36 protein-coding genes (1 of these 36 cut by a window edge) are annotated in these 44,050 nt (G+C 67.5%); 24 read left to right on the top strand and 12 right to left on the bottom strand.

What is annotated here, in order from left to right; translation table 11 throughout:
* The 3 genes from ACX93N_RS03890 to ACX93N_RS03880 all read left to right on the top strand — a co-directional run.
* A partial coding sequence (locus tag ACX93N_RS03890) for a VOC family protein (protein ID WP_459427079.1) occupies positions 1-483 on the top strand: 483 nt, incomplete at its 5' end.
* On the top strand, positions 480-941 hold the full coding sequence (locus ACX93N_RS03885) for a hypothetical protein (protein ID WP_459427078.1): 462 nt from the start codon (positions 480-482) through the stop codon (positions 939-941). The genes ACX93N_RS03890 and ACX93N_RS03885, both read left to right, overlap by 4 nt.
* 6 nt (positions 942-947) lie before the next feature.
* Entirely contained in the window at positions 948-2,498 is a 1,551-nt protein-coding gene (locus ACX93N_RS03880; RefSeq protein WP_459427077.1) for a GMC family oxidoreductase, read from the top strand.
* Between the two features lie 22 nt (positions 2,499-2,520).
* On the opposite strand, the gene ACX93N_RS03875 is transcribed toward ACX93N_RS03880, so the two are convergent.
* Positions 2,521-3,276, bottom strand: a complete 756-nt coding sequence (locus ACX93N_RS03875; protein ID WP_459427076.1) for an IclR family transcriptional regulator — start codon at positions 3,274-3,276, stop codon at positions 2,521-2,523.
* Between the two features lie 173 nt (positions 3,277-3,449).
* On the opposite strand from ACX93N_RS03875, the gene ACX93N_RS03870 reads away from it, so the two are divergent.
* From ACX93N_RS03870 to ACX93N_RS03845, 6 genes are read left to right on the top strand one after another with little or no spacing between them, the layout of a single operon-like run.
* Positions 3,450-4,331: an amidohydrolase family protein gene (locus tag ACX93N_RS03870; protein WP_459427075.1), complete on the top strand. Its 882-nt coding sequence runs from the start codon at positions 3,450-3,452 to the stop codon at positions 4,329-4,331.
* A 3-nt stretch (positions 4,332-4,334) separates the two neighbouring features.
* Positions 4,335-5,864: a class I adenylate-forming enzyme family protein gene (locus ACX93N_RS03865; protein WP_459427074.1), complete on the top strand. Its 1,530-nt coding sequence runs from the start codon at positions 4,335-4,337 to the stop codon at positions 5,862-5,864.
* 48 nt (positions 5,865-5,912) lie between these two features.
* On the top strand, positions 5,913-7,931 hold the full coding sequence (locus ACX93N_RS03860) for an alpha-ketoacid dehydrogenase subunit alpha/beta (protein ID WP_459427073.1): 2,019 nt from the start codon (positions 5,913-5,915) through the stop codon (positions 7,929-7,931).
* A 21-nt stretch (positions 7,932-7,952) separates the two neighbouring features.
* Positions 7,953-8,177 carry a lipoyl domain-containing protein gene (locus ACX93N_RS03855; protein WP_459427072.1) on the top strand — a complete coding sequence of 75 codons (225 nt, stop codon included), beginning with the start codon at positions 7,953-7,955 and terminating at the stop codon, positions 8,175-8,177.
* 40 nt (positions 8,178-8,217) lie between these two features.
* Positions 8,218-9,798, top strand: coding sequence for an FAD-binding oxidoreductase (locus tag ACX93N_RS03850; protein ID WP_459427071.1), 1,581 nt, complete (start codon positions 8,218-8,220; stop codon positions 9,796-9,798).
* Between the two features lie 14 nt (positions 9,799-9,812).
* A complete protein-coding gene (locus ACX93N_RS03845) occupies positions 9,813-11,462 on the top strand; it encodes a thiamine pyrophosphate-binding protein (protein WP_459427070.1) in 1,650 nt (549 codons plus the stop codon).
* Positions 11,463-11,490: 28 nt separating this feature from the next.
* Here the strand turns inward: ACX93N_RS03845 and ACX93N_RS03840 are convergent, their stop codons facing one another.
* Complete coding sequence (locus ACX93N_RS03840) at positions 11,491-13,245, bottom strand: DUF885 domain-containing protein (RefSeq protein ID WP_459427069.1); 1,755 nt, start codon at positions 13,243-13,245, stop codon at positions 11,491-11,493.
* Positions 13,246-13,361: 116 nt separating this feature from the next.
* Here ACX93N_RS03840 and ACX93N_RS03835 point away from each other — a divergent pair, with 116 nt between their 5' ends.
* The gene (locus tag ACX93N_RS03835; RefSeq protein ID WP_459427068.1) at positions 13,362-14,648 is read left to right on the top strand and encodes an amidohydrolase; all 1,287 of its coding nucleotides are present in this window, start codon (positions 13,362-13,364) and stop codon (positions 14,646-14,648) included.
* Between the two features lie 58 nt (positions 14,649-14,706).
* Positions 14,707-16,350, top strand: coding sequence for an acetolactate synthase large subunit (locus ACX93N_RS03830; RefSeq protein ID WP_459427067.1), 1,644 nt, complete (start codon positions 14,707-14,709; stop codon positions 16,348-16,350).
* A 23-nt stretch (positions 16,351-16,373) separates the two neighbouring features.
* On the opposite strand, the gene ACX93N_RS03825 is transcribed toward ACX93N_RS03830, so the two are convergent.
* The 7 genes from ACX93N_RS03825 to ACX93N_RS03795 form a co-directional block, all read right to left on the bottom strand.
* On the bottom strand, positions 16,374-17,684 hold the full coding sequence (locus ACX93N_RS03825; protein ID WP_459427066.1) for a DEAD/DEAH box helicase: 1,311 nt from the start codon (positions 17,682-17,684) through the stop codon (positions 16,374-16,376).
* A gap of 128 nt (positions 17,685-17,812) precedes the next feature.
* A complete protein-coding gene (locus tag ACX93N_RS03820; RefSeq protein ID WP_459427065.1) occupies positions 17,813-20,989 on the bottom strand; it encodes an efflux RND transporter permease subunit in 3,177 nt (1,058 codons plus the stop codon).
* On the bottom strand, positions 20,986-22,098 hold the full coding sequence (locus ACX93N_RS03815; RefSeq protein ID WP_459427064.1) for an efflux RND transporter periplasmic adaptor subunit: 1,113 nt from the start codon (positions 22,096-22,098) through the stop codon (positions 20,986-20,988). The genes ACX93N_RS03820 and ACX93N_RS03815 overlap by 4 nt, the downstream gene beginning before the upstream one ends.
* A 61-nt stretch (positions 22,099-22,159) precedes the next feature.
* A complete protein-coding gene (locus tag ACX93N_RS03810; protein ID WP_459427063.1) occupies positions 22,160-23,191 on the bottom strand; it encodes a succinylglutamate desuccinylase/aspartoacylase family protein in 1,032 nt (343 codons plus the stop codon).
* 1 nt (position 23,192) lies between these two features.
* A complete protein-coding gene (gene rimK, locus ACX93N_RS03805) occupies positions 23,193-24,101 on the bottom strand; it encodes a 30S ribosomal protein S6--L-glutamate ligase (RefSeq protein WP_459427083.1) in 909 nt (302 codons plus the stop codon).
* A 2-nt stretch (positions 24,102-24,103) separates the two neighbouring features.
* Positions 24,104-24,580 (bottom strand): ATP-dependent zinc protease family protein, encoded by a 477-nt coding sequence (locus tag ACX93N_RS03800; protein ID WP_459427062.1) that lies wholly within the window; start codon positions 24,578-24,580, stop codon positions 24,104-24,106.
* A 22-nt stretch (positions 24,581-24,602) separates the two neighbouring features.
* Complete coding sequence (locus ACX93N_RS03795) at positions 24,603-24,890, bottom strand: encapsulin-associated ferritin-like protein (RefSeq protein WP_459427061.1); 288 nt, start codon at positions 24,888-24,890, stop codon at positions 24,603-24,605.
* Positions 24,891-25,088: 198 nt separating this feature from the next.
* Between ACX93N_RS03795 and ACX93N_RS03790 the strand changes: the two genes are divergently transcribed.
* From ACX93N_RS03790 to feoB, 4 genes are all read left to right on the top strand, one after another.
* Complete coding sequence (locus ACX93N_RS03790; RefSeq protein ID WP_459427060.1) at positions 25,089-25,520, top strand: TerB family tellurite resistance protein; 432 nt, start codon at positions 25,089-25,091, stop codon at positions 25,518-25,520.
* Between the two features lie 100 nt (positions 25,521-25,620).
* On the top strand, positions 25,621-27,414 hold the full coding sequence (locus ACX93N_RS03785; protein ID WP_459427059.1) for an ABCB family ABC transporter ATP-binding protein/permease: 1,794 nt from the start codon (positions 25,621-25,623) through the stop codon (positions 27,412-27,414).
* 34 nt (positions 27,415-27,448) lie between these two features.
* The gene (locus tag ACX93N_RS03780; protein WP_459427058.1) at positions 27,449-27,715 is read left to right on the top strand and encodes a FeoA family protein; all 267 of its coding nucleotides are present in this window, start codon (positions 27,449-27,451) and stop codon (positions 27,713-27,715) included.
* Positions 27,705-29,552, top strand: coding sequence for a ferrous iron transporter B (gene feoB / locus ACX93N_RS03775; protein WP_459427057.1), 1,848 nt, complete (start codon positions 27,705-27,707; stop codon positions 29,550-29,552). The genes ACX93N_RS03780 and feoB overlap by 11 nt, the downstream gene beginning before the upstream one ends.
* On the opposite strand, the gene ACX93N_RS03770 is transcribed toward feoB, so the two are convergent.
* Positions 29,549-30,466 carry a histone deacetylase family protein gene (locus ACX93N_RS03770; RefSeq protein WP_459427056.1) on the bottom strand — a complete coding sequence of 306 codons (918 nt, stop codon included), beginning with the start codon at positions 30,464-30,466 and terminating at the stop codon, positions 29,549-29,551. The two genes, feoB and ACX93N_RS03770, sit on opposite strands and share 4 nt — an antisense overlap.
* A 98-nt stretch (positions 30,467-30,564) precedes the next feature.
* Here ACX93N_RS03770 and ACX93N_RS03765 point away from each other — a divergent pair, with 98 nt between their 5' ends.
* A complete protein-coding gene (locus ACX93N_RS03765; protein ID WP_459427055.1) occupies positions 30,565-33,210 on the top strand; it encodes a bifunctional acetate--CoA ligase family protein/GNAT family N-acetyltransferase in 2,646 nt (881 codons plus the stop codon).
* A 26-nt stretch (positions 33,211-33,236) separates the two neighbouring features.
* Here the strand turns inward: ACX93N_RS03765 and ACX93N_RS03760 are convergent, their stop codons facing one another.
* A complete protein-coding gene (locus tag ACX93N_RS03760) occupies positions 33,237-34,499 on the bottom strand; it encodes a cytochrome P450 (protein ID WP_459427054.1) in 1,263 nt (420 codons plus the stop codon).
* 98 nt (positions 34,500-34,597) lie between these two features.
* On the opposite strand from ACX93N_RS03760, the gene ACX93N_RS03755 reads away from it, so the two are divergent.
* The 5 genes from ACX93N_RS03755 (at position 34,598) to ACX93N_RS03735 (ending at position 38,638) form a co-directional block, all read left to right on the top strand.
* Positions 34,598-35,410 (top strand): SDR family NAD(P)-dependent oxidoreductase, encoded by an 813-nt coding sequence (locus ACX93N_RS03755; protein WP_459427053.1) that lies wholly within the window; start codon positions 34,598-34,600, stop codon positions 35,408-35,410.
* A gap of 62 nt (positions 35,411-35,472) precedes the next feature.
* Positions 35,473-35,841, top strand: a complete 369-nt coding sequence (locus tag ACX93N_RS03750) for a hypothetical protein (RefSeq protein WP_459427052.1) — start codon at positions 35,473-35,475, stop codon at positions 35,839-35,841.
* Positions 35,834-36,430 (top strand): hypothetical protein, encoded by a 597-nt coding sequence (locus ACX93N_RS03745; protein WP_459427051.1) that lies wholly within the window; start codon positions 35,834-35,836, stop codon positions 36,428-36,430. The genes ACX93N_RS03750 and ACX93N_RS03745 overlap by 8 nt, the downstream gene beginning before the upstream one ends.
* Positions 36,431-36,528: 98 nt before the next feature.
* Positions 36,529-38,178 (top strand): AMP-binding protein, encoded by a 1,650-nt coding sequence (locus ACX93N_RS03740; protein WP_459427050.1) that lies wholly within the window; start codon positions 36,529-36,531, stop codon positions 38,176-38,178.
* A gap of 7 nt (positions 38,179-38,185) precedes the next feature.
* Positions 38,186-38,638: a YaiI/YqxD family protein gene (locus ACX93N_RS03735; protein ID WP_459427049.1), complete on the top strand. Its 453-nt coding sequence runs from the start codon at positions 38,186-38,188 to the stop codon at positions 38,636-38,638.
* Here the strand turns inward: ACX93N_RS03735 and folE are convergent.
* The gene (gene folE / locus ACX93N_RS03730) at positions 38,635-39,330 is read right to left on the bottom strand and encodes a GTP cyclohydrolase I FolE (protein ID WP_459427048.1); all 696 of its coding nucleotides are present in this window, start codon (positions 39,328-39,330) and stop codon (positions 38,635-38,637) included. The genes ACX93N_RS03735 and folE overlap by 4 nt on opposite strands.
* Positions 39,331-39,534: 204 nt before the next feature.
* On the opposite strand from folE, the gene ACX93N_RS03725 reads away from it, so the two are divergent.
* The 3 genes in view from ACX93N_RS03725 to ppc are tightly spaced (each overlapping or abutting the next) and all read left to right on the top strand, a layout consistent with a single transcriptional unit that may run on beyond the window.
* On the top strand, positions 39,535-40,557 hold the full coding sequence (locus tag ACX93N_RS03725) for a type I glyceraldehyde-3-phosphate dehydrogenase (RefSeq protein WP_459427047.1): 1,023 nt from the start codon (positions 39,535-39,537) through the stop codon (positions 40,555-40,557).
* Positions 40,557-41,570 carry a type I glyceraldehyde-3-phosphate dehydrogenase gene (gene gap, locus ACX93N_RS03720; protein ID WP_459427046.1) on the top strand — a complete coding sequence of 338 codons (1,014 nt, stop codon included), beginning with the start codon at positions 40,557-40,559 and terminating at the stop codon, positions 41,568-41,570. The genes ACX93N_RS03725 and gap overlap by 1 nt, the downstream gene beginning before the upstream one ends.
* Positions 41,567-44,050 carry the 5' portion of a phosphoenolpyruvate carboxylase gene (ppc, locus tag ACX93N_RS03715; protein ID WP_459427045.1) on the top strand. Its footprint extends 183 nt past the window's final position, so the window shows 2,484 of its 2,667 coding nt (coding positions 1-2,484); its start codon is at positions 41,567-41,569; the stop codon falls past the right edge of the window. Before gap ends, ppc begins: the two co-directional genes overlap by 4 nt.

Raw genomic sequence — 44,050 nt, 5'->3', positions numbered from 1 at the left:
CGGTTTGTTTTTTTGGTTGGGACCTGGGAGCGCGCCGCGGCCCCTTGGGGCCACCGCGCCCCTGGGCCCTTCTACCGCTTTGATGACTTCCAGTTCGCGGAAATGGTCAAGCCCGCGGGCTCTGCATCGCCAAGGCTCAGTATCCTCCTGGGGTACAGCGGCGACACGATGATCGAGCTGATCTCGGTGGACGAGGACCCGACCGGGATCTTCGATGTTCCGCAGACACCGTGCCCGCACCATGTCGCGGTGTTGGTGGATGATATCGCCGATTACCTGCAGCGTCGGGGCGGTGCGGCGCCAGTGCTGTTGCAGGGCCGCTTTCCGACCGGCACACCGATTGCCATGCTGGATACACGTCGCGAACTCGGCCTGCTGACCGAGCTGGTGACCGTGGATGAATCCGTCAGGGGCATGATAGAGCAGATGCGCGCAGAAGCCGCCGAATTTAACGGTGACGGTCTCCTGCGGGGTTTCGAGTGAAGCTCCGGCGGCGCCAGTTCAATCTTCTCGGCCTGGGCGCACTGCTTGCGGGGGGGCGGCCAGCTGCCGCACCGACGGTCGAGGCGCCGGCGGCAGTGCTCGCCGCAGTTGCCCGGACCCTCTTCCCCCACGACTTTGTGGAAGCCGGGCGTTACCGGGGAATCGCCGAGGCTTTCCTGGCCAGCCAGCCGGGGCCCGCCGGGCGGCTCGCGGTTGCTGCCGGCGGCGGCCGCTTCCCCGCGTGGGACCCGGAGCGGCGTGTTGCTGTGCTGCAGCCCCTGGAGAATACACCGGACTTCCTGGCCTTCCGCTTTCACGTGATGATGAACCTCTATAACGATCTGTCGCTCACCCGGCATTTCGGTTACGAGGGGCCATCGCTCGACCGCGGCGGGTACCTTCACCGGGGCTTCGGCGCGATCGATTGGCTACCGGGGCCTGACTCGGGTAGCGGGTAGCGCGCCGTGCGGGTCGGGACGGACGAAGCGGCGATTGTCATCGTCGGTTCGGGTGCCGGAGGCGGCACCCTCGCTGAGCGGCTTGTGGCCGCAGGCAAGAACGTGGTGATGCTTGAGGCCGGCGAGCGCATCGAAGCGGGGGATTGGTTCCAGGATGACCTGAAAGCCTTCGCCCAGCTTAGCTGGCTCGATTCGCGTGTCGCCTCCGGCAGCTACCTGGCCGCCCGCGTCGCGCCGACAATGCCCGCCTGGATTGTCAAGGCCGTTGGTGGATCCACCCTGCACTGGAACGGGCTGGCCTACCGTCCGCAAGCACATGAGCTGCGGGCGCGGACTGTCTACGGCGTCGTCGACGGCGCTTCCCTTGTCGACTGGCCCGTTAGCCTCGAGGAGCTTGAACCCTGGTATGGCCGGGCGGAAAGGCGCATGGGCGTCACGGGGACGCACGGTATTGCTCCACACCCGCCGAGCAGCAGTTTCAAGGTGCTGCGCGCAGCGGCTGAGCGCTGCGGTTACCGGCGCGTGTCCAATGCGCATATCGCTATCAACTCTGCGCCGCGGGACGGGCGACCGGCCTGCCTGCAGATGGGTTTCTGCAACCAGGGCTGCAAGATCAACGCGAAGTGGAGCACGCTCGCTGCTGACATTCCCCGCGCGGAGGCGAGCGGGCGCCTGGACCTGCGTACCGGCGCCCAGGCGGTTCACATCGAGCTGGACCGGCGGGGGCGTGTCGAGGCGATCATTTACCGTGATCGCGAGGGCGGCGAGCATCGCCAGCGCGTCGCCTGGCTGTTCCTCGCCTGCAATGCGATTGAAACCGCCCGGCTGCTGCTACTGTCCGAGAGCCCTGCTTTCCCCGATGGTCTGGCCAATACCCACGGCCATGTCGGCCGGCATTACATGCGGCATATCAACGCCCTGGCATTCGCTCGCATGCCCGGCCCGGTGAACATGCACCGCGGCATCGTGACGCCCGGTACGATTTTCGACGAGGACGGTCACGATCCGGCGCGCGGTTTTGCCGGTGGTTACCTGATGGAGGCTGTCGCGATGGCTCCGATCTCCCTCGCCATGCTCATCGGGGGCAATGATTGGGGAAAGGATTTCACCGACTTCATGGCGTCCTATGACCACCTGGCGGGCATGCTGATGAACGGTGAAGAGATGCCTCGCCCCGGAAACCGTATCACCCTCGATGCCGCGGTGCGGGATCGCTTCGGTTTGCCCGTTGCCAATGTTCACGTTGACGAACACCCCTACAGCGATGTGATGCGAGCGCATTTTCGCCGGCGCGCGGGGGAGCTCTACTCCTCGCTGGGGGCCGATGCTATCCGCTTCGGCATTCCTCCCTCTGCAACTCACAACCTCGGCACCGCCCGCATGAGCCGTCTGCCCCGCGACGGGGTCACAGACGCCTTCGGCCGCAGCCACGAGGTGCCGAACCTGCTGATTGGTGATGGCAGCCTGTTCCCGACATCCACCGCTGAGAATCCCACACTCACCATTGTGGCCCTGGCGTTGCGCCAGGCCGACTACTTCCTGCGGGAACTTGCCTGAAAGCCGATCGCGCCGGAGCCTGTTACCGTCGGGACTGTCGCTGCGCACGCGCGGCGAGCTGTCGCATGAGCCTGACCAGACGCTCTTCATTGCGCGCTATGCGACTGCTCAGGCCGCCCACGGCCATGACCACGGCGCTCTCTGGCCCGCCCGCATAGACGCACATGCCGATGGCGCCCGTGTCGGAGAGCAGGCGGTCGTACCCTACTGCGTAGCCCCGTTTCCGCGCCTGGCGAATCTCACCGAGGTAGTCGGAAAATTTTCGTTCACCGCCGGACAGCGCAAACTCGGCTTCGGCCCGGCGGTAAAGGCGTTCAATCACCTCGTCGCTGTGAGTCTGCAGGTAGCTCGTGCCGACAGCAGTGCCGAACATCGGCACCAGCGTTCCCTCGGGAAGATTCAGGGAAATCGGGTAGGTGCCGACGTGAACGCGTACGAATTCCATGTGCACGCCGTTGGGGATGGACAGCGTCGCCGTTTCCTGGCTTGTTTCCCACAGCTCACGCACGAGCGCTTCCGTCGAGTCGCCACCGAAGAGAGCCGAGGGCAGCCAGTCACCCAGGGAGCTTACCCGCAGCGTTGGAAAGTAGTGCATGGTTTCGCTGTTCAGCGACAGCCAGCCGCACTCCACGAGCGTGTGCAGCAACAGGTTGGCAGAGGATTTCGGATATGCCAGCGCCGCACCGATCTCGGTGGCCGACAATGGTTGTCGCCGGGCAGCGAAGAGCTCCAGGATCTCGACAACCCGCGCGCCGGACTTCACCGGACTCTTTGCCATGCTGTTACCGTAGTTCATAAATGCGAACTATATGTTTACATATCTGTACAGTGCCGTAAAGTGACATTAGCGCGTCGCAGAGTCCTGCCGCCTTGCCCGCTGCCGGGCGGCGCAATGTTCCTCGCGGCAGAGGCAGCGGGCAAATAACCCGAGTGACTCAGGGAGCCAGGCAGATGGCCAGAGCGATCGATATCGTCGTCAATCCGTTTACTTCGGTAGAAATTGAAAAAAAGCAGAACGGTTTTGACGAGCATTTCATGGAACAGGTTCGCATGCCTGCTGATATGCGTGGTGGCGTCGATATCAAGCGCTACGCCGGCATCATGGACGAGGCCGGCGTGGACCACTCCCTGCTCATTGCCGTTCGCGCAGGGGGGCGGCAGATGAAGTACCACATCGAAATACCCTACGAGCAGGTCGCCGGCTACTGTCGGCAGATGCCGGAAAGGTACTCGGGCCTTGCCGGCGTCGACCCCACGCTGGGCATGGAGCAGCTCGCGGACCTCGAATACGCCGTGAAGGAGTTGGGTTTCGTGGGCGCACACAGTTACCCCCACTGGTTCCGCCTCCCGCCGGACGCACCGCAGTGGTACCCCATCTACGCCAAGTGCTGTGAGCTCGACATTCCTATCATGATGCAGGTCGGACAGAACCTGATATACCAGAAGGACGTTCGCCTGCCCTCGGTCGCCCGGCCGATTCTCCTTGATCAGATCGCCATTGATTTCCCCGAACTGCGACTGATCGGCATCCATGTAGGCACCCCGTGGGCCGACGAGATGATCGCCATGGCCTGGAAGCACGAAAACGTTTTTATTGGTATAGACGCCTACGCGCCGAAACACCTGCCGCCGAACCTGGTGCATTACATGAATAGCTACGGCAGCCACAAGGTTCTCTTCGGTACTGACTGGCCGGTGATTGATCCCCGCAGGGCCATGGGGGAGGTTGCGGATTTCGACCTGCGTCCTGCCGCCCTGCAGCGGGTACTTCGCGAGAACGCGCTGCGGGTTTTCCCGCCCCTGCGGGAGCGGCTCAAGACCGGGGGGGACTGACCCATGCCCGGGGAATTGTTTACTGCGCCGCTCACGGTGGGTCGCGGCATCCTCAACGCCGCGGAGCGCTTTCCCGAGGCTGTCGCCGTGGAGGATGGCACTAGGCAGCTCCGCTACGCGGAGCTTGCGGACCGGCTGCGCCGCATTGGCGCCGCGGTGGTGGCGGAATACGGCCTTGCCGCCGGCGACGTGGTGGTGCTGCTGTCTCCAAACCGTCTCGAGTACCTCGAGATCGTGACCGGCCTGGCGGAGGCGGGCCTGGTCGTGGCCACACTCAATCCCAGGCTCAGCGCCGACGAACTGCGCGCCATCGTCGATGACTGCGACCCTGCGCTGGCGCTCGTCGATCCTGCGCTCGACGAACTGTACCAGCTGCTAGCCGATGATCCTCAGCTGCCTACGCTGCGCCTCGGGGAAAGCTACGAGACTCTGCTGGCGCGGGACGCGAGTCCATGTTTGACGGTGGCAGACGAATATGCGGCTTTCAGCATTTGCTATACCTCGGGAACCACCGGGCGGCCGAAGGGCGTCCTGCTTCCCCATCGCAGCCGTGCCCTTGTCTGTCTCGCCTCGGCCATCGAGTACGACTGCTTCGGCCCCGGGCATCGCTTCCTTTCCCTGGCGCCGTTGTTCCACGGAGCCGGCTTCGCCTTCGCACTGGCTGCCGTCAGCCATGGTGGTACCTGTGTCCTCCACGACGGCAGTGACGGCGAAAGCATCGTCGGCCGCCTCGAGCAGGGCGATATCCACGGTGTCTTCATGGTGCCCACACACTTCAAGCGCGTTCACGACCTCCCCGATGAGCGCTTCGAGGGGCTACCGGACCGGCACGCGCTCCGGGCGATCATCTCCAATGCGGCGGCGCTGTCACCGCGCTTCAAGCAACTGACGGTCGAACGCTTCGGCGAGGGCCTCTTACACGAGACCTACGGGTCCACCGAGGGTGGGATCGTGACCAATATGCGGCCGGACCGGATCCTCGATAAACCGGAGAGTGTCGGTACGCCCTTCCTGGAGATGGAAGTGCAGATCCGCCGTCCGGACGGCTCTCCCTGTGAACGGGGCGAAGTGGGCGAGATTTTTGCGCGCGGCCCCTATACCTTCATTGGCTACCTGAACCGCGAGGAGGAGACCGCTGCGGCGCTCCGGGACGGCTGGGTCACGGTGCAGGACCTTGCTTTCCGTGATGAGCAGGGATTTCTGACGATCGTGGGTCGCGCCAAGGACATGATCGTCAGCGGTGGAGTCAATGTCTATCCCGCGGAGATCGAGAAGGTTATTGGCGCCGCTAGTACCGTCGCGGAGGTCGCCGTCGTCGGCCTGCCTGATGAAGAATGGGGCGAGCGCATTCACGCCTTCATCGTCCCGCAGCCCCAGGCAACGGTGGACCAGGCAGAGATTATCGCCCGCTGCCGCGACGCGTTGTCATCCTACAAGGTCCCGCGGGGCATTACCCTGGTCAGTGAGCTGCCCCGCAATGCCGCAGGAAAGATTCTCAAGAAAGAATTGCGTGCTGCGCAGCCGGCGGCCTAGCGTCAGCGCAGGGAGCATCTACAGCAATCCCGGAACAGGAGTAGCCTTATGCCAAGCCAGCCCATCGACGCCGACCTGGCCACCGCTATCTTTCGCACCATGGTGCGTATACAGGCCTGCGACAAGGCCATCCAGCGCGGTCTGGCATCGGGAGCACTGCAATTCCAGTATTATCCCTGCGGTGGTCAGGAGGCCATACCTGCTGCCATCGCACCGTTGCTTCGCGGCGATGACTTCTTCGTGACCACCTATCGCGGCGTGCATGACGTGATAGCGAAGGGAACACCGATGGCGGAAGTCATCGCCGAGATGTACGGCAAGGTGACCGGGACCAGCAAGGGGAAGGGTGGACCGATGCACCTGTCAGATCCGCATAGCGGGTTGATGGTGACCACCGGCATCGTCGGCGCCGGCGCGCCGATCGCCAACGGCCTGGCGCTCGCCGAGCAGCTGCGGGATTCCGGCAAGGTTACCGTTTGCAGCTTCGGCGACGGAGCCGCGAATATAGGTGCCGTACACGAGGCATTGAACATGGCCGCCCTCTGGCAGCTGCCTGTCCTTTTTATCTGCCAGAACAATCTCTACGCGGAATATACAGACTTCTCCGCCTCGACACGGGTTAAATCCATTGCCGATCGCGGCCCCGCCTATGCGATGGCCAGCGCTTCTGTGGACGGTACGGACCCGCTGGCGGTCTACGGCGCTGCGAGCGAGGCCCTCGAGCGCGCCCGGACTGGCGCCGGTCCAACGCTCCTGGAGTGCGTAGCGCCGCGGCTCCAGGGCCATGCTTTCGGCTCCGATGAGTCGCACATGGACGCGGAGTGCCTGGCCGCGGGTCGCGGAAACCCGCCGCTCGCCCGTTTCCGGGCGCGTCTGCTGGATGAGGGCTGGGCGACGGAGGAAACGCTTTCGGGGATCGAGAAGGAGGCTTCGGAGGAAGTCTCCGCTGCCCAGGATGCGGCGGACAACGCACCGCCACACGCCGACGGCGAGGTATACGAGGACGTTTACGCCAGCAGCGGGTTTCTGCCCGGGGTGCAGGCGCCCGCAGCCGAAGTCGAGGAGCCGGACCTCGCCGCGGTCGGCCGCCAGCTGAGCTACGTCGAGGCGGTCAATGAGGCGCTGGACCTGGCGCTCGGCAGCGATGACAGTACGCTGCTGCTGGGCGAAGACATCATGGACCCTGCCGGCGGTATCGTGAAGGCGACAGCAGGTCTTTCGACGAAGTACGGCGACGCGCGGGTGCGCGGCACGCCGATCAGCGAACAGGCAATCGTCGGGGCCGCGATCGGGGCCTCCCTCGCGGGCATGAAGCCGGTCGCGGAAATCATGATCAATGACTTCGCCATGGTCTGCATGGATCAGATCGCCAACCATGCCGCCAAGCTGCGCTACATGTCCGGCGGACGCACCAACGTGCCCATCACCCTGCGGATGCTGACTGCCGGGAGCACCGGCAGCTTCGGCGCGCAGCACTCGCAATCGCTGGAGGCGTGGTTTGCCCACGTGCCCGGTATGAAGATCGCCTGCCCGAGCACACCGGCGGATGCCAAGGGGCTTATCCTGAGCAGCATTTACGACCCCGATCCCTGTATCCTTATCGAGCCCATGAACTGTTATTTCACTCCGGGGCCTGTTCCCGAGGGTGACTACAGGGTTCCCTTCGGTCGTGCCCGGGTGGTCAGCGAGGGCAGCGATGTCACGCTGCTCGCCTACAGCTGGGCCGTTGCGGAAGCCCAGTCTGCCGTCAAGGTGTTGGCGGAGGAGGGCATCTCCACGGAACTCCTGGACCTGCGTTCCATCCAGCCGCTGGATATGGACACGGTGTTGACGTCGGTGCGCAAGACCGGCCGGCTGCTCATCTCCCATCCCGCGGTCGAATTCTGTGGCGTAGGGGCGGAGATTGCCGCACACGTGCATGCGGCGCTCTTTTCCGAACTGAAGGCGCCCGTCGCACGCTATGGCGGTGCATACACGCCCATTCCCTTCAGCAAGGAACTGGAGGCTCTGCATTTCCCCAGCGCTGACGGCATTGCAGAGCGCACCCGGGCCCTGCTGGCTGACTGAGAGGATGCCATGAAAGTTACCTTGAAACTTCCCAAGCTGGCGCAGTCGATGCAGTCCGGCTCTATCCTCAAGTGGCTGGTAAGCGAAGGCGATGAGGTGTCCGAGGGCACACCGCTTTACACGGTAGAGACGGAAAAGTCCGCACTTGACGTCGAAAGTCCCTTCAACGGCAGGATCAGCAACCTCTGTCCGCCCGGCGAAGAGTTGCCGGTGGGGGCGCCGATCGCGACGATCGAGCGCAGCTGAGAGCAGCCGCGCTTGAACGTAGCGGCGGGTACTCCGTAGGGTGGCTTCAGCTGACAGGCTTCCGTCACTGCGCAGGAGGCTTGCGGAAGCAGGCCTGGAGGACAGGCTTGTCCTCGACGGCGAAACGCTCGCCCTGTTCGCCAGCGACCTGGTCTTCCCGGGGCAACGGCGTCCGCTGGCCGTGCTTCGACCCCGGTCGGTCGAGGACGTTGCGGCGCTCCTGGAATGTTCCACCCCGCTGGGCCTGAACGTTGAGGTCCGCGGCGGTGGCCTTTCCTACAGTGGCGGCTATCTCCCGCAGGACGATCACTCGGTCGTGCTGGACATGTCGGGACTGGGTGGGATCACTTGGCACCCGGGGAGCGACAACGTGGTTTGTGTCGAGGCCGGTGTCACTTGGCTCGCCCTCGACGACTGGCTGGCGGGGACCGGCCGGCGCCCCGCTCTCCAGGCGCCAATTTCCGGCAGTCTTTCCACGATCGCCGGCTCTATTCGCCAGGGTATGCCGACCGATATGTCCGCCGTGAAAGCCGTGGAAATCGTGACGCCGCGCGGACAATGGCTGCGAACCGGCGCGCTGGCAACGGACAGCCGCTTTTCACCCCTATGGCGCGGCCAGGGTCCGGATCTAACCGGGCTCTTTCTGGGTGATTGCGGCGCCTTCGGCGTCCTTACCCGTGCCTGGATCAGTCTTGAAGCGGAGCCTGAGCAGCGGCGTTATTTCTCCTGCGCGCTGCCGTCACCGGAGGCCTTCCCCGCGCTGCTCGCGGCGGTCGGTGCACCGCCTGGAAACATGAAGGCCTACTGTCTTGATGCAGGCAGGCGCCGCGCCCTGCGCGCACAGCCTCCGCGAGAGCAGTTCTCGGTCGCCCTGCGCCTCCTGGCGGGGCAGCGTGGCGTGCTTCCGCGCCTGTCCAGTGCCGTCGACCTGCTGCGCACGCTGCGCGGAGGCACAGCCGCTGCGCCTTCCGCAACCTGGGCGGCCCATGTCTGCCTGGAGGGGCATGACCGGGCCACGGTGGAGGCACTGCTGCAACGGGCGTGGCGGTACGCCCGCCGCGCGCAGCTGGTGCCCCTGGAGACGACGGTCGCAAAGGCTATGACAACCCGGCCCTACTCCGTGAGGGGGGTGCTCGGGCCCGACTACGAGCGCTGGGCCCCCGTGAGTGCCGTGTTTGATCTGTCGCGACTTGACAGTGTTATTGAACGCGTCACGGCAACCCTCGACGAGCTGTGCCGGGCCGGCGGGGACGACGGCGTACAGCACAGCATGCTCATGATGGGCACCGGCGGAGACCATATCGTGCTCGAGCCCATGCTGCTCTGGCCTTCCGCGCTATACCCGCTGCATCGCAAACTGGTGCCGCGGGCGAAAGATGTGCCGCTTCTCACCGCACCAGAGCGCGATGCGCGTGTGCGCGACATGCGCCAACAGCTCGCGTCGCTGCTGGATGCCTTGGGCGGCCAGCATGTCCAGCTCGGGCGCTTCTACGATTACCGGTCGCGCCTGTCCGGACCACAGCTGGCATTACTTGAAGCCCTGAAGCTGCAGCTGGATCCCGAAGGGCGGCTTGCCAGGGGTATGCTGGGCCTTGGGGGTCCGGCCTTGCCCGGCCGCTGACGCGTGGAGGCTCGATGGCAAATCAACACCCCCAAGGCTGCACGGTAAACGAGGCGCTCGCGCGAGCGCTCTCCGACTGCGGTCTTGGCACAATGTTCGGACTGCTTGGAGATGCCAACCTGTTCATGGCCCGTCATTACGTCGACGACTTTTCCGGTCGCTTCGTCGCGGCGACTCATGAAGCCGGCGCCGTGCTGATGGGCCTCGGTCATTCCCTGGCTACGGGCAGTCCGGGCCTGGTCAGCGTCACCCATGGTCCCGGCCTGACGAATGCGCTGACGGCGCTCGTCGACGGCGTCAAGGCCCGTATACCGTTATTGCTTCTCTGCGGAGACACGCCCGCTGCAGCGCCGGATCATTTCCAGAATGTTTCGCAGCGCGACTTCGTGCTGGCGACCGGCGCTGCCTTTGTGCAGCTGCGAGCACCGGAGACGGTGCTGGATGACCTGTTGCTTGCTCTGCGGACGGCGCTGTTCGAGAGGAAGCCGGTCGTCATGAACATCCCGGCGGAATTCGGCTGGGAGGAAGTGGACTATCGACCGGTGAAGCTGCCGTCTGGCCCGCATCGGCAGTTCAGCACGGTGGGCGAGGAGCTGGAAAACGCAGTTGGGATCATTGCCGCGGCGAGAAGCCCCATTGTGCTCGGGGGGCGCGGAGCGATGACCGCCGTTGATGAGGCCGCCCTCATTGCTCTTGCGGAGCGCACCGGGGCGCTGCTGGCGACGACCCTGAAGGGGAAGGGTCTGTTTTGCGAAGATCCCTACAATATCGGTATTTTCGGCGGCCTGAGCACGCCCCTGGGCAACGAACTCATCCTCGCCAGCGACTGTATCATCGCCTTCGGCGCCAGTCTCAATCGCTGGACTACCAGCCAGGGCTCGCTGTTGGAAGGCAAACGAGTCATCCAGTGCAACCTCGAGGCGGCCGATCTCGGCGCGGGCATTGCCCCTGATGCAGTCCTTCTCGGTGATCCGGCGAGCGTGGTGGCTGACCTTATGCACTGGCTTGATGCGGCAGAGATTCCGCCCAGTGGTTTCAGGAATGAAGAGATCCGCGAGCGTATTGACGCCTCCGACCCGTTCCAGGGCCTCGCCGATACCGCCACGGCGAACACTGTGGACCTGACTCGCTCGCTCCTGCGGCTGAACGATGTCATTGCCCGCGATCGGATCGTGGTCACCGACGTGGGCCGGTTCGTGGGGCAGGCCTGGAAGGCTCTTTCGGTGGCGTCTGCCGGGGCGTTTATTCACACCGTGAACTTCGGGTCCATCGGTCTCGCGCCCGGCTATGCCATGGGCGCCGCGGTGGCGTCGCCGCAGCGTCCGACGGTGCTCGTTGTTGGAGATGGCGGCTTCATGCTCGGCGGTGTCAGCGAATTTCACACGGCGGTTCGCGAGCAACTCGACCTCATCGTCATCGTCTGTAACGATGCCAGCTACGGCGCCGAGCACGTACAGTACGCAGACCGCGGACTTGACCCACGCCTCGCCCTCTTTGACTGGCCCGAGTTCGCCGCTGTCGCCAAAGTCATGGGCGGCCACGGCGTTTCCGTGCGCGAGCCGGCTGAGCTGGAAGCCGCCTGCGAGGCGATACGGGATGGCCGGCGTCCCCTGCTCATTGACCTCAAGCTGCACCCGGGCACCATGCTGCCCCTCGATTACTGACTGTCCGGGGCTTGCCCCGGCCCGGGTGCTATGGGGCCCGCGCCAGCCCCTCGTCGATCCATTCCTTCACCAGGTCCTCGAGGAGCGCAATAGGCAGCGACCCGTTTCCCACCACCAGGTCGTGGAAGGCACGCAGGTCGAAACCATCGCCCAGCGCCGCTTCGGCGCGGTCACGCAGGGCCTGAATGCGGAGCTCGCCGACCTTGTAGGCGAGGGCCTGCGCGGGCCAGGTGATGTAGCGGTCCACCTCGGCCGTGATCTCCGCCGCCGTTAGCGCCGAGTTCGCGAGCATGAAGTCGATGGCTTCGCGGCGCGTCCAGCCGAAGGCGTGCAGCCCCGTATCCACCACCAGGCGGTTGGCCCGCCACATTTCATAGGTAAGCCGGCCGAAGTCCGAACGGGGATCTTTGTAGAAGCCGGCTTCCTTGCCCAGGCTCTCGGCGTACAGCCCCCAGCCCTCGCCGAAGGCGGCGTGGTAGAGCGTGCGTCGGAATGGCGGCAGGTCAAGCTCGAGGGCAAGGGCCATCTGGTGGTGGTGCCCGGGCACGGCCTCGTGCAGCGTCAGCGCCTCCAGCGTGTACAGTGGCTTGGCCTCGTAGTCGGTGGCGTTGACGAAATACACCCCGGGATTGCGGCCATCGGCCGTGCCGCTCGCGTAGAAGGCGCCGCGTCCCTCGGCCTCGCGGATGGTGTAGGGCATGCGAGGGAGCCGGCCGAAAAAGCGCGGCATCATGCCGTCCATGGTCTTGGCGATGAGGGCGATCTTTTCCAGCAGGTCTTCCCGGCTCGCGGCGTAGGAAGCCGGGTCGTCGCGGAGGCGATCGAGGAAGGCACGGAAGTCGCCCTCGAAGCCGCTGGCGTCGATGATCGCGTCCATCTCCGCACGGATCCGCTTCGTCTCCGAGAGACCCAGCTCGTGAATCTCCCGCGGCGTCATTGCGGTGGTCGTATAGTAGCGGACCAGGTAGCGGTAGTAGCCGTCCCCGCCAGGCAGGCTGGTGATGGCTTCCGCCTCCCGGCAGGCGGGGGCATAGTGCTCTTCATAGAAGCGCAGGAAAGCCGCGTAAGCCGGCAGCACGGCCTCGACCAGCGCCGCGCGGGCTGCAGCGGCCAGCCGCTCCCGTTCGCGGGCCGGCACGGTCTGCGGGAAGCGGGTGAACGGCTCGTACAGGGCGCTGTCGGCCGGGTCCTCGACGAGATAGCGGCTGATGGTCCTCTCGTAGCCGGCCATGGCCGTGCAGTGCTGTGTGTAGCCGCTGTCGATGCCCTCCTGCAGGTTGGCCATCTGCTGCCGGTTGTAGCGCGGGTAGTCGCGGAAGCTCTCGAGCAGCCGCTCGTAGTCGGCTACGGAGGAGAAGTCCATGTTCGCCGGGGCGTCTGCAAAATAGCTGTGGAAGCCGAAAAGGGCGGTGATCGGGAAGCGGTGCCCGGGCTGTGAGTAGCTCGCCGCCTCTGTTTCCCGCTCATAACGGAACAGGTGGTAGCTCAGCCGATCCTGGCCCCTTAGCGCGTCCCCGTCGATCTGCCCGAGGCGCTCGAGGATCTCGCGATTGAAGGCCTGGCGGCGGGCGCGGCCTTCGGGGCCCACGTCCGGTAGAGCGCCGTTCGGGCGGAAAGCGTCCGGGTCCGTGCGGAAGAACACTTGTTCTTCCTGTGCGCGTGCCCAGTGTTCTGCCAGCAGCCGTCCGAAGGCCTCAGCGGCCTTTTCCGGGTCGGCAGGGGCGGCCGGTGCCAGCGCGAGGCTCAACAGGCAGAGAAGGGTGGCGGGGAGGCGTTGTCGCACGGCGGGACTCCGGTTGCTTCGGGTGGTGGCCAGCATAGCACCGGAGCGGGGAAGGGCGACGGCGGGGCCGGCGCCGATTTGCTAGACTCGCGGCAAAGCTACCCGGAGATATCGCCATGCCACGTCCTGTTCTCGCCGTGCTCCTCGGCCTCGCTCTCGCCGCACCGGCCTTCGCTTTCGAGCCGCTAGCTTTCTACAAGGCGCTGCACCGGAGCCCCGAGCTGTCCTTCCAGGAGAAGGAGACCGCCGCCACGATCGCGGCCGAGCTGCGCGATGCGGGTTTCGCGGTGACCGAAGGTGTCGGCGGCTACGGCGTTGTCGGTGTGCTGGAAAACGGTGACGGGCCGACGGTCATGCTGCGCATGGACATGGACGGCCTGCCGGTGAAGGAACAAACGGGCCTGCCCTACGCGAGCGAGGCGACGGCCACGGAGCAGGACGGCCAGGCGGTGCACGTGATGCATGCCTGCGGACACGACGTGCACATGACCGTGGGTACGGCGACGGCCCGCGATCTCGCGGCGAGGCAGGATGAGTGGCAGGGCACGCTGCTGGTGATCGCCCAGCCGGCCGAGGAGCGCGGTGCCGGGGCCCGCATGATGCTCGCCGACGGTCTCTTCGAGAAGTTCCCGACGCCCGACTACAACCTGTCCCTGCACACGCTGGCGACGCTGCCCGCCGGCAAGGTGGGCTACGTCCCCGGCTGGATGATGGCCAACGTGGACTCGGTGGACATCCGCCTCAAGGGCATCGGTGGCCACGGCGCCTATCCGCATGCGGCGAAGGACCCGGTGGTGCTGGCAGCGGCGATCATCATGGACCTGCAGACTCTCGTATCCCGGGAACTGCATCCGACCGAGCCGGGTGTGGTGACCGTGGGCTCCATCCACGCCGGCACCAAGCACAACATCATCCCGGACAGCGCCACCTTGCAACTCACGGTGCGCTCCTACTCCGACGCGGCGCGGGCAACGCTGCTGGACGGCATCCGCCGCATCGCCGTGAAGCAGGCCGAGGCCCTGGGCTTCGAGGGCGAACTGGCCCCGGACGTGGAGATCCGGGACGAGTACACGCCGGCGCTGTGGAACGACCCGGCCCTGGTCGAGCGTGGCGTCGCCGCCATGGCCGGCGCCATCGGCGAGGAAAACCTCGTTGAGGTGCCCAAGGAAATGGGCGGTGAGGATTTCGCGCGCTATGGACGCACGGAAGAGCAGATTCCCAGCTTCATGATCCGCCTGGGCGTGGTCCCGCAGGACCTCTGGGACCGCTATGAGCGTGGCGAAGCCACGCTGCCGTCGCTGCACTCGCCATTCTTCGCCCCGGACCCGGCACCGACGCTGCGCACCGGCATCGCCGCCATGACTGCCATGGCGCTGGACCTGCTCGCGCCGCCCGCGGAATGAACTGCCGCCGGCGGCCTCGCGTAGCGACGACAGGGTAACCGCCGGAGAAGGAGCCGCCATGAAAGCCTCGGACCTGTTCGTCCGCGCCCTGGAGGCCGAGGGCGTCGAGTACGTGTTCGGTATTCCCGGGGAGGAGAACCTGGACCTCCTCGAGTCCTTGCGTACCTCGTCGATCCGTCTCGTGCTGACCCGGCACGAGCAGGCAGCGGGTTTCATGGCCGCCACCTATGGCCGGCTGACGGGCAGGGTCGGTGTCTGCCTGTCGACGCTCGGCCCGGGGGCTACCAATCTCGTCACTGCCGCGGCCTACGCCCAGCTCGGCGCCATGCCCATGCTCATGGTGACCGGGCAGAAGCCGATCAAGACCAGCAAGCAGGGCCGCTTCCAGGTCATCGATGTCGTGGACATGATGCAGCCCCTGACCAAGTACACAACCCAGGTCGTCAGTGGCGACCGCATCCCGGCCGCAGTGCGCGAGGCCTTCCGGCTCGCCCACGAGGAGCGCCCCGGCGCCGCGCACATCGAGCTGCCGGAGGACATCGCGGCGGAGGAGACCGATGCCGGGCTGATCGCGCCGGGCTCGGTGCGGCGGCCGATCGCCGAGTACAAGGCCATCGACCGCGCCGTGGCGATGATCGAGGTCGCACGCTCGCCGGTCCTGCTCATCGGTGCCGCGGCCAATCGCAAGCTGACCGCGAAGATGCTGCGCGAGTTCGTGGCGAAGACAGACATCCCCTTCATCACCACGCAGATGGGCAAGGGCGTGCTCGATGAACACGGCCCGCGCTTCCTAGGCAACACGGCACTGTCCGATGGGGACTTCGTGCATCGCGTCGTCGAGGCGGCGGACCTGATCATTAACGTCGGCCACGACGTGGTGGAAAAGCCGCCCTTTTTCATGCGGCCCACGGATCGGCGCCAGGTCATGCACATCAACTTTGATTCCGCGGTGGTAGACCCGGTCTACTTTCCGCAGCTGGAGGTAGTGGGCGATATCGCCAACAGCATCTGGCAGATCAAGGAACGCATCTCTCCCCAGCCGCACTGGAACTTCGAGCTGTTCCGCCGCGCCCATGAGGCCTATGTCGCGCACCGGGACGAGTGCGAGGCCGACGAGCGCTTCCCCCTTCGGCCCGAGTACCTGGTCCGCGCGGTGCGCAGGGTGATGCCGGCGGAAGGCATCGTTACGCTGGACAACGGTATCTACAAGATCTGGTTCGCCCGCAACTACCCGGCGGCGCACCCGAACACCCTGCTGCTGGACAACGCCCTGGCGACCATGGGCGCGGGCCTGCCCTCGGCCATGACCGCGAAGCTCGTGTACCCCCGGCGCCCGGTGCTCACTGTCTGCGGCGACGGCGGTTTCATGATGAACAGCCAGGAAATGGAAACCGCCGTGCGTCTTGGCCTGCACGTGGTGGTCCTGGTGCTGCGCGATGACGCCTACGGCATGATCAAGTGGAAGCAGGCCGACATGCAGCTGCCGGATTTCGGCCTCGACTACGGCAACCCGGACTTCGTGCGCTATGCCGAGGCCTACGGCGCCCGCGGCTGGCGCATCGGCGCCACGGCGGAGCTCGAAGCGGTCCTGGCCCGCTGCCTGGAGGAGCCCGCGGTGCACCTCGTCGAGATCCCCGTGGACTACTCCCTCAACGACGAGATGCTGCACCGGGTGATCCCGGCGCTCTCCGCCCGGCTCTAGGAGTCAGTCCGCGCGGTGGGTGGCTAGCGGTTGCCGCCGCTGCCCGCCGCCGTTGCCGCACCTCGTCCCCGGCCCCGGCCCCGGCGTCGCCGCCGGGCCTGACCCGAAGGTGCCTCCCTGCCGCCCCCGGACGGACGGCGGCTGCCGGGCGCACCGCGCCCCCCGGTGCTCGGTCGGCCCGCACCCGGCTCGGGCAGCGGCTCCGCCGGCTCGAAGCCGGCCACCTGTTCCCGGGGCAGGGTGCGGCGGATGAGCCGCTCGATGCCCTGCAGGTACTCCGCCTCCTCGGCGCACACCAGCGAGTAGGCGTGCCCGGCGGCGCCCGCACGGCCGGTGCGGCCGATGCGGTGCACGTAGTCCTCGGAGACGTTGGGCAGGTCGAAATTGACGACCTGCGGCAGGCCGCTGATATCCAGGCCCCGGGCGGCGATGTCCGTGGCCACCAGCGCCTGCACACGACCGCTCTTGAAGCCCTCCAGCGCGCGGGTGCGGGCATTCTGGCTCTTGTTGCCGTGGATCGGTTCGGCGACGATGCCGTCCCGTTCCAGGCGTTTGGCGAGGCGGTTGGCGCCGTGCTTGGTGCGTGAGAACACCAGCACCTGGTGCCAGTTGCGCTCGCGGATGAGATGCGAGAGCAGGTCCGGCTTGCGGCCCTTGTCCACCGGGTAGATCCACTGTTCCACCGTGTCTGCGGTGGAGTTTGCCGGGGCGACCGCTACCTCCCGCGGCTGGTGCAGGTAGCCCTGGGCCAGGCGGCGGATGTCCGTGGAGAAGGTCGCGGAGAACATGAGCGTCTGCCGCTTCGTCGGCAGCAGGGCGACGATACGGCGCACATCGTGGATGAAACCCATGTCGAGCATCCGGTCGGCCTCGTCGAGCACCAGTACCTCGAGCGCATCGAAGCTCACCGCGCCCTGCTGGTGCAGATCGAGAAGCCGCCCGGGGGTGGCGACGAGGATGTCGCAGCCGCGCTTCAGCCGGGCGATCTGCGGGTTGATCTTGACGCCGCCGAAGACGACTTCCGCGCGCAGCGGCAGGTGGGCGCCATAGTGTACCGCGCTGTCGTGCACCTGCGCCGCCAGCTCGCGGGTCGGGGTGACCACGAGCGCGCGCACCTGCCGTGCCGGCGCCGCCGGGCCCTCCGCCAGCCGCTGCAGCAGCGGCAGGGTGAAGGCAGCGGTCTTGCCGGTGCCGGTCTGGGCCGCGGCCATGAGGTCATGGCCGGCGAGGATATCGGGAATGGCACCGCGCTGGATCGGGGAGGGCGTGTCGTAGCCACGCTCGGCAATGGCCTTCAGCAGTGCGTCGCTGAGGCCGAGATCGGCAAAAGTCATAGGGAGTATCCGGGATGACCGCTGGCGGATAGTCGGGCACGGCCAGCTCGTGCGGGGCGGATCATACCGGAATGGCGCCGCTTTGTCGTTGAACGCCGTTGCTCAGCGCCGGCGGCGGACGGAGCGGTTCAGGACGTTGCCACGGCCTCGCCGCTGCCGCGACGACGCAGGCGACCCAGGAGTTCGCGCAGGCGCGCCGGCAGGGCGAGCATGGCGGGTGTGGCCACCAGGGTCAGGATTGTGGCGAAGGACAGGCCGAAGACGATGGCCTGGGAAAGCGGCCCCCAGAAGGTCGACATCTGCCCGCTGGCGGTGACGCTGCGATTGATCAGGTCCACGGACAGGCCACAGGCCAGCGGCAGCAGGCCGAAGACGGTGGTCACCGTGGTCAGGAGTACCGGGCGCAGGCGCTGCGCGGATGAGCGCACGATGATCTCCTGCACGGGGAGTTCCGGGTGCTGGCTGCGTACGTAGTTGAAAGTGTCGATGAGCACGATGTTGTTGTTCACCACGATACCGGCCAGGGCGACCACGCCGACCCCGCTGAGAATGGCGCTGAAGGGGTTGCCGAGGATCAGCAGCCCCAGGAGGACGCCGGCGGTGGACATGATCACCGCCAGGAGAATCAGCGAGCTCTGGTAGAAGCTGTTGAACTGGGTGACCAGCAGCACGAACATCAGCAGCAGCGACAACAGGAAGGCGACCTGCACGAAGGCGATGGACTCGTTCTGCTCCTCGTTGGCGCCGCGGAAGCGGACATCAAGGGCCGGGTCGAAGGTCTGCTTCGACAGCCATGCCTCAAGTTCGCCGACCATGGTATCCGCCAGTACCCCCTCGACCACGTCCGCGCGGACGCGCTCCACGGGCGTCCCGTCAATCCGTTCGAGCGTATCCACTCCCTGGCGTGGCTTCATGGTGACAAAGTTGGACAGCGGCACCCGCCCCTGGCTGGTACTCAGCCGCAGGCTGCGCATGGCTTCCACACCCCGGTAGCGCGCGGGATAGCGCACCCGGATATCCACCGCGTCTTCCGAGCTGTCCGGCCGGTACTCCGCCACCTTCACTCCGTTGGTCACCAGCTGAACCGCGACACCTGCCGCAACGACATCCGCACCGTAGAGGGCAGCTTCGGCGCGGTCGACCTCCATACGCCACTCGATGGAAGGCAGGGCACGGGTGTCGTCGATATCCACCAGTTGCGGCAGCGTGTCCATGTGCGCGCGGATCCGGACGATGGCCGGCTCCAGCAGTTCCCGCTCCCGGGAGCGCACCTCGATCTGGATCGGTTTGCCCACCGGCGGGCCCATCTCCTCGCCGAATACTTCTACGATAATGCCGGGGAAGCCGCTCGTTCGGGCGCGGATTTCCTGGAAGATTTCGCTGCCTGAGCGCTCCCGCTCCTGCTCGGGGTAAAGCTCGATGAAGATCGCGCCGATCCGGTCGGCGGTGGCGTCCGCGCCCCGGCCGATGCCGTTGCTGCCCGGGAGGATCGTGCGGGCATTCACGGCGCGGATACCGCTGATCTGCAGGATCTGATCCTCCACCTGCCTGACGAGCCGGTCCACTTCCTCGGCGGCGAAGTTGCCCCGGCCGCGCACGGAGACCTGGATGAACTGGGGGTCGGAGTTGGAAAAGAAGACCATGCCGACGCCGAAACGGCCATAGGCCCAGAAGATGCAGGCCAGCACGCCAAGGATCAGCCCCAGGGTGACCAGGGGCCGTCGCGTCACCCCTGAAAGGAAGCGCGCATAGCTGCCCGTGAGCGTGCGCAGCTTCGTGGGGTCGCCTGTCTCGAGCTCATGCATCTGCGCTGCCGCGGCAGCGCTGTGCTTAGTGGGGCGCCCGAAGACCGTGCCGAGTACCGGGCCGAAGAGCAGGGCATAGAGCAGGGAACCGGCGAGCACCGTGAACACGGTGATCGGCAGGTAGCTCATGAACTTCCCGGAGATACCGGGCCAGAACATCAGCGGCAGGAAGGCAGCCAGGGTTGTCGCCGTGGAGGCAGTAACCGGCCAGAACATCCGCTTGACCGCCTCCGAGTAGGCGGCCTGGTGGTCGATGCCCTCGCCCATGCGCCGGTCCGCATACTCCGTGACCACGATGGCACCGTCGATGAGCATGCCCAGGCCGAGGAGCATCCCGAACATCACCATGAAGTTGAAGGTATAGCCGAGCAGGTAGATGATCGTGACCGAGAACAGCAGCGACACGGGGATACCGAAGCCTACGATGAGGCCGCTGCGGAAGCCCATGGAGGCCACCACAAGCACCATCACCAGGGCGAGCGCGGTGAAGATGTTGCCCTGCAGCTCCGTCACCTGCAGCTCGGCGAATTCAGCCTGGTCCTGGGTCACCAGCAGTTCGATGGACTGAGGGATGCGCGGTCGCAGCTCGTCGATCATCGTCCGGACGGCGGTGACCCCTTCGATGATGTTGCCGTTCGCCCGCTGGGTAACGGCGACGGTGATTGCCTCGCGCCCGTTGACCCGGGCATGGCTGGTGCGGTCCTTGAAGGTCTTGCGGATGGTGGCGATATCGCCGAGGCTAACCACGGTGGAGCCGTCGCTGCGTACGGGCAGGGTCATGACATCCGCCGGCTCCTCCACCACAGAGGGGACCTTGACGGAAAAGCGTCCGCCGCCGGTGTCGAGGCTGCCAGCGGGTATCAGGCGGTTGTTGCGCTGCAGCGTGGTGATGAGCTCCTCGCTGGAGATGGCGTAATTTTCCATCGCCTCCGGGTCGACCAGCACCTCGAGCATTTCCTCTCGCTCGCCGCGGAGTTCGGCCTTGAGCACCTCGGGGATCGTCTCGAATTCATCGCGGAGCATGACCGCGGCTTCATAAATGTCGCGTTCCGGGACACCCTCGCCCACCAGGCTGACCTGGATCATCGGGAAATCGTTGATCTGCAGCTCCCGTACCATGGGCTCTTCGGCGGTGCTCGGTATCTCTGCCTTGCCGCGGTCTACCGCCTCGCGTACGTCGGTGAGCGCCTCGTCGAGGTCCATGTCGGCATTGAACTCGACGAAGAGCGTGGCGTTGCCCTCCGAGGCCAGAGCGGTGATCTCCTCGATACCCTCGATCTTGCGCAGCTCGATCTCCATGGGCTGGATGAGCAGCCGCTCCGCGTCTTCCGGTGAGATGCCCTCATGCAGGATGCCCACATAGAAGAACGGGGCTTCGATGTGGGGCTCGTTCGCGATGGGGAGTATGGCGCGTGCGATGAGCCCGACCAGAACGACCATGGCCATCACCAGCAGCGTGCTGCGGGTGCGGCTGATCGCCGAGTCGATGAAGGCGATCACCGGGCGGACCGTGCCGACAGCGTCGGGGCGCCGGCTTCCTCGACCCGCACCCGATCACCCTCGAAAACGAACTCCTGGCCGACGGTAATGATGCGCGTCACCGCTGGCAGGCCGCTGACCCAGGTGCCCTCGGGGCCGTCCTCGACGATTTCGATGCCATGGAACGCGACCCGGTCGTTGCTGTCGAGCACGCGCAACCCGAGCTCACCAGCATCATCCAGGGTGAATAGCGCCGGCGACACCCGGTGCGCCAGCACCTCCTCAACGGGAATCCGCAGCGTGGCGGGCACGCCCGAACGCAGGCTGTAGTCCGGGTTGGGTACGGTGGCCTCGAGCGGATAGGTGCGCGTGGCTGCATCGCTCTGCTTGCCGATGAAGCTGAGCGTTGCGGTGAGTTCCCGGCCCGTGGCGGTCACCGCGCGTACCGGTGACCCCGGGGCGAGCCTGACCGCGTCCGCCGCCGAGACCCGGGCCGTCACCAGCATCGGGTCGAGGTCCAGGAGCGTGGCACAGGCGGTGCCGGGCGTAGCGTAGTCGCCGATCTCGAGGGCCACTGCCTCGACGACCCCCGCGAAGGGCGCGCGCAGCGTCGTGCGCTCGAGGTTGAGCTGCTGGCGCTTGAGGGTCGTGCGGGCGGCGGCGAGGTTTGCTTCGGCCTGGGCGATGGCGGTGGCCGACTGCAGGCCCTTGTCGCGCAGCTTGAGCGCGCCCTCGTACTCGATGCGTGCGCGTTCCAGCGCCGCCTCGGCCTCGGCCACGGCTTCTTCCCGGTCGTCGATGGAGAGGCGGCAGAGGACGTCGCCCTCCTCGACGCGGCTGCCGCGCTCCACGGGCCGCTCGATCACGCGGCCGGTGATTTCAGCGCGCGCCTCGACGGTGCGCTTGTTCTCCGTGCGCCCGCGCAGGGACAGGATGCGCTGCCGGGGTTCGGCGCGGCTCTCGCGGGCGCGCACGGCCACGGGCTCGCGGCTGGTTTCCCGCGGCTGCACCTCGGCGAGTGCCGGCGGGTTCGCCGGCCCGTCGCCGCTGTCCTTGCCGAGGACGCCGGAGAGCAGCCACAGCAATATGCCGACGGCGATCAGCGTGGCGATGATCAGGTTCTTGCGCATAGGGGAGTTGTCCGGGCCAGCACCCTGAAAGCGGGCTTAGCGCGCGCAGTATAGCATCCGCTCATGGTTCCTGGCTTTCGTAGTGTTCCTGGAATTCTTCCAGGTGCCGCTCCACGAGGTGCGTGCGTCGCCCGTAGCGGGCGATGTGGAACACCGCGTCGCCCTCGTAGACCAGCGGCAGGTTCGTGCGCCCGATGACGACCCCGTCGTGGGTGGCCTCGAGGGGGCTTTCCCGGGAGCCGAGGGGGTCGGCGACGACGCCGATGGTCTGTCCGGCCACGACTTTGGCGCCTAGGGGTACGAGGGTGCTCAAGATGCCGCTCTCGGGGGCGCGCAGCCAGCTCGACTGGTCGCTGACGATCGGCGGGCGCAGCGGGTGCTTGCGGCGGCTCCGCCGGAGCACGCCGAGGTGCCTGAGCACGTTGACGATGCCGCTGACACCGGCGCGGATGTACATTTCCTCGAAGCGCAGGGCCTCACCGGCCTCGTAGAGGATGACCGGTATGCCCGCGTCCCCCGCCGCCTCGCGCAGGGAGCCGTCGCGGATCTTGGAGTCCAGCGCCAGGGGCACGCCGAAGGCCTCGGTCATGCCCCGGGCCCCCTCCATATCGAGATCCGCCCGGATCTGCGGGAAGTTGGCCCGGTGCCGGGCGCCGGTGTGCAGGTCGATGCCGAAATCCGACTTGAGGACGATCTCCTGCAGGAAGGTATTGGCCACGCGCGCGGCCAGCGAGCCGGCGTCCGAGCCCGGGAAAGAGCGGTTCAGGTCGCGGCCGTCCGGCAGGTAGCGCGAGTGGTTCAGGAAGCCATAGACGTTGACGATGGGGATGGCCAGCAGCGTGCCGCGCACGGTCTTCAGGGAGCGGTGCTTGAGGAGCCGGCGGATGATCTCCACCCCGTTGATCTCGTCGCCGTGGATCGCGGCGCAGATGAAGACCACGGGGCCTGGCTGGCTGCCATGGATGACCTGGACGCTGATGGACAGGTCGTCGTGGGTGTACAGGGGTGAAACGGGGACATCGACGGTCCGGTGCTGCCCCGGGGCGACGCTGACGCCGCCGATGACGATGGCTTCGCGGCGCGCCTTCGTCACGTCAGCCCCGGGTCCGGCGGCTGTCGCTCTTGGTGGGGCGGGCGTTCTCCTCGACATAGTCGATGATGCGCCCGGCGATGTCCTTGCCGCTGGCTTCCTCGATGCCGCGCAGGCCCGGCGAGGAGTTCACCTCCATGATCAGGGGCCCGCGGGAGGAGCGCAGGATATCCACGCCGGCGACGGACAGCCCCATCGTCTGCGCCGCCTTTACCGCGGTACGCCGCTCCTCCGGTGTGAGCTTGGTCGCCGAGGCGCTGCCACCCCGGTGCAGGTTCGAGCGGAACTCGCCCTCCGCCGCACTCCGCTCCATGGCCGCCACCACGCGGCGGCCGATCACGAAGGCACGCACGTCGGAACCGCCGGCCTCCTTGATAAACTCCTGTACGAGAAAGTCCGCGCCGAGTTCGATGAAGGCGTCGATCACCGATTCCGCGGCCTTGTAGGTCTCGGCGAGTACCACGCCGCGCCCCTGCGTGCCCTCGAGGAGCTTGAGCACCACGGGTGTGCCGCCGACCATCTTGATCAGCTGCCGTCCATTCTCCACGTCGTGGGCGAAGCCCGTGACCGGCATGCCCACACCCTTGCGCGACATGAGCTGCAGGGCCCGCAGCTTGTCCCGGGAACGGCCGAGGGGAATGGACTCCGTCAGGCAGTAGACCCCCATCATCTCGAACTGGCGGATCACCGCGGTGCCGAACTCGGTGATAGAGGCGCCGATGCGCGGGATCACCGCGTCGTAGCCCTCCAGCGGTTCGCCCTTGTAGTAGATCATGGGCTTGGCCGAGTTGATGTCCATGTAGCATTTCAGGGTGTCGAGGACGTGGACTTCGTGACCGCGCTCCGCGGCGGCCTCCACCAGCCGGCTCGTGCTGTAGAGCTTGCGGTTGCGGGACAGGATGCCGATTTTCATGATCATGTTCTGGTTCCTCCTTGCCGGGGCGCAGCGCCGGCGCCGGGTGCCTTGCCGATGAGGTAGGAGCGCCCTGGGTCGACCAGGAAGCGGCCCCGCAGCGCGGTGCGGCCCAGCAGGCAGCGAAAAAGCATCGTATCGCGGCTCGTCAGCGTGACTTCCGCGTCAAAGGTGTAGGGGCCCAGCGACAGGGGCACGGCGATGACGTAGCGCTGCTCCGCATGACCGCCGGAATCACGCACCCGGCGCCGGTCCACGACCGGGGCTTCGCAGCGCAGGACGGTCTGCTCGTCACGCTGGAACGGGTGCATGGCGAAGGCGACCCAGGGCTCACCGCCGCGGTCGAAGGGCTCTAGCTCGAAAGCGTGCAGGCAGCTCGTGCGGGCCCCGGTGTCGACCTTGGCCTTGATGGCGTCGATCCCGAGCGAGGGAAAGCGCAGCCATTCCCGCCAGCCGACGGTGTCCAGTGTTTCTGCCACGGTCGCCCCTGCGCCGGCGGCGTCAGCCGTGCGCGATAGGCTTGTCCGTGAACAGGTAGTCCTTGAGCTCGCTGTCGAAGGACGGGTCGCGGCGACGGATCCACTCCAGCACCATGGCCGCGTGTTCCTTTTCCTCGTCGCGATTGTGTTCGAGAATCCGCTTCAGTTCCTCGTCCCCGCAGGCGTCGACGCGCTGGTTGTACCAGTCCACTGCCTCCAGTTCTTCCATCAGGGAAACAATCGCGCGGTGCATGTCGCGCGTCTCCGCGGACAGTTCCTCGACGGGTTCGTGGTAGCCCTCGTTTGCCATGGTGTCTCCGGGTCAGCTTCTTTGGCGGTGATGGATACAAGTGTCGCCTGCCGCCGCCGCCTTTGCAATTGGACCGCGTTTCCAGTCCTCGGTGGTGTCCGGCGCTGTGGGCCCCGGCACTATCACCCCGGTGGTGTTCAACGCGCAGGTAACAGGCTATGCTCTGCGCTTTCGCAACGCGCCGTTCGGGAGGACAACATGGCACTGGTGGATTTCAGCAAGGTCAGGCAGCTCTTCGGGGAGCGCGAAGAAACCTCGGACGAGGCGATTTTCCGCGAGCTGTTCGTCCTTGTGCTGGCCCGGGCCACGGATGCCGACGCCTACTCGCACCCGGCAGAGGTGAGCACGGTGCAGCGCGTCATCAAGGAGCGCCTCGGCGAAGAGATCTCCAGCGCCGACGTGCGCACCGCGGCGCTGTCGAAGGTGTACGAGATGGTGCCACTGCACAAGTGCCTGGCGGAGGCGAGCCCGCGCCTGTCGAAGGAGCAGCGGCGTGCCATCGTCAGTGGACTGGTGGAGGTCATGCACGCCGACGAGCGTGTTTCCGCCAGTGAGGCGGAATTCTTCAACATGGTCGTGCAGACCCTCGGCCTGACCGCGGCCGACGCCGCCGGCCTCATCGTCGACTGACCGGTCGTCTCCCCGGGGCCATCGCGGTCCCGGGTACCGCACCGCGAGGCGCACTCATTCCTGACAGCGAGCCCCGGGCGCAAGCGCCGGGCGCAGAGCCATGCGAGGCACCCCCCTGACAGACCCACCCGCGGGCCGCCTGCATTGGGGCGTGCTCAAGCGGCTGGTCCCGCTCCTTGCCGGCAACTGGCCGCGCATCGGGCTGGCGCTCGCCTGCCTGCTGGCGGCGAAGGGGGCGTTGCTGGCCATACCCTTCCTGCTCAAGCACCTCGTCGACGGGCTCGATGGCGCCACGGGCCCGGTCCTCGGCGGCAGCCTCCTCCTGGGCCTGGTGCTGGCCTACGGAGCGGCGCGCTTCGCCAACGTCTTCTTCGGCGAGCTGCGCGATACGCTCTTCGGCCGGGTGACCGAGCGCGCCATGCGCCGCATCGGGCTCACCGCCTTCCGGCACGTGCACAGCCTGGAACTCGACTACCACCTGAACCGGCGTACCGGTGGCCTCGCCCGGGATATCGAGCGCGGCACCACGGGCATCAGCTTCCTCCTGCGCTTCTTCGTCTTCAACATCGCCCCGACGCTCTTCGAGATCGTGATGGTCGCCGGTATTCTCCTGTTCAACTACGGTGGCGCTTATGCGGCGGTCGTCGTCGCCTCCGTGGTCGCCTATGCGCTCTTTTCCTTCCGTGCCACCGAGTGGCGCACGCGCTTCGTACGCGCGGTCAACGAGGCGGACTCGAGCAGCAATACGCGCGCCGTGGACAGCCTGCTCAATCACGAAACGGTCAAGTACTTCACCAATGAGGGCTACGAGGCGGAGCGCTACGATCGCTCCCTCGCGGAGTGGGAGCAGGCGCGGCGCTCCAACCGCCTGTCCCTCTTTGCCCTCAATGCGGGCCAGGCGCTGATCATCGCGCTGTCCCAGACCGCCGTGATCGGTCTCGCCGCGTGGCAGGTGAGCAGCGGCGTGCTCAGCATCGGTGACTTCGTGCTCATCAACCAGTTCATGCTGCAACTGTTCATGCCCCTGGGTTTCCTGGGTTTCGTCTACCGGGAGATCAAGAGCTCCCTCGCCAACATCGAGAACCTGTTCATGCTGCTGGACCGGGAGCCGGCGATCCGCGATGCGCCGGGGGCGCAACCGCTGGTGGTAACCGGCGGCGAGATCGTGTTCGACGCGGTGTCCTTCCATTACCCGAACGGACGACCGGTGCTCGATGCGGTGAGCTTCCGCGTGCCCGCCGGGAAGAAAGTGGCACTCGTCGGCGCGAGCGGGGCGGGCAAGTCCACCCTTGTGAAACTGCTGTTCCGCTTCTACGATCCCGTCGCCGGTGCGGTGCGCATCGACGGCCAGGACCTGCGCGCGGTGACCCAGGAAAGCCTGCGCGAGGCGATCGGCATCGTTCCCCAGGATACCGTGTTGTTCAACGACAGCCTGCGGGAGAACATCCGCTACGGTCGCCCGGGAGCGAGTGACGACGACGTGCAGACGGCGCTTTCCCGGGCGCACCTCGCGGCTTTCGTGGCGGAGCTGCCGGAGGGGCTGGAAACCACGGTGGGCGAGCGGGGCCTCAAGCTGTCCGGTGGCGAGAAGCAGCGGGTGGCGATCGCGCGCGCGTTGCTCAAGGATGCGCCGGTCCTGGTTTTCGACGAAGCGACCTCCTCCCTGGACAGCCGCTCGGAGGCAGCGGTGCTGGACGCGCTCAAGGAACTCGCCCGGGCCCACAGCACGCTGGTCATCGCTCACCGGCTGTCGACGGTGGTCGACGCCGACGAACTCGTGGTCCTGAGCGGGGGCCGTGTGGTCGAGCGTGGAACACACGATGACTTGCTGGCCATGAACGGTTATTATTCGCATCTTTGGCTCGCGCAGCAGCGGGAGCGCGCCACGGCGTGAAGTCCCCGCGACGGAGGCCAGCATGGAAGCCAGGATGACAGTAACGGCAGGCGGCAGGGCTCCCCGGACCCTCTGGTCCTTGCGCAAGGGGGAGGGTGGCGTGATCGCGGGCTATGACGACAGCCTGGCGGAGCACTACCGTGTCCGTCTCATGGAGATGGGCTTTCACCCCGGCGAAACCGTCACCTGCCTGCAGGCCCCGGCTTTCGGCTCGCCCAAGGTATTCCGCGTGAGCAACACCGTCTTCTCTCTCGACGACGAGGTTGCCAGCCATATCAAGCTGGAGTCCCATGACACGTAAGGTCATCCTGATCGGCAGCCCCAACTGCGGCAAGAGCCTGCTCTTCAACCGTCTCACGGGGCTCACGCAGAAGGTCGCGAACTTCCCCGGCATCACCGTCGAGGTGGCCAGCGGTCATTTTACCGACCTCGAAGACACGACGCTGGTCGACTACCCGGGCACCTACTCGCTGCAGCCGATCTCCGGCGAGGAGCAGGTGGCGGTCGAGCAGTTCCAGCAGGGCCTCGAGGACCCCGAGGTCTCCCACGTGCTCTGCCTCATCGATGTCACGCGCCTGGAGAAGAGCCTCTACTTCACGCTCCAGGTCATCCGCGAGTGCGAGCGCCGCGGCAAGCCAGTACTCGTGCTCGCCAACATGATGGATATCCTCGCCGGCCACGGCCTCGAGGTAGATCTTGAAGGCCTGTCCCGGGAACTCTCGGCGCCGGTGCTGCCCATCTCGGCGCGCACGGGGAAGGGCGTACCGGAACTCCTCTGCCGGCTGCGCGGCGAGAGCACGGCCGAGGCTGATCCCTGGCCGCATGACGACGGCGTGGCACACACGCCCGATGTGCTCCTGCGCGGCAATGCGCATCAGCTCGCGCGCAAGTACGGCCCCCGCGGCGACCTGCTCGTGCGGACCCAGACCCGGCTCGATGCGTTTTTCCTGCACACGGCGCTGGGCGGTCTCGCGTTCTTCGCGATCATGTACCTCCTGTTCCAGTCGATCTTTACCTGGGCTGCCCCGGCCATGGATGCCGTGGAGGCAGGCCTCGGCTGGCTGGCCGGGTTGGTGGTGCCCCTCGTCCCCGGGCAGGTGGGCAGGGACTTCACCGCGGATGCGCTGTTCTCGGGGATCGGTGCTTTCCTGGTCTTCGTACCGCAGATCTTCGTGCTCACCTTCGTCATCGGCATGCTCGAGGATTCGGGGTACATGGCGCGGGCAGCGCTCATCTGCCACAAGCCGCTGCGTGTCTTCGGCCTCACCGGCAAGAGTTTCATCCCCATGCTGTCCGGGGTCGCCTGCGCCATCCCCGGCATCTACGCCGCGCGTTCCATCGATTCACCGCGCAAGCGTCTGCTGACCTACCTGGCGATCCCGCTCATGCCCTGCTCGGCGCGGCTCCCGGTCTACACACTGCTGATCGCCGCGTTCATACCCAACACCACCGCCCTCGGCGGGCTCGTCGGCCTGCAGGGCCTCGCGATGTTCGGCGTCTATTTCTTCGGCATGTTCTGCGGCCTCCTGGTTACGGGGCTCGTCTCGCGCAGCCGGGCCGACCATTTCACGGATTTGCCCTTTGTGCTGGAAATGCCCCCCTACCGCGTGCCGGCCTGGGTGCCGCTGCTGCGCAAGGCCTGGCAGCGCTGCAAGCACTTCATCACCAAGGCGGGCGGCATCATCCTCACGGTGACCGTGGTGGTCTGGTTCCTCGGCTACTTCCCCAACGGCGGCGCGGATCTCGCCGACTCCTGGCTCGGCCAGCTCGGTCGCTTCGTCGGCCCGCTCTTCGAGCCCCTCGGGCTGGACTGGCGCTACGGCGTTGCCATCCTGACGTCCTTCCTGGCGCGGGAGGTGTTCGTCGGCACCCTCGGCGCCATGTTCGGCATCGAGTCCGCCGAGGAGAACATGGTCCCGCTGGTCAACCATATCCAGGCCAGCGACCTCGGGCTGGCTTCCGGGCTGGCGCTCCTGGTGTTTTTTGCCATCGCCCTCATGTGCGTGTCCACCATGGCTATCCTGAGCCGGGAAGCCGGGTCCTGGCGTCTGCCCCTGCAGATGTTCGCGGCCTACGGCCTTGCCGGTTACCTCGGTGCGCTCGGCGTGTACCAGCTGGTGACGCTCCTGGGCGGCTAGCCGAGCATCGCCTTGAGGTGGGCTTCCACGCTCCGGGCCAGGGCGTGCAGGTCGTAGCCCCCCTCTAGGAGCGAGATGATGCGCCCGCCGGCGCTCTCCGCGGCGATCGCGCACAGTTCCCCGGTCACCCAGGCGTAGTCGCTGTCGACGAAATTGAGACCGGCCATGTCATCGGCCTGGTGGGCGTCGAAGCCGGCGGAGACCAGCACCAGCTCCGGGGCGAAGCTGCGCAGCCGGGGAAGCCAGTCCGCCTCCACGGCAGCTGCGAAGGCGGCGCCGTCCGCGCCGGCGGGCAGCGGGGCGTTGACCACATTGCTGTCGATGCTGTCGTAGCCCGAGTGGGGGTAGAAGGGGTGCTGGAAGGTCGAGCAGAACAGCAGGCGCTGGTCGCCGGCGACGATGTGCTCGGTGCCATTGCCGTGGTGCACATCGAAGTCGACGATGGCGACGCGGGACAGGCCATGGGCCTCCAGCGCGTGCAGGGCGGCGACGGCGACGTTGTTGTAGAAGCAGAAGCCCATGGCCCGGTTGCGCTCGGCGTGGTGCCCCGGGGGGCGGACGGCGCAGAAGACGCGCTTTTCCCTGCCCGAGAGCACGAGGTCCACGGCGAGGACGGCGGCACCGGCGGCCCGCCGGGCGGCAGTCAGCGTAGCCGGGTTCATCGCCGTGTCGCCATCCACCCAGGAGAGGCCGCCCCGGGGTGAGCGCGCCTCGAGGTCATCGAGGTAGGCAGGGTCGTGCACGCGTTCCAGCCAGGCACGCTCGGCGCAGGGTGCGTCGTAGTGCACCAGGGCCATGTCCAGGCCGCTGGCGAGGAGCCGGTCGTTGATGGCCGTGAGGCGGGCAGGGCATTCCGGGTGATGCCCCATGTCGTGGCGCAGGCAATCCCGGTGCGTAATATAGCCGATGGTCATGGCGTGCTGGAGAGCCCTCCTGCGACTGTGGCACCATTCTCCCGCAAAAGTCCCGGCCATGCACGGCGCCGACCCCACCTCTCCCCGGAAACCGTACCGTGAAGAAACACTACCTGCACAAGCTCTTCGAGCCTCGCTCCGTGGCCGTTATCGGCGCCTCGGACCGCCTCGACGCCGTCGGTGGCCGCGTCCTCCACAATATCATCGAGGGGGGCTTCGAGGGCGAGCTCTACCCGGTCAACCCGAACCGGGACGAGGTGCAGGGGCGTCCGGCCTGGGCCAAGGTCTCGGCGATCAGCCGGCCGGTGGATCTCGCGATCCTCGCCATCCCCGCGGCAAGTGTCGCGACCGCGCTGCGCGACTGCGCCGAAAGCGGCGTCGGTGCGGCCATCGTCATGTCCGCCGGCTTCGGCGAGATCGGCTCTGCCGGCGCCGGCCTGCAGGCGGAACTCGTGGATATCGCACGCACCCACGACCTGCCGCTCCTCGGCCCCAACAGCCTGGGCGTGCTGCGCCCGGCCTGGCACTTCAATGCCAGCTTTGCCAAGAGCCGCAGCCAGCCCGGCAGGGTTGCCCTCCTGGCACAGTCCGTCGGCTTCTGCAATGCGCTTCTGGACTGGGCCGACTCCAACGACTTCGGCTTTTCCGCCGTCGCCTCACCGGGAGCCGCCTCGGACGTGGATTTCGGCGATCTGCTCGATTTCCTGTCCGTGGATGCCTCGACGCACAGCGTACTCGTCTATGTCGAGCGCATCACCGATGCCCGTGCGTTCCTCAGCGGCCTGCGCATGACCGCGCGGGTGAAACCGGTGATCGTGCTCAAGTCCGGCCGCGACGAGGACACGCCGGGTAACCCGGGCGACCGGGTCTTCGATGCCGCCGTCGAGCGCGCCGGCGCCGTACGCGTCAACACGGTGCACCAGCTGTTCACGGCTGCGCGCACGCTGCTGGCCGGCACGCGCATCACCGGCCAGCACCTGGCCGTGGTGACCAACGCCGGCGGCCCGGGGCGCATGGCGGCGGACCGGGCCCGGCACCGCGGCGTCAGCCTGGCGCAACCGCATGCCGGTACCCATGCCGCACTGCGCTCCCTCATGCCGGCGCACTGGCAGCCGGAGAATCCCCTCGACCTCCTCGGCGACGCCGGCCCGGAACGCTATGCCGCCGCCTGCAAGGCACTCCTCGAGGATGCCGGGGTGGACGGGCTGCTCGTGCTGCTCACGCCCCAGGGCATGACCGACCCGGAGGGCTGTGCGCGGGCCGTGATCGAGGCCGCGAAGGGCGCGGGCAAGCCCGTGGTGGCCTGCTGGATGGGCGAGAATCTCGTTGCCCGTTCCCGCGAACTCCTGGCCGAGGCCCGGCTGCCACACTTCACCAGCCCGGAGCGGGGCGTGGATGCCTTCGCCTACATCGCCGCCTACCGGCGCAACCAGGCGGTGCTGCTGCAGGTGCCGCCACCGCTTTCCGAGCAGCAGCCCCCGGATATCGAAGGCGCGCGACTCATGATCGAGAACGCCCTCGGTGAGCGCCGGGAGGCGCTGACGGCGACCGAGGCCAAGGCGGTACTGCGCGCGTTCCGTGTGCCGGTCGCACCGGCCATCAACGCCTCGTCGGCGGCGGATGCGCTGGTCGCCGCCGAGACCCTCGGCCTGCCCGTGGCCATGAAGGTCAACTCCCCGGACATCCCCCACAAGACGGCGGTCGGCGGGGTGCGGCTGCGGGTGCGCGATGCCCACGAGGTGCGCAGCGCCTACCGGGACATCATCGCCCGCGTGAAGGCGGCCCGTCCCGATGCACGCATCAACGGCATTTCCGTCGAGCCGCTGCTCGAGGACGACGATCCGCGGGAGGTGGCCGTGGTACTGGCCCGGGACCCGGCCTTCGGTCCCTATATCGGCATCGGTGCTGCCCGCGACGGCCTGTCACCCATGCCCGGGCTGCAGGTGGCGCTGCCGCCGCTCAACGGGTTCCTGGCGCGGGAACTGGTACGCCGGGCTCTCGATGGCGCGCCGGCGGGCGCCTGGAGCGAGGCCGACGCGGAGTCGCTGGTGGCCATGCTGATGCGTGTCTCGGAGCTCGCCTGCGAACTGCCGGAGCTGATCGAGCTGACCATGAACCCGGTGCGCCTGGGTGGCGAGGGCGCCGTCGCTCTCGACGCGCGCATGACCGTGCACACGCGCCAGGCGAGCACGCGGCGCTACGGCCATATGGCCATCCATCCCTACCCGTCGGCGATGGAGGAGCACTGGCAGCTCGCCGACGGCAGCGATCTCCTCGTCCGGCCCATCCGCCCCGAGGATGCGGAGATGGAGCGGGCCTTCGTCGAGGGGCTCTCACCGGAGAGCCGCTACTACCGCTTCATGTACCGGGTCGACAGGCTGTCGCCGATGATGCTCGCCCGCTTTACACAGATCGACTACGACCGGGAGCTGGCCCTGGTCGCCATCGCCACGCCGGACGGACCGGACCCGCGCATTATCGGCGTGGCCCGCTATGTCGCGAATCCGGATGGCGAATCCTGCGAGTTCGCGCTCACGGTGGCGGACGACCTGCAGCACCAGGGCATGGGCCGGCGGCTCATGCAGCAGCTTATGAACGCCGCCCGGGACCGGGGTCTCGAGGTGATGGAAGGGGAGGTGCTGGCGGCGAACCGGCGCATGCTGCGTCTCTGCGAGGGGCTGGGTTTCCGGCTGGTCTACAACCGCGAGGAACCGGACGTGGTGGCGGTGCGCCGCCACCTGTAGCCCGGCCAGGGCCTGCCGGCGCGTGCCTAGCGGAGGCGGTAGCGGACCGGCAGGGAGCGCAGGCCGCCGACGAAGATCGCCTTGACCCACTCCGGGTCCCCGGCCAGCTCGATCTCCTGAAGCCGGGGCAGCAGTTCCCGGAAGAAACAGGATACCTCCAGCGTGGCCAGGTGCTGGCCCAGGCACATGTGCGACCCGTAGCCGAAGGCGAGCTGCTGCTTCGGGTCGCGGGTGAGGTCCAGGCGGTTGGGCGCGTCGAAAGCGGCCGGGTCACGGTTGGCGGCCGGGTACCAGAGGGCGAGGTTGTCGCCCTCGCGGATGGTCCTGCCGCCGAGCTCGAGCTCGCGCGTGGCGGTGCGGACCATGTGCCGTACCGGCGAGACCCAGCGGATGAGTTCCCGGGCGGCGCGGTCGTCGAGATCGGGCCGGTCCCGCCAGAGCGCGAGCTGCTCCGGATGTTCGATGAGTGCCTTCATGCCCCCGCCGATCGCGGCGGAGGTCGTGTCGTGGCCGGCGCTGGCGGTGATGATGAAGTAGCTCATCTGGTCCAGCGTCTCCATCGGCTGGCCGTCCACGGTCGCGTTGGCCAGCACGCTGGCCAGGTCGTCCGAGGGTTCGCGCTTGCGCTCTGCGATCACCTCCGTGAAGTAGTCCGTGAAGTCCTGGATGACCGCGAGGCCGGCGGTGGGGTCTTCCCCGCGCTGTAGCGACGGGTCCTGGCCCCCGAACATCTCCTGGGTCAGCTTGAGCATGGTCGGCTCCGCTTCCCGGGGCAGGCCGAGGATGGAGACAATCACGCGCAGCGGCAGCAGCAGGGCAACGTCGCGCACGAAGTCGCACTCCGGGCCCTCCTCGACCATCTTGTCGACGAACTCCTTTGCCAGGGCCCGCACCTCTGCCTCGAGCTTGCCGATGCTGCGCGGCAGGAACCATTCCCGGGTGACCTTGCGCAGCTTCAGGTGCTTGGGCCGGTCCATGTGGATCAGCGTCTCCAGGCCGTTCCTGTTGCCGAAGGTCTCGAGCAGGGCCTGCTCCATGGCCTCGGGCACGAGCACGGTGCGGGGGGCGCTCAGGAACTCGTCGTTGGCGCTGCCGATCTCCTTCACGTCGGCGTAGCGCGTGAGGTTCCAGAAGGGCCGGTACTCCGGGTGCTCGACCCAGGACACGGGCTCGGTGCTGCGGAGGTAGTCGAACAGGGCGTACATGGTCGCCTCGTCGCCCATGATGTGGGGGTCGAGCACGTCGGCGGGACGGAAGGGCGGGGTGGCGGTCGCGGTGTTGTCGGTCATGGTGGTTCCTCCTCCGGCGGCTGAGCATAGCACGGTGGCGCGGGCTGGGAAGGCATCCGCCGGGCGCGGTCCCGCGTAGGCAAGGCCATGGTGCACCCGTGACGAAAACCGCGAAGGAACCCGCGAAGGAACCCGCGAAGGAACCCGCGAAGGAACCCGCGAAGGAAACGGTGATGAAGGAGGCGTCCACAGCGGTCGTGATCGGCGCCGGCGGCGGCATCGGCGGCGCGGCGGCGAAGGCCCTTGCGCAGCGCTACCGGCAGGTCGTCGCGGTCAGCCGGCAGCCGGCCGCGCCGCCCGCCCTGGCCCGCTGCGACAATGTGCAGTGGCTCGTCTCCGCGGCAGAGGAGGCGGCGATCAACGAGGCCGCCGGGGTGATTGCCGACGCCTGCGCGGAGCAGCCGCTGACGCGGGTTGTGATCGCCACGGGCACGCTGCACGGTGAGGGGTACCGTCCGGAGAAGGCGTTGCGCGAACTTGCCGCCGACACGCTCGGACACCTCTACCAGGTCAACGCCGTTCTTCCGCTGCTGTGGCTTGCCGCGCTGGAGCCCGTGCTGCGGCGCAGCGAAGCGGCGACCGTGGCCGTGCTCAGCGCGCGCGTCGGCAGCATCGGGGACAACCAGCTGGGGGGCTGGTACGGCTACCGGGCGTCCAAGGCCGCGCTCAATATGCTGCTGCGGTCGGCTGCGGTGGAATTCGGCCGTCGCGCCCCGCAGGTGGCCCTGCTGGCCTTCCACCCGGGCACTACCGACACGGCGCTGTCGAAGCCCTTCCAGGCCCGCGTGCCGGCGGACAGGCTGTTCTCTCCGGGGTGGGTGGCGAAGGCGCTGCTCGAGCACATGGACGAGGCCCGGGCCGACGGGGAACTGCACTTTGTCGACTATGCGGGGACGCCCATCCCCTGGTGAGCCGGCTTCCCTGGACGGTTTGGGTCCCGTATGCTCGAGGTCTCCAGCGAGGTAGACACCCGATGCCCCGATTCTTGAAAGCTGCCCTCCTGGCGATGCTGGTGGCGGTGTTCGTCGGCTGTGCCCAGTACCGCAACGAGCGCGGCGTTGAAGTGAACTGGCAGCCATCTGCCCTGGCCGGGCTGGTGCGGGGGGAGACGACGCGGGCAGACGTCCTCGCGCGGCTGGGGCCGCCCTCGCAGGTCATCGCCAGCGGTGACGAGACCGTGCTTTACTACCTCAACGAGCATGCCGAGGGCGAGGGCCTGCTGCTGGTACTCTACAACCGCTTCGAGGTCGATACGCGCTACGACCGCGCCATCTTTTTTTTCGATGCTGACGATCGCCTCACCGATTACTCCACCTGGCTGCGGCCCCCGGACAATGACTGACGGCATGCGCCGGCTCCTGCTCGCCCTGTTTCTGCCGGGCCTCGCGGCCTGCTCCCAGTCTTTCTACCAGCTTGGTGCGCCGCTGCCGGCGGCCTACGAGCGCGAAGCCGAAGGGCGAACCCTGGCGGCGGTCCTCGCCGAGCTCGGCCCGCCGCAGCGCCTCTCCACGACGCCGGCGGGTTTCGTGATGGGTTGGGAGCACTGGCGCATCGCCGAGTCCGGGGTAGGCGTGAGCCTCGGCTTTCTCGGCGCCGATGCGCTGACCGTCGACTGGGGTGATGCCCGCGTTGACGGTGATTTCCTGCTGCTATCCTTTGACCAGGGGCACCGGGTGGTGAGCGCTTCCCGGGTGCAGTGGGACAGCAACGTGGGGCGCGCCGCCGCGGTACAGCCACTCCTGGGGGTCGCCCCGCTGGTGGCCGTGGACGATCTGCTGCGGCCCCTGCCGCAGCACCGCTGGGGGGCGAGCAACCTCCGGCCCATGCCCGTTGCCCAGAATCTGCCGCACCGCCCGGACCAGGGCGGCAGCGGCCTCGAGCAGCGCGGCACCCCCGGGGGGGCCGGCCAGCGCGCCCTGGAATGGCAATGACAGCGCGCCCGCTGGCGGCGTGCTGCGGATAGGAACGACCATAGCCTTAGTACGGACGGTTAGCTCATACGGTTAGCTCATAAGAAGAGGAGAGATCCATGGAGTACCAGACCCTGCCCGCCCAGCTCGCCCGCTGGGCTCGCGAATGCCCGGAACGCCTGTGGCTGCGTGACCTGCACGAAGAGGGCAGTGAGGACTACAGCTGGGGTGAGGCCCAGCGGCAGGTGCAGGCCGTGGCCGCCGTGCTCGAGGAGCGCTTCGGCAGCGGCAACTGCATGGCGCTGCTTTCGCGCAACCGTCCGCACTGGTTCCTCGCCGACCTCGCCATCATCGCTTCCGGCAACACCAGCGTCGCGCTGTTCACGACCTATCCCGCGTCCACGGCGCAGTACGTGCTCGAGTTCACCGAGGCAAAGGTGCTCTTCGTGGGTGAGACCGGTAACTGGGATGCAGTGAAAAGCATCCTGCCCGGGGGCATCACCCTGGTGACCCTGCCGGGGGTGGAACTGGAGGAACCGCACCTGCGCTGGGAAGACCTGCTGGCCGAGGGCGAGGGGCGCAGCCCCACCCACGAGGGCAAACCCGATGATACGGTCGCTCTCGTGTTCACCTCGGGTACCACGGGGGTGCCCAAGGGGGTCATCCAGACCCACGAGAGCAACCTCGTCCCCATCCACCGCTTCACCACGGCCTTCGGCACCCGGGAGAACCCCCGCTATCTCTCCTACCTGCCGCTGGCGCACATCGCCGAGCGGCAGATCGTCGAGTATTCGTCCCTCGTTACCTGTGGCGAGGTGTCCTTCAACGAGTCCCTCGAGCACATTCTCCGTGACCTGCAGCGCACGCGGCCGCACATGTTCTTCGGCCCGCCGCGGGTGTGGGAGCAGTTCCAGCAGGCCATTATCGCCAAGTTCGGCGGCCAGGACGCGATGACAGCCGCGCTGGAGCAGGACAAGGAAGGCATCGGCAGGCTGGTCCTCGACACGATCGGTCTCGGCGAGGTGGACTATTGCCTGACCGCGGCAGCGCCCACGCCGCCGGCGCTGATCCACTGGTGGGGCGACCTCGGCCTCGTCCTCATGGAAGGCTTCGGCCAGACCGAGGCCATGGGGCTGATCCTCAACAGCCACGATGACCGCCGTGTCGGCTCCATCGGCAAGCCCATCGGTGAGGTGGAGTACAAGATCACCGAGGAGGGCGAGCTGGCGGTACGTGCCGAGGGGTGCACCCCGGGCTACTACCGCATGCCCGAGAAAACCGCGGAACTCATCCAGGACGGCTGGCTGCACACCGGTGACAAGGCCCGGGTCGACGAGGACGGCTTCATCTACCTGACCGGGCGCGTCAAGGACTACTTCAAGACCATCCAGGGCAAGTTCGTGGCGCCGCCGCCGATCGAGGGCAGCTTCGCCGAGAATCCCCACGCGGAGCAGCAGTGCCTGCTCGGCAGGGGCTTCTCCAAGACCGTGATGGTCGCCGTGCTCACCGAGGACGCCAGGCAGCGTCCCCGGGAAGAGCTCGAGCGGTCCTTCCGCGAGACGGTCGCCGCCATCAACGACAGCGTGGAGAAGCACGCCCGCATCGGCGCGGTGATCGTCAGCGAGGAGCCCTGGAGCATTGAGAACGAAGTGCTGACGCCGACCCTCAAGATACGCCGCGAGAAAATCGACGAGCGCTTCGGCGAGCTGGCTGAGCGGCTGGCGCGCGAGGCCGCGGAGACCGGCCAGCTTCTGCTGCACTGGCACTGAGCGCTTCGTGCGCATCTGGGTGGACGCGGACGCCTGTCCGCAGGCGATCCGCGAAATCCTCTTTCGCGCCGCCCTGCGCACCGGGGTGGAGACGACACTGCTGGCCAATCATGCCCTCAGCGTACCGCCTGCCCCGAACATCCGCTTCCGCCAGGTGCCCCGGGGCTTCGACGTCGCCGACGACGCGATTGTCGAGGCGGTGAGCGTGGGTGACCTCGTGGTCACCCAGGATATCCCCCTTGCCGCAGCGGTCATCGAGCGCGGGGCCGAGGCGGTAAGCCCCCGGGGCGAGGCGTTCACAAAGGACAATATCCGCGGCCGCCTCGCTATGCGCGATTTCATGGCGACACTGAGGGACGCAGGCCAGGTGACCGGCGGTCCTGCGGCCCTCGGCGCCGCCGACAAGCAGCGCTTTGCCGGCTGCCTCGATCGCTGGCTGGCGCGCGTGGCGCGCGGCTAGGAACCGGGAGTCCGGCGAAGGAACTCGGCCCGCAGCGCCGCGTCCTGGCGGAAGGCGCCATCCATGGCGGTGGTGTGCGTGGACGATGTGCCGTCCATGACGCCCCGGGCCTTCACGCAGTAGTGCACCGCGTTGATGCTCACCGCCACGTCCGGCGTGTCGAGCAGGGTCTGCAGGGCCACGAGGACCTGGCGTGTCAGCCGCTCCTGCACCTGCGGCCGGCGGGCGAAGAAGCGCACCACCCGGTTGATCTTCGACAGGCCGATGACCCGCTCCCGGGGCAGGTAGGCCACGCAGGCACTGCCGTCGATGGTGACGAAATGGTGCTCGCAGGTGCTGGTGAGTGCGATGTCGTCGACGCGGACGACCTCGTCCACCTGCATCTTGTTCTCGATCACGGAGATGCTGGGGAAACTGCCATAGTCGAGGCCTGCAAAGCTTTCGTCCAGGTACATCTTCGCTATCCGGTGGGGGGTTTCCGCCAGGCTGTCGTCGCCGAGGTCCAGCCCGAGGGTCTCGGCCACGTCCGTGAAGGCGGCGTGCAGCCGTGCGTACTTCTCCTCCCGGGTGAGCCCCGTGGGCACCATGGGGGTTTCCAGGCCCGCCGCTTCAAGGGCTGAGCGTACGGCAAGGGCCTCCGGGGACAGGCCGTGGTCGACCGGCGCGCGGGCCGTGAGGGCGGTAGCTTCCATGGTGGGTCTCCTTGTTCGTCCCCGACATTTACGCGCCGCCTGCGGAGGCGGATTCGCCCGCCCGCTTCCGGGGAGGGCCGGGCAGGCCCGGACGGTGCCCCGGATGCCGACGTTTGCGCTGTGCGCTATCCAGTGCAACACTGGATCGGCGGTGTTGTAGCCGTCACAGCAAAGCTCACGGGAGAGCTCACGGGAGAAAGCGAGATGAACAGTTCAAGGCCGCTGCGCCTGGGGCTCATGGGCTTCGGTCGCACGGGCCGGCAGCTCTTTGACCTCAGTTCGGCCAGCGAGGATATCGAGATCGTCGCCATCGCGGACATCGGCAGGCCCGATATCCTGCTCTACCTGCTGCGTTCCGAGGTCGATAGACCGGATCAGTACCACCTCGAGGGCAACTACGTCTGTGGCCCGCACAGCCGGGCGCGTCTCATGTCCACGGACCAGCCCGCGGAAATGCCCTGGGATATCTTCGGCGTCGACCTGGTCATCGATGCCACCGGCGTCTACCGCAGCGCCGAGGTCCTCCGGCATCACCTCGCGGGCGGCGCGCCCCGGGTGATGCTGCGCTCGCTCCCCGAGGACGAGATCGACCGCATCGTCATCCCGGGGATCAACGAGGACAGCATCGCTGCCTCGGACCGGCTCATTTCCGCCGGCTCGGCGACGACCACGGCGCTGTGCCTGCTCCTGCATTCGCTCGCGAAGGAGTTCGTCATCGAATGCGGCAGCCTGACCACCGTACACGCCTACACGTCGGACCAGGCGCTGCAGGACTATGCCGGCGGCGACTACCGGCGCAGCCGCTCCGCGGCCCGCAATATCATCCCCAATGCCCACGACGCGGGCCGCTGGCTCGGCCATGTGCTGCCGGCCTTTGCCGGCAAGATCAACACCTCGACGCTCAATGTTCCCGTGCAGGCCGGCTCCCTCCTCGACGTGACCCTGGTCATGGAGGATCCGTCGGTCACCGCCGAGGACGTGAATGCCGCCATGCGCGCCGGCGCGGAAGCCCAGCCGGGGCGCATCGGCGTGGTCGACGATCCGATCGTTTCCTCCGATGTGCTCGGCAGCGAGCTGTCGCTGCTCTTCGACACCCAGGGGACGCTGCGTGCCGGCGAGCATTTCATCAAGACCCTGTCCTGGTACGAGAACCGCGGCCATGCCAAGCGCATGCTGGAAGTGGCGCGGCTCTACGGGGACCTGGGTGAAGTAACGGAGGTCGCGTAATGGCTGGCGTGAAAGTCGCGATCAATGGCTTCGGGCGCATCGGCCGCTCCGTGTTCCGCATCCTGGAGACCGTCGAGGGGGTCGACGTGGTCGCCATCAACGACCTCTTCGACCACGAGGCGCTGCGCTACCTGCTCCAGTACGACACGGTGATGGGGCCCTTCCGCGGGCCGCTGTCCCTGGAGGACGACCACATCGTCACCGACAAGAGCCGTGTGCGCATGCTCAGCGAGCGCGACCCGGCGGCGCTGCCCTGGGGCGAGCTCGGCATCGATGTCGTGGTGGAATCCACTGGCGTGTTCCGCAGCGCGGCCCAGCTCCAGCAGCAGCTGGACGCCGGCGCCGGGCGCGTGGTGCTCACGGTGCCCGCCAAGGATGCCATCGACTACACGGTCGTCCTCGGCGTCAATGACGAGGGGCTGCTGCCTGCGCATCGCACCATCTCCAACGCGAGCTGCACCACCAACTGCCTCGCGCCGATGGCGAAGGTTCTGCACGAGGAGTTCGGCATCCTCGAGGGCGTGATCAACACGGTACATGCCTACACCAACGACCAGCGCCTCGCCGATGTCCCGCACTCGGACTGGCGGCGCAGTCGCGCGGCGGCAGAGAACATCATCCCCACGTCCACCGGTGCGGCCAAGGCCGTGGGCGTCGTGCTGCCGGAGCTGAACGGGCGGCTTCACGGCATTGCCTCGCGGGTTCCGGTGTCCGATGGCTCCGTGGTGGATCTCTTCGTCAAGCTCGCGCGGACCGTCACGCCCGAGGAGGTGAACCGCGCGGTCCTCGCCGCCTCGCGCACCGAGCGCCTGCAGGGCATCCTGCAGTACAGCGAGCGTCCCCTGGTGTCCTCGGACATCATCGGCAACAGCCACTCCTCGGTCTTTGATGCCGGCTTCACGTCGGTAACCAACGGCCGCTACCTCCGCGTGCTCAACTGGTACGACAACGAGTGGGGCTACAGCTGCCGGGTCGTCGACCTGCTGCGGAGGATCGCGGACTGGACGGGGTGAACGGCGACGACCCCTACGCCGGCCTGCGGCGCAATGTCAGCATGCTCGGCAGCCTCCTCGGCGAGGTGGTGGCCGACGCGGAGGGCGAGGCCTTCCTCGCCCTCATCGAGGACATCCGCCAGCGGTCCCGCGCGGCGCGGGAGGGCGATGCCGGGGCGCGGGAGGCGTTGCTCACCCTCCTGCACGGGCTTTCGCCGGAGCGGATGCTGGCCGTTGCGCGCACCTTCGCCCAGTTCCTGAACCTCGCCAATATCGCCGAGCAGCAGTACGCCAGCTCCCGGCAGATGGCGGCCACCGCGTCGGCGACGACCATGCTGCGCGGGATGGTCGACGACCTCGATGCCGCGGGCGTGTCACCCGCGGCGCTCGGGGAGCGCATCGACCGGCTGTCCATCGAACTGGTGCTTACCGCCCACCCCACCGAGATCATGCGCCGGACGCTGATCCACAAGCACCGGGAAATCGGCCGTTGCCTGTCGCAGCTTGAGCTCGGTGGCCTGACGGAAGCCGAGCACGCGGGCATCCAGCGGCGCCTGCGCGAACTCCTTACCCAGGTGTGGTTCGGCGACGAGTTCCGCGCCGAGCGGCCCACACCGGTCGATGAGGCGAAGTGGGGCTTCGCCGTGGTCGAGGACTCGCTCTGGCACGCCGTTCCGGAGTTCCTGCGCCGTCTCGATGCCGCCCGGCAGAGCGCCTGCGGCGAGGGGCTGCCCCTGGACGCGGCACCGGTGCGTTTCCTCTCGTGGATGGGCGGGGACCGCGACGGCAACCCGAACGTGACCGCCGCGGTGACCGCACGGGTCCTGCTGCTCGGTCGCTGGCAGGCCGCGGACCTGTACCTGCGCGCGGTGGAAGAGCTCATCGAGGAGCTTTCCATGACCGGTGCGGACGAGGAGCTGCGGGCGCGCAACCCCGGTGCCAACGAGCCCTACCGGGGCGAGCTGCGCCGGCTGCGGCAGCGGTTGCGGCAGGCGCTGACGGCCATCGAGGCACGCCTCGACCAGGGTGTCGAAAAGGGCGGCGCGGGCGAGCCGGGCGACGGGGCGCTGCTCACCGAGGGGGAACTGCTCGAGCCCCTGCTCGCCTGCCACCGCTCCCTCTGTGCCTCGGGCATGGCGATCGTCGCCGAGGGCAAGCTGCTGGACCTGCTGCGGCGGGTACGCTGCTTCGGCGTCCACCTCGTGCGTCTCGATCTCCGCCAGGACAGCGCCCGGCACACGGGCCTGCTGTCGGAGCTGACCCGCTACCTCGGCCTCGGCGACTACGCCGAGTGGGACGAGAGCGCCCGGCGGGCGTTCCTGCTCACGGAGCTGGCGAGCCGGCGGCCCCTGCTGCCGGCGGATTGGGAGCCGAGCGCGGAAGCGGCCGAGGTACTGGCGACCTGCCGGGTGGCGGCGGCCCAGCCCCCGGAAGCGCTGGGCGCCTACGTGATTTCCATGGCGCGCGACGCCTCCGACGTGCTCGCGGTGCACCTGATCCTGCGCGAGGCCGGCTGCCGCCACCCGCTGCCCGTGGCACCGCTCTTCGAGACCCTCGACGACCTCGACCGCGCACCGCAGGTGGTCGAGGCGCTCCTCGCCGAGCCCTGGTATCGAGGCCACTGCAATGGCCGGCTCATGGTGATGATCGGCTATTCGGACTCGGCCAAGGACGCCGGCGTGCTCGCCGCCTCCTGGGCCCAGTACCGCGCCCAGGAGGCGCTGCTGGCGCTCTGCGAGCGCCGGGGCATCGCCCTCACGCTGTTCCACGGCCGCGGCGGCACTATCGGCCGCGGTGGCGCTCCGGCCTTCGACGCGCTGCTGTCGCAGCCCCCGGGCTCGCTGGAGAACGGGCTGCGGGTCACGGAGCAGGGCGAGATGATCCGGGTCAAGCTGGGCCTCGCGCCGCTGGCGGTGCGCACGCTCGCGCTCTATACCAGCGCGATCTGCCGCGCCAACCTGCTCACCCCGCCGACGCCCGCGCCGGCCTGGCGGGATGTCATGGAGCGGCTGGCCGGGGATTCCTGTCGCCGCTACCGGGCCGTGGTGCGCGACGATCCGGACTTCGTCGCCTATTTCCGCCATGCCACGCCGGAGCAGGAGCTGGCCTCGCTGCCCCTCGGCTCGCGCCCGGCGCGGCGTGCAGGGGGCGGCGGCATCGAGACGCTGCGCGCCATTCCCTGGATCTTCGCCTGGTCGCAGAACCGGCTCATGCTGCCGGCCTGGCTGGGCGCCGGGGCGGCCCTGGCCGCTGCCGTGGAGGCGGGCGATGGCGAGGTGATCGCCACCATGGCCCGGGACTGGCCGTTCTTCGCCACCCGCCTGTCCATGCTGGAGATGGTCTACGCCAAGGCCGACAGCGGGATTTCGGCCTACTACGACAGCCACCTCGTGCCCGACACACTGAAACCGATCGGCGAGCAGTTGCGCGAGGCCATGGCGGCAGACCGCGCCACGGTGCTCGCCCTGCGCGGCGTCGCTGTACCCCTCGAGGCGCAGCCC

The sequence above is a fragment of the Pseudohaliea sp. genome (genome assembly GCF_054552115.1).
This window is presented reverse-complemented; position numbering and strand designations above follow the sequence as displayed.

Excerpts from the sequence above, each read along its gene's own strand:
- ACX93N_RS03835 (WP_459427068.1), top strand. The coding sequence starts at position 13,362 with ATGCCACGTCCTGTTCTCGCCGTGCTCCTCGGCCTCGCTCTCGCCGCA.
- feoB (WP_459427057.1), top strand. The coding sequence starts at position 27,705 with ATGACACGTAAGGTCATCCTGATCGGCAGCCCCAACTGCGGCAAGAGC.
- ACX93N_RS03725 (WP_459427047.1), top strand. The coding sequence starts at position 39,535 with ATGAACAGTTCAAGGCCGCTGCGCCTGGGGCTCATGGGCTTCGGTCGC.
- ACX93N_RS03875 (WP_459427076.1), bottom strand. The coding sequence starts at position 3,276 with ATGGCAAAGAGTCCGGTGAAGTCCGGCGCGCGGGTTGTCGAGATCCTG.
- ACX93N_RS03865 (WP_459427074.1), top strand. The coding sequence starts at position 4,335 with ATGCCCGGGGAATTGTTTACTGCGCCGCTCACGGTGGGTCGCGGCATC.
- ACX93N_RS03770 (WP_459427056.1), bottom strand. The coding sequence starts at position 30,466 with ATGACCATCGGCTATATTACGCACCGGGATTGCCTGCGCCACGACATG.
- rimK (WP_459427083.1), bottom strand. The coding sequence starts at position 24,101 with ATGAAAATCGGCATCCTGTCCCGCAACCGCAAGCTCTACAGCACGAGC.
- ACX93N_RS03745 (WP_459427051.1), top strand. The coding sequence starts at position 35,834 with ATGACTGACGGCATGCGCCGGCTCCTGCTCGCCCTGTTTCTGCCGGGC.
- ACX93N_RS03790 (WP_459427060.1), top strand. The coding sequence starts at position 25,089 with ATGGCACTGGTGGATTTCAGCAAGGTCAGGCAGCTCTTCGGGGAGCGC.
- ACX93N_RS03795 (WP_459427061.1), bottom strand. The coding sequence starts at position 24,890 with ATGGCAAACGAGGGCTACCACGAACCCGTCGAGGAACTGTCCGCGGAG.
- ACX93N_RS03845 (WP_459427070.1), top strand. The coding sequence starts at position 9,813 with ATGGCAAATCAACACCCCCAAGGCTGCACGGTAAACGAGGCGCTCGCG.
- ACX93N_RS03830 (WP_459427067.1), top strand. The coding sequence starts at position 14,707 with ATGAAAGCCTCGGACCTGTTCGTCCGCGCCCTGGAGGCCGAGGGCGTC.
- gap (WP_459427046.1), top strand. The coding sequence starts at position 40,557 with ATGGCTGGCGTGAAAGTCGCGATCAATGGCTTCGGGCGCATCGGCCGC.
- ACX93N_RS03780 (WP_459427058.1), top strand. The coding sequence starts at position 27,449 with ATGACAGTAACGGCAGGCGGCAGGGCTCCCCGGACCCTCTGGTCCTTG.
- ACX93N_RS03815 (WP_459427064.1), bottom strand. The coding sequence starts at position 22,098 with ATGCGCAAGAACCTGATCATCGCCACGCTGATCGCCGTCGGCATATTG.
- ACX93N_RS03785 (WP_459427059.1), top strand. The coding sequence starts at position 25,621 with ATGCGAGGCACCCCCCTGACAGACCCACCCGCGGGCCGCCTGCATTGG.
- ACX93N_RS03825 (WP_459427066.1), bottom strand. The coding sequence starts at position 17,684 with ATGACTTTTGCCGATCTCGGCCTCAGCGACGCACTGCTGAAGGCCATT.
- ACX93N_RS03860 (WP_459427073.1), top strand. The coding sequence starts at position 5,913 with ATGCCAAGCCAGCCCATCGACGCCGACCTGGCCACCGCTATCTTTCGC.
- ACX93N_RS03760 (WP_459427054.1), bottom strand. The coding sequence starts at position 34,499 with ATGACCGACAACACCGCGACCGCCACCCCGCCCTTCCGTCCCGCCGAC.
- ACX93N_RS03870 (WP_459427075.1), top strand. The coding sequence starts at position 3,450 with ATGGCCAGAGCGATCGATATCGTCGTCAATCCGTTTACTTCGGTAGAA.
- ACX93N_RS03740 (WP_459427050.1), top strand. The coding sequence starts at position 36,529 with ATGGAGTACCAGACCCTGCCCGCCCAGCTCGCCCGCTGGGCTCGCGAA.
- ACX93N_RS03750 (WP_459427052.1), top strand. The coding sequence starts at position 35,473 with ATGCCCCGATTCTTGAAAGCTGCCCTCCTGGCGATGCTGGTGGCGGTG.
- folE (WP_459427048.1), bottom strand. The coding sequence starts at position 39,330 with ATGGAAGCTACCGCCCTCACGGCCCGCGCGCCGGTCGACCACGGCCTG.